Here is a 57671-nt window from a genome sequence, read left to right as displayed (position 1 = left end):
AAAAAACAAGGTGGTCTAAAAAAATCTCGTTCCAGAAATTTCTATGAAAAATTTGTAAAGTTTTTAACACCATTTAGCATGTATAGATGTCAATTATGCGGATGGAGAGGATTCAAATCCGGATATCTTATTAAAGCAGCTTCATTTAAATCATTATTCATTTACTTCTTCTTATTTGCTATTACAATCATGGTAGTCAGTTTCATTCTAAAAAGATTTATAATTAAGTAACTAGCTGACTAGCTATTTAGTATGATATACAGTTCCTCTTTTGACTTAAAGTTCTTTAAATAGAATACACGCGTATTTTCCATATGATTACTCATCCAGCTTAACAGTATTTTGATCCTATCTAAATCACGCTCCTCGGATTTGGAAATTAAATTAATTTTTCCGTCAAAATAATCATCCAATACTGTTTCAAATAATGATGGATTATCTAATCCGTAATCTTTTATATAAAGTCTTCCTTCAACTAAAAGAATATAATCTTTCCCTCCACTATCAGAAACTTCAATAAAAACTTTTGCTGAATTTATCGGTTCTGCCAGTATTGCCACTTTTTTAATTTGCGCGAGTAGTAAATTGATTGTGTCTCTGACTTCAGCGGCTTCCTCAAATTTTTCCTTTTCGGAAAAATTTTTCATTCGAATAATTAATCTTTCTAAGGCAGAGTCATTTTTGCCGGAGAGAAAACTATAAACTTTTTCCAATTCATTTTTGTATAGATCCTTAATACCGTTTTTCTCACATGGAGCTGTACATCTCTCAATATCCGCAAGATAACATCTTTTACTTTTTTTGAATTCCTTATCCGTGCATTCACGAAGCATAAATGATTTATCAATAATTTCAATAATTGCTTTTGAAGAATCACGTGAAGAAAAAGGACCGAAATAATCGTTACCATCAAAATCAAATGTCGATGTTGATAAAATTTTTGGAGCCGGTTTATTTTTATCTACTTTTAAAAAATAACTTTGTCCATATTTTTTGAGTTGAGTATTCAGTTTGGGATTATATTTTTTTATCAATTCCGATTCGGTAATTAATGCCACTAATTCGGTATTAGTCTTTTGGTGCGAAATTCGCGAAGCTCCATTAACAATTTTTTTAGCTTTTCGAATTGCGGTGGATGAAAAATAATTGCGAACTCTATCTTTAAGAGATTTTGCTTTCCCAACGTAAATGATTTCGTCTTTGGCATTTTTGAAGAAATAAACACCCGGAGTATCCGGAAGCGACGAAAAATCATCACTTAATTTTTTCTTAATAAGTTTATAAGATTTTTGTTGAGGTAGGTTTGCAAAGTTTTTTAAATGACTTACGTCCTCAACATGATACTCATCTTGCAGCACTCGAATCATCTTATCTAATATTTTTGCGGTAGCTAGTGCATCACCAAGTGCACGGTGGACATGAACGTGTTTTACTCGCAGATATTTAACTAGATTTCCTAAAGATTTACTTGGTAACGACGGATAAAGTTTACGAGCTATCTTTAATGTGCAAACTTTTGGAATTTCCTTTACATCTTTCCCGGCTCTTAAAAATTCTGATCGCAAAAATGATAAATCAAACTGTAGGTTGTGAGCTACTAATATTGAATCACCAATGAAATTCTCAATCTCATCAACAATATCTTCAAAGTAAGGAGCATTCAGTACATCTTCATTGGTAATTCCGGTTAGTAGTGTTATTTGATAAGGAATTTGCGAACCGGGATTTATTAATGATGAGTAGGTATCGATTACTTTCCCATTTTTAACTTTCGCAATTCCGACTTCAATTGCCCGGGCAAATTTTGAAGATGTACCGGTGGTCTCAAAATCTAAAACGGCAAATTGTGCTTCTTCTATAGTTAATTCAGAAATCTGAACTTCTTGTTTATTAACAGTTTTGTTCATCTTCAAATATCGTCTAAAATTGTCTATATTTACAATTCACTAAAGAAAGAATTATGACTATAAATATACTATTCATCGGTGACATTATTGGCAAACCCGGAATGGAAATGGTGCAGACTTGGCTTCCCGGATTAAAAAATAAATACCGCACAGATTTTATTATAGCAAATGGAGAGAATTCATCAGATGGAAAAGGATGTACAGAAAAAGAAGGTAAAGTTCTTTTTGATCTTGGTGTTGATGTTATAACAGGTGGAAATCATACCTGGGATAAACATCAATCGCAAGATTACCTTCGATCAGATGTTAGAGTATTAAGGCCATTAAATTATCCACGAGGTACATACGGTAATGGATTTATTATTTCCGAAACTAAGAAAGGCAAGATTGCTGTAGCGAATTTACAAGGCAGAACTTTTATGGCTTCAATCGATTGTCCCTTTCGTGGAATGGAGTGGGCACTTAATAAGATTAGCAGTGAAACTAAAGTGATTCTAGTTGATTTCCATGCGGAAGCAACAGCAGAAAAACAAGCGATGGCATTTTTCTTAGACGGTAAAATTTCTGCATTGATTGGAACCCATACACATGTCCAAACTGCTGATGAAAGAATTCTACCAAACGGAACAGCTTATATAACCGATAGCGGTATGACAGGTCCATATGAATCTGTCATCGGGATGAAACAGGAAGCAGCGTTGAACAGATTTTTATATTCCACACCGCAGAAATACCAGACTGCTGAAAATGAAAGACACTTATGTGGTATCTTCTTAAAAGTAGATCCTGATACAGGAAAAGCTCTGCATATTGAGAGAATTCTAATTCCCGAATTTGAAAGAACAAAAAATGAGATTTAAAAGCTTTTGGAGAAGCAATGATATTAATCGATGGCAAAAAAGTTTCAAATGATATTAAGTCTGAGTTAAAATCTAAGATAGACGAACTAGCAGCTCAGAACAAAATGGTTCCCGGACTTGTAACGATTCTAGTTGGTGACGATCCTGCTTCTAAAGTGTATGTTTCTTCCAAAAACAAAGCTTGTACTAAGATTGGAATGCATTCGAAAATTGAACAATACGATTCATCACTAAGTGAAGATGAATTGTTGGATTTAGTTAAAAAGTATAATGAAGATTCGAATTACCATGGGATATTAGTTCAACTACCGTTACCCAAACATATTGATGAAAACAAAATAATTGAAGCAATTTCACCTGCGAAAGATGTTGATGGATTTCATCCGGTAAGTGTCGGCAATATGGTTATCGGCAAAGATACATTCCTGCCATGCACACCTTACGGTATTTTAGAATTATTGAAAAGATATGGAATAGAGACTTCAGGTAAACATGTTGTAGTTGTCGGACGAAGTAACATAGTCGGTAAACCAATTGCAAACATAATGCTGCAGAAAAAAGAAGGTGCAAATTCAATTGTAACAATCTGCCATTCGGCAGCCATGGATTTAAGCTATTTTACTAAGCAAGCTGATATTTTAATAGCAGCAATTGGCAAAGCAAATTTTATTACAGCAGACATGGTTAAAGAGGACGTCGTAATAATTGATGTTGGAATAAACAGAGTTGACGACAATTCAACAGAAAAAGGTTATAAAATTGTAGGTGATGTAGATTTTGATGAAGTAAATGAAAAAGCTTCTTATATTACGCCAGTTCCCGGTGGGGTTGGTCCAATGACTATAGCTATGTTATTAAGTAATACATACAAAGCTTATCTCAAAAGTGAAAAATAAGAGACTAGTAAAATGAATAAGACAATTGACAAAATCGTATCACAAGTTTTTACTGAAAAAGCATTACACGAATTTTATTGCATTGGCAATACATGCACCGGGTGGGAGAGAAATGTTGTTGATCAGCCCGAAGCTGTTAAAAATATAATTAATCATGGCGCTGACAGAATTGCGGCTGGTATTGGTATTGGTAACGAATTGGACGATACTAGTATCGCAAGAAAAATCGATCACACCATGCTGAAACCTGATGTTACACCAAAAGAAATAATTCAGCTCTGTAAAGAAGCACGTGAATACACTTTTGCATCGGTTTGCATCAATCCGTCTTATGTGAGTTTATGTGCTGAACAATTGAAAGGAACTCCGGTTAAAGTTTGTACCGTAATAGGGTTCCCATTGGGTGCAAATACTACTAAGATAAAAAGAGAAGAAGCAGAGGAAGCTTTGAGAAATGGTGCACAAGAAATTGATATGGTCATTAATGTTGGTATGTTAAAACAGGGTGAATATGATTATGTTTTCAATGATATTAATCAGGTCGTACTAGCTGCTAAAAAATATGATGCAATTTGCAAAGTAATTATTGAAACGTCTCTATTAACCGATGAAGAAAAAATTAAAGCTTGTTTAATTAGTAAAAAAGCGAAAGCAGATTTTGTAAAAACATCCACCGGATTTAGTACAGGCGGCGCAACAGTCGGCGACATCGCATTGATGAAATATGTAGTAGGAAGTACCATAGGTGTAAAAGCATCCGGAGGAATTAGAACAAGAGAAGATGCCGAAGCAATGGTTGCTCATGGTGCCGATAGAATTGGCGCATCTGCGAGCGTTAAAATTGTAAAAGGTGAAAGTGACGGTAAAGGCGGTGGTTATTAATGGTTTTGGATCTAATAATTGATAATTCCGGCGACGGTTATACCGCTGAAATTCCGTCGATAAAAGGTTGCGAATGCTGGTCGAACGATGAAGACGAAGCCATCACAAAATCTATTGAACTTCTTTCTTACTATTTAAACCTTTCTCAAGACCATGAAATTGTTGTTGATAAAGCCCGCAAGTCATCAACAAAAACTGTTTACAAATTAGTGTTTGATAAATAGCATGCACAAGTTTCTTACCGAAAAAAGATTAAGTAAACTAAAAAATGCATTAAACCAACGTCAATTTTCACTTGGTGTTATACTTGAAAATATTCACGACCCTCATAATGTAAGTGCAATATTCAGAACTTGTGATGCGGTCGGTATCCATAAAGTATCCTTAATCTATAACTTGGAAAAATATCCTAAGATTAGTAAAGTGACTTCAGCTTCTGCATTTAAGTGGGTCAAAAAGGAAAAGTATTCTTCGGTTGAGGAATGTTTTAATACATATAAGCAAAATGGATTTAAAATTTATACTAGTCTTCTTGATGAGAAATCAATCAACATGTACGATATAGATTTTACGGAGAAGAGTGTTATCGTCCTAGGAAATGAAAGCAGAGGTGTTTCTAAAGAAGCAGTACAATTTGCTGACAGCACTTTTTATATCCCGATGCGTGGTATGGTTCAAAGTTTGAATGTTTCTGTAGCAGCTGCTGTTACTTTATACGAAGCACAAAGACAACGATATGTTAGCGGGATGTACGATCGAATGGATATAAGTGATCAAGAATTCGAAAAACTTCTCGACGAGTGGTCTCGAAAATGATGCAAACGATAAAAAAAATAAACAAAGTTAAAGGAGAATTAACTCTACCCGGAGACAAATCAATATCCCATCGGTCGGTATTCTTTTCGTCACTTGCAAATGGTACATCTAGAATTATTAATTTATTAGAAAGTGAAGATATATTATCGACAATAAATTGTTTCAGAAATTTAGGATGCTCAATTCATAAGATAAACGAAGAATATATTGTTGAGGGAAATGGTTTACATGGATTGACAAAGCCGGATAAAATTTTAGACGCCGGGAATTCCGGAACAACCGCTCGTTTGATAAGTGGAATCTTAGCCGCACAAAAATTTGAATCGAAACTGATGGGTGATTCTTCACTCTCAAAACGACCCATGAAACGGGTAGTTGAACCGTTAAGAGAAATGGGTGCTGTTATTGAATTAAATAATGATCAATATCTTCCAGCGAAGTATTTACCATCAAAAAGTTTACATCCCATTGTTTACGAAATGAAAGTTGCAAGTGCGCAAGTTAAAAGCGCAATTTTATTAGCAGGTTTACATTTGGATGATGAAACCACGGTTATCGAAAAGGATCATACACGTGATCATACAGAAAGAATGTTGAATTGCAGAATTGAAGAAGTTGAAAATAAAAAGTTAATACATGTTTCTCAAAAAAATTATCCGGTTGCTAGGGATTATGTAATTCCTTCCGATATTTCAACAGCAGCCTTTTTTATTGTATTGACGCTGTTGAGTGAGTCGAGTGAACTTCAGTTAAAAGATGTTTCATTAAATCCTTCTCGAACCGGAATTATTGAAGTTCTGCAATCGATGGGTGGATTAATAAAACTTGAAAACCAAAGAACAGTTGCCGGAGAAGAATTAGGTGATATAATTGTAAAATCATCTCAATTGAAAAATATAAAAATTGATCACACAATTATTCCCAATATTATTGATGAGATTCCAATTTTATCAATTGCCGGAATATTTGCTCAAGGTATTTTTGAAATTAGGGGAGTAGAAGAACTTAGATTTAAGGAATCCGATAGAATCAAATCCTTGTGCGATAATTTTATAAAACTCGGTCTTGAGGTTAGCGAATATGAAGATGGTTTTTCCATCAACAGTGATATAAAAACTAAACCAACATTTTTCGAAAGTTTTGGTGATCATAGAATTGCCATGGCGTTTGCAGTTTTATCATCATTAGTTTTTGATGAAACACAAATAAAAGATTTCGAATGTGTTTCAATTTCAAATCCTAATTTTTTACAGCAGTTGAATTATATTGCTGGATAATTCTAGAGTTCAATGACTTGATGTTCGAACTTATTAATTAGCACTTGATCGAAAATCCATTTAACAATATCCAAACCGTATTTATGAGCGAAATAAATGAAGCTCAATTCTCTTTCTTGCAGATTGCTGTTTGGATAAAGAATTGTGCGAACTTTTTCAATTTGCCGAAGAGCTGTTTCATGTTGTCTTTCTCGAGCTTTTTTTGCTTTCCCCAATAACTGATCAACATTATTTAACGATCTATCTCGTCCTTTGTCTACAGCATCTGCCAAGGTTGGATCTAATGATTCTATCTCATGCTTGAGCTTTTTAAATAATTCCGTCATCGATTTTCTTGAATCTTCAAACGCTGAATCAACATTAATATCAGAAAGTAAACCTAGAATTTTCTCGTTCAGTGTATCCTCTTCACTAAAGAAGTCGAGAAATTTCAGTTTATATTTTTCAATAATATCTTTGTGATTAGATTCAAGAATAGTGATTGAAGAGCGTGGATAAACGATCGGCTGCTGTAACCCAAACTCTTTATACATCGGGATTACTTGTGCAAAGTAACTTACTTCACCCGGACCGGCAATGTACATAGCTGTAGGGAAGAGGAAGTCTTGACAAATCGGGCGCAGCAAAACATTTGGACTGAATCTAGCGGGTTCTTCTTTTAAGATATTCAACAGTTCATCTTTGGTAAACTTTTTTCTTTTTCCTTTTAACCGGAATTCATCATCAACCGGTTCTAGTAAAAATCTTCCTTCATTTTCATTTAGAAAAATGTTGATCGGTTTTATTTTTATTTGTGCGTGGTAATATTCCTCTAAATCGGCACTTGTTCTAACAACATCTTCACTGTGTTCTCTAAAATCCTCAATCTCTTTTTTGAAAATAGGTTTCAGAAGTTTTTTTACTCTGGGGTCGGTTGGATTGAATATGATCAAACCTGATTCATCAAAGAATTCAAACAGTAAATCATAGAACGCTTCAAGAAAGGTTTTTCCTGGTTGATAATGATTTTTTAATAAATCAAGAACTTCCTTTTTGAAATCTGTTTCTCGAAGTGATTCGCTTAATTCATTAAAAAGATCGTAAATATTATTACTTAATTTTATTTCGGCAACTGGTCCGCGGTTTGTTTCTTCATCTAATCCATCATCATAACTGATACTTTTTAACAAATTTGTATTGTCGATTATTTTAGTTGTTCTTACTTCATCAAAATCGTGATCGTCACCTTCCAGCCAAAACACGGGAATAAATTTGTACTGGTCATGTTCTTCTTTGAGATGAGCACATAGTTTAATTGCTGTGATGATTTTATAGAAGGTATAAAGTGGACCGCCGAATATGCCGAGCTGCTGACCGGTTACAATGGCAATGGTTTTATCATCATCAAGGGAGTTTATGTTTATTTCTGTTTGCTTTGATAGCTGTTTACCATCATATTGAGCTTTAATAATATTCTTTAATTCCGATAAATGATAGCGCTCATGAGATGTCACGCTTTCGAATATTTCGGCATATTTATCCGTATCGCGAAAATTTATTTTGTAGAATCTTTCAGCATTTTCAAATTCATATAAATAATCTAAGAACAAATTTTGATGAGCTGGTAAATCGGCAAAATTTATGAACATTGTGTCCTCTTATTTCTTAAGTACAAAGATAAAAAAGATTATCACTTTTTGTAACGTTCATAAAATTCAATAATAATTGTTAAATAAATTGTGAATTTGCCTTATATTAAATAACTAAACAAAAATAAGTTAGGAGAGCAAGTGCAGAATAAATATTTGATCACAGTTGATCTTGGGGGCACAAAAATATTATCTGCTTTAATTAATAGTAAAAATGAAATTGTTGATAGATACAAAGAACCAACGAAAATTACAGGTGAAATTGATCCGATTATTGAAGGAATTGCAGACACGGTAAAATATCTATTAAAAAATAATTCACTTGAAGAGAAAGATATAAAAGCTATTTGTCTTGGGGTCCCGGGTACGGTAAGTCCCATAACCGGGATAATAGGAAATGCACCCAATCTTGGAATAACAAACTTTAACATAAGAGAAGCGCTATCCAAATATTTCAACATCCCAATTTTAGTTGAAAATGATGTTAACCTTGCCGGGTTGGGAATTAAATTTGCTGAGTTAAAAGATGAAGTAAAAAACATGCTTGTAGTTTTTGTTGGAACTGGAATTGGCGCGGCTTTATTTGTAGATGGCAGTTTATACCGAGGATCATCTTTTTATGCGGGCGAGATCGGTCATATAAAAGTTGATTCGAAAGGTAAGGTAAATACAACAAAAGGTTCAACTTTCGAAAACATTGCTAGTAGAACAGCGGTTGTTGATTCAATTGTGAAGGATATTAAAAAAGGTAAGAAGAGCGAACTTAGTGATTTGGTTAAATCCGGTAAAAGAATTAAGAGCAAATCCATAAAAGCTGCTGTTGCATCTGATGATAAAGTGGTGGTCAAACATTTAACAAGATCGGCTAAAGTGATTGGTAATGTTCTAGGAAGCATTACAACTTTATTGAATTTGGATACTATAATATTAGGCGGCGGTGTTATTGAAGCGATGAGTGATTTTATGATGCCGAAAATTGGCAAGGCTTTTCAAAAATCTGTCTTAGCGGAACCGGGGAAAATTGTTACGCTAGATTATACTAAGCTTGGTGACGATGCGCCTTTATATGGCGGAATAATGTTAGCTCAAGAGTTTATCGACAATTGAGAATCGAATTTACGCTCAATTGATTCTAACTCGGATGAGATTTCAGTCCATTGATTGTAAGTATCTTCTATAGATTTTTGTACTTCAATGTACCTTTGTTTATGCTTCTTTATTTTTTCGGCTTCATTGTAAATTGTTGGATCGGCTAAGGAGTTTTCTAACTCTAATTTTTCTGTTTCCAGCTTTTCAATCTCTTTTTCAACAGTATCCAATTTATCTTTTAGTGAAAGTGTAGCTTTATACTTCTCCTGGCGAATTTCGGCTATCCTTCTTTTCTCTTCTTTCTTAATGTTTTTTTGTTTTGATGAATTATCACTTTGGGTAATTTCATCATTTTTCTTCTGAAGATAATAGTCAATTGATCCGGGATAATGTTTTATTCGTGAATTTTTTATCTCGATGACTTTATTAACTATCGGTCGAAGAAAATCAACATCGTGGGAAACAATTATCAAAGTTCCGTTAAATTTTATAAGCGCATTTTGTAAAACTCGCTTAGATTCATAATCAAGATGGTTTGTCGGCTCATCGAGAATTATTAAGTTAGCTTTTTGAATTAAAATTTTTGCCAATGCTAATCGACTTTTTTCTCCGCCGGAAAGTACTTTAACTTTCTTGAAAACGTCATCATCCGAAAAAAGAAATGAACCGAGAATTGTTCTGATTCTTCCGGGAGTTAAATCATCCGAAACTTCACTTAATGTATCTATCAAATCATTCTCGGGATTTAATTGCTCCGTAACTTCTTGTGCATAGTAAGAGACAGAAGTATTATGACCAATTAATACTTCACCTTTTGTTTGAGATAAATTCCCGGATATAATTTTTGCTAACGTAGTTTTCCCAGCACCATTCGGACCGACAAAAGCGATTTTATCACCGCGATGAATTTGCAGATCAACATTTTCAAAAACCGGTTGAACATTGTATGTCTTTGAAACATTTTTGATATCAACAGGAACAGCTCCACTTCTTTCTGCTTCAGGAAAATGAATTTCAATTTTATTTTCAGATTCGGGTGCATCAATTTCTTCAAGTCGTTCGAGCATTTTTACTCTACTTTGAACTTGGCGAGCTTTTGAGGCTTTATATCTAAATCTTTCAATAAATCTATTAAGCTGCTTTACTTCTCTTTCTCTATTCTTAAGCTGATTAACTAATTGTTCGTCACGCTCTTTCTTAAATTTTAGATACTTTTCATAATTGCCGTTAAATGTGTTCACTTTTTTATTGAATATCTCAATAGTTTTTGTCGTAACGCTATTTACAAAATGTTGATCATGGGAGATTAAAATTAGAGTACCTTTAAAATTCTTTAGAAAGTCAATCACCCATTGGAGTGAATCAATATCTAGATGGTTAGTCGGTTCATCAAGCAAAAGAATATGATTATCTGCGAGTAGAATTTTCGCAAGTTCAATTCTCATTTGCCAACCGCCGGAAAATTCATCTGTGTATCGATAAAAATCCCTTTCGCTAAATCCGAGACCACTTAATACTTTGCCTATCTTAGAATCTATCTCATAATAACCGGATTCTTCTTTTTGATGATGAATGTCTCCAAGTTGATGAATTAATTTTTCTTTTTCAATTTCATCCGTAATTGATTTTAATTGAGCATTTATCCTTGCTTCTGCATCATCAAGTTCGTTTGCATTGCGGAAAGTCTTCTTAACTTCATCGAACAATTTACTCCCTTTGAAGTGAAGAAAATCTTGTGGTAAGTAACCGATCTTCAATCCTTTTTGTGTTTGGATTAAACCGGACTCAGGCTGTTCTGTTTTGTTTATAATTTTTAATAGTGTTGATTTGCCGGTTCCATTAGAACCAACAAGAGCAAATTTATCGCCGGAATTAATTCTGAGATTTAGTTTTTCAAATAAATACTCACCGGTAAATTGAACAGAAATATCAATAAGATCTATCATAACTTAATTATTCTCGAAGTATTGCAACCTTGCCTTTTGCCACATTTGATCCGTCTTCATCGCTGGCGATTATTAAATAGACACCACTGGGGACAAAATTTCCATCTTCATCTTTTGAATCCCAAAAAGCTACATTGCCGCCCGGTGATGAAAATTCTTTAATTAGTTTTCCACTGATTGACATAATTTTTATCGAAGAATTTCTCATCAATCCTTCGATCGTAACATTTTGATTGTTGTTGTTTTTAATAATAACCGGATTTGGGTAAACAAAAAGTTCTTCCATTCCTTCGCTTGGTGTAACAGACGTTGTTTTTAATGCTGTTAAACCAAAATCAGTTCCGATATAAACGATGCCGTTTTTGCCATCGACTGTTACACTTTTAATGTCGTTTGAAGGAAGCGGGCTGTTTTCGCTTGTATAACTATTTATAACAACTGTTCCATCTGAAGAAAGATGAAATAAACCCTGAACTGTTCCTACCCATTTTTGATTTAGTGGATCAACTTCTATAGCATTTATTGATTGCTGACGTAAAGCAGATACCGTAGTAATTCGAGTCGTAGGATTCGAAGGATCGGGAATAATACTTACTCCCAAATTTGTTCCAACCCACAGAGAACCAAGTCTATCCAATGCAAGTGAAGTTATTGAATTGCTTAAAAGTCCGTTATTAGTTCTAATCCAACCCATCTTATCATCGTTTGTGTTTGTGTAAGTTCCATTCTCATTAAAATAATACAAACCGATATCACCAACAGTAATTGCAAACCATTTTGTATCGAATTGATCTATCTCTAAATGAAACGCTAATTCGGATTCTGTTATTTGTGGATTTGGAAATTGAAAATTATGAATACTACCATCAGTTCTTATTACAGAGAGTGGGGCTCTATCAGCTGATTGTAAATTGAGTAGCCAAACATTTCCTTTTGAATCTTTTTTCACATCCGTAATTACAAGGAAGTTTGGATCAGCCGGGATACCGGGTATACCGGAATTACTTGCAGTATAATTCGTGATCGTAGAACCTTCTAACTTTGTTAATCCACGGCCCCAATTACAAAAATATTTTGTGTTGTCGTTATCAACATAAACATTATGATAAGCATTTGATATAACATTTGGGTTGCTACCGGTACTTAGTAAATCCCAAGAACTGCCATCAAAGCTCATAACGCCAATTCCAAAGACATCACGTCCGGTTCCTACCCAAAGAGTTCCATCATTATCAGCATCCAAACTTAGGAAAGCGTTATTAGCAGGACCTTGTGGAATAATGAGTTCAGTAATAGTTGATTCAATTTTTAATAACCCGGACTTTGTAGCCGCGTAAATAATTCCGGTTGAGGAAACAAAGAGATCATTGATGGAATATCCTTCCATGTTTTCAAAAACTAAATTAAAATCAGTCCCGTTGTATTCATAAATTTTACTAACACCGGATTCTAAGGTTGTTATAAATAGGTTTGAGCCATTAGTAGCAATGTTTTCAACTACCACTCCGGCTAATTGAAATAATTCCCAATTATTACTTACATAACGGAAAATTCCTTTATCAGTAGCGAGCAGAATATCTTGCCCAAATTTTGCAAATTCGAAACCATTGTTTGGAATTAAATCACCACTGAAAGAAAAAGTATCCCATGATTCAGGTGCAGATAAATTTGTTGAATTTCTTTTTTGAACCGCAATACCTCCGGCAGTTAACACAAAAAATCTTCCAAATTTATTTGCTGAAATAACTGGTGTTGCTGCTTCAAAACTTCCGAATTTTATAAATGTATCATAGAAAGAATAATTATTTGGATTTACCAATGATAAACCAAATGCTGTTGAAACGATAATCGTATCGCCGGAAATTTCCAAATCATTAATAGCTTTTTGCGTGAAGTCAGAATTAAAAATATCATTTACCTTTTTAACAATACCGCTTTCAAATTCATAGACATTGATCATACCTGGTTCAGCACCAACTTGAGTACCAAACCATATTTTGTTAGAATTATCAATTACCAGTGAAGTTAGAATTGGACTTGTTAAGCCATCGCTGGTGCCAAGTTCTAAAAAACTACTTGACGAATTTTCGTACATAAATGAACCACCGGTTGTCGCGCACCAAATTTGGTTACCATCGGTTGATGAAATCGCAACAATTTCCTTTTTACTCGAATAACTTTGCCATAAGCTTGATCCTTGACCTAGAGAAACTGATGAACAAATTGCAGCCACGAAAAATAATATCAATGATTTTTTAAACATATCTAACCCAATTAGATTGTAAAGTTGATAATTTATAAGATTGTAAGTTAGTAATATTTTGTAATTAGGAAAGTCAAATATAAAGAATATTGTGGAGGATTTAAGCGCTATTTCTATGTATCATTTTTTGCATTGCTTCTAATTTTGTATGGTTTATAAAAAAGTTCCCAAAGTTACCTTCGTCGTTTTTGTTTCCACCGTGAAAATCAGAACCGCCTGTTTCTAACAGACAATATTGATTCACAATTCCACGATAAAATTTTACCTGATAACTATTATGAGCGGGATGTATCACTTCTAGACCGTCAACACCGGCCTTAATCAATGTTGTAATCACATTATCGGAAGTATAACATGGGTGAGCAATAAATGATAATCCTCCGGCATCAGAAATAATTTTTAGTGCACTGCTAGGGGAAATATAGATTTTCTTTTCATAAGCCGGACCATTATCACCAATATATTTCTCGAAAGCTTGATAGAAATTTGCTACAATTCCTCTTTCTACCATAGCATAAGCAACATGCGGTCTTCCTATTGCTGAATTTTGAGCATGGGCTAAGACATCATCAATAGAAATTTGATGTCCAAGATTGTTCAACTTCTTAATAATTCGTTTAGCACGATAAAATCTTTCATCACGGAAGAAGGAAAGGTATTTTTGCAAATCCTCGTTTTGATGATTAAGAAAAAGTCCCAAAACATGAACCTCTTTATCGTCCACATCAGTGCTCAGTTCAACACCTGGGATTACATTTACACCAATATCATAACCGATTTCTAAAGCCTCTTGGATAGCATTAACGCTATCATGATCGGTAATAGCAATAGAACTTAAACCGCGTTCTTTTGCCAGTAAAACTAATTCGGAAGGGGATAATGCTCCGTCGGATTTATTTGTATGTGTATGTAAATCAATTTTCACAATTCTCTAAGCGAATGTTTCTCTAAATTTTTCGTAATCAATAATTTTTAATTTGGAACCGTCAATTTCAACCAAACCTTTTCTAGCAAATGAATGTAAGGTTCTGGAAATTGTTTCTCTTGAAGTCCCGGCCATATTAGCCAAATCTTGCTGCAAAGGCAGTTTCTCAATTTCAACTGTTCCATGTTTAATTTTGCCAATATCGTCAGCTAGTTGCAAGATAACAGTTGCCACTTTTCCTTCAGCATCTTTTAATGATAGAGCTTTAATTTTCATATCGGCATTACGCAAGCGTTGGGTTAATTCGCTCAATAGAGCTATTGTAATTTCCGGGTGCTTATTAAGAAGATCAAGAAATTCTTTTCGCTGAATAATAAATAGTTCAGAATCTTCGGTAGCAACAACAGTTGCCGAACGGTTCAAACCATCGAGAATTGACATTTCGCCGAAGAAATCCGAATCGGAAAGTATACTCAGAATAACTTCGCGTCCATCATTACTTGATCGAGAAACTTTAACTTTTCCTTTAATAATAACGAATAATGCGGTGCCTACTTCCTCTTCGACTAAAATAACACTGTCCTTTGCATATGTTTTTTTGTTACCAACCTGAACGACTTGTTCTAGCACCTCTTCATCGAGATCGGAAAATATCGGGACTAATTGTAAACATTCTGCGGTGGTATTCATTTTTTCTCCAAAGATTCATGTGAATTATACAGCAATTGATTATAAATTTACAAACTTTACTTGACTAAAGAAATAGTAATGAACTTTGAGAAAGGCATATTATTGTCCGTGAATCGAATTTTTTGAAACCAAACCAAATTGAATATTCATGTCTTTTTGGGTATCTTTAAAGATAAAATTAAATAATAATTTATAAGAAGTTAATTTCGAAGATGGAGGAAAGTTATGGCGGTAAAAGTTGGTATTAATGGTTTCGGTCGTATCGGACGATTGGTATTTCGCAGAGCACTAGACCTCGGAAATATTGAATTTGTAGGTATAAACGATCTTACAGATGCTAAGACATTAGCTCATTTGGTTAAGTATGATTCTGTTCATGGAAAATTTAAAGGTGAAGTTTATGCTGAAGGCGACTCGTTAGTTGTTAACGGCAAAAAAATTAAAATAACAGCTGAAAAAGATCCCGCAAACTTAAAATGGGGTGAACTTGGCGCTGATATTGTTGTTGAAGCAACCGGTGTTTTCAGAAGTCAAGAAGCTTGTGAAAAACATATTACCGGCGGTGCAAAGAAAGTTATTTTAACAGTACCTCCAAAAGGTGATGTTGATGCAATGGTAGTTCTAGGTGTTAATGATGAAGTATTGAAAGGTAAGGAAAAAGTAATTTCTAATGCCTCTTGTACAACAAATTGTCTTGCTCCTATGGTAAAAGTTCTTAATGATAAATTTGGTGTTGAGAAAGGTTTCATGACTACTGTGCACTCATACACTAACGATCAAAGAATTTTAGATTTACCTCACAGTGATTTAAGAAGAGCAAGATCAGCTGCAGTATCAATTATTCCAACAACAACCGGAGCTGCTAAAGCTGTTGGCAAAGTTATTCCTGAACTTAAAGGCCAATTAGACGGATTCTCATTAAGAGTTCCAACTCCTGACGGTTCTATTACCGACCTTGTAGCAACTCTTAAAAAAGAAGTTACAATTGAAGAAGTAAATGCTGCAATGAAAGAAGCAGCTGAAGGTTCCTTAAAAGGGTTAATGGAATACACAGACGAACCAATAGTATCTGCTGATATTATCGGTAATACACATTCAGTCATTTTTGATTCACTCTCAACTATGGCTAACGGTAAACTTGTTAAAGTTGTTGGTTGGTATGATAATGAATATGGTTATTCTTGCCGAGTAGTTGATTTAATTAATAAGATTGCATAAAAAATAGTTCTAAATAAGTATGAAAATTAAGACGCAGGAGGAATTGTTCTACTGCGTCTTTTTAATATCGGTAGTTTTACTACGGAGGAGTTATGAATAAGTTATCAATTGAAAATGTAGATCTTAAAGGCAAAAGAGTATTAGTTCGTGTTGATTTTAATGTGCCGTTGGATGAAAATCAGTCTATCACAGATGACAGAAGAATTACCGCTGCGCTTCCTACAATCAATAAAATAATTAAAGATGGCGGTAAAGCAATTTTGATGAGTCATCTAGGAAGACCCAAAGGTCAACCTAAAAGTGAATTTAGTCTAAAGCCAGTTGCAGTTAGATTAGGCGAGTTAGTTGATACAAAAGTTAAATTTGCTCCGGATTGTGTCGGAGAGCAAGTCAAATCAATTGTTGATACTATGGAAGACGGTGAAGTATTGCTTCTAGAAAACTTACGTTTCCATGCGGAAGAAGAAAAAAACAATCCCAAATTTGCCGAACAATTAGCTAAACTTGGAGATGTGTATATTAACGATGCCTTCGGCAGTGCTCATAGAGCTCATGCATCGACTGAAGGAATTACGAAGTACATTAAAACTTGTGCTTCCGGTTATTTAATGCAAAAAGAATTGGATTATTTAGGTAAAGCGTTAGCTGAACCAAAACGTCCATTTACCGCAATTTTAGGCGGGGCGAAAATATCCGGTAAGATTGATGTTATCGAAAATTTATTACCTAAAGTTGACAATCTTATTATTGGTGGGGGAATGGCATACACATTCTTCAAAGCGCAAGGATTGGAAATCGGAACTTCACTTTTAGAAGAAGATAAAATTGAACTTGCAGCCGAAATAATGAAAAAAGCTGAAAGTGCAAAAGCAAAATTATTATTACCGGTTGATGTTGTTGTTACCGAAGAATTTAAAGAAGATTCTCCGGGAATGACTGTTGACTATGATAAAATGCCATCAGATAAAATGGGATTAGACATTGGTGAAAAAACAATTGAATTATTCTCGAATATAATCAAAGAGAGTATGACAGTTGTATGGAACGGACCAATGGGTGTTTTTGAATTCCCTAATTTTGCAAAAGGAACTAATGCAGTAGCCAAAGCTTTAGCTGACGTAACTTCGAAAGGCGCTGTAACAGTCATTGGCGGAGGTGATTCAGCTTCAGCAATTAAGAAAGCCGGTTTGAAAGACAAAGTTTCTCACGTTTCAACCGGTGGTGGAGCATCTCTCGAATTTTTAGAAGGTAAAATTTTACCCGGTGTTGCCGCGTTAACTGATGCTTAAAAATTTGGTGAACTTTTCTTTGAGAGAAGCAGTCTAAGGATTTTAGATTGCTTCTTTTTATTTTAGGCAATTGTAATTATCTTAAGAACAATCATTAAAGGTACTGATTAATGTCTCAATACGATCGTGATTATTTTAGACCATCCGGATTTGGGGGATTTTCTTTCTTTCCGCCGATTATTAAAAATCTCTTGGTAATTAATATTGCAGTTTTCTTTCTGCAAATGATTTTTGATAACATAAGTTTTGGTGGAATTCCCGGTTGGTATTTCATAAATAAATATTTTGCCTTGAATCCTTTAACCGGGCTTGATCAAGCAGGACAACCATATAACTTCCAAATTTGGCAATTGTTTACATACCAATTTCTGCATGGCGGTTTTATGCATCTTTTTTTCAACATGTTCGCATTGTGGATATTCGGAGTTGAATTAGAAAACTTATTTGGTTCAAGGAAGTTTTTATTTTACTATTTAATGTGTGGAGTTGGGGCAGGGTTACTTCATATTTTTGCTTCGCCAATTTTTGATAGTATAAGTGCACCAACAATCGGAGCTTCCGGTGCTGTGTATGGAGTTTTAATCGCGTTTGGTATGTTGTTTCCGGATCGATATGTTTTTCTATTATTCCCGCCGATGCCGGTTAAGGCTAAATATTTGATTGCTTTTTATATCGTGATCGAGTTTATGTCGGTTGGTAGTGATAACTATGTGGCGCATCTTGCACATCTTGGCGGTGCATTTTTTGGATTTGTTTTTATTCTTCTCGATAGAAGAAAGAACTTTGATATTGACGGTATGTATAGAAAAGTGAAAGATATTTTCACTTCACCAAGTAAAGATTCATCGACTAGTTTTAGAAAACCAAAACGAGGTTTCAGAACTGGTACGATTGAGGACGCCGAGTTTTATGAAATCAATTCGAAAAAAGAGCAAGAAGTTTCACAAGAAGTTATTGATGAAATATTAGATAAAATTAGTAAAAGCGGTTATCAAAATTTAACTGAAAAAGAAAAAAGAATTCTCTTTGAAGCTAGCAAGAAAGAATAGTTTAATTGTAACTATCGGAATACTCTTCTCGATTATATTTCTGAGCTGCGGTGAAGAACAAACAGTTGAGAGGAGTACTTTGGTAAAGATATTTGTCGAAAACACAATTGCTCAGGAAAGATATTCTCATTCACCGGATTCTCTTAAACTTGCAAAATTAGCGATCTTTGAAAAGTACAATATATCATCTGATGAGTATGAAAAAGCAATTAATAATTCTGAAATGAGTGCAATTTACTGGGATGAATTTTTCAAAGAAGTAAGAGTTTATTTGGATTCTCTTAAAACCGTTTCGAATCAGCAAGTAATTCCTTCGCTAAAATAATTCTTATTTCCGCATAACTAATGCTGCTCCCTAAAGAAGATTTTAATTCTTTTAGATTAGTGATTCCACTTTGGATTGCATCTCTAATTTTAATACTTTTTTTATGATCAACTAGAGAGTTAATAATTAAATCGGGGAATAAACTTATTAGTGATTCAACTTGCATTGAAACAACCGCTTCGGGAAGTTTTGTTAGAGATGAAATATCTTTCAAAGAATATCGTTTTTTAACTAAATCAAAAATCTGTTTTATATTGTCCGGTACTTTATTTTCATTGAGTAAATTGCTTTCAGAATCTTCAGTATTTCTATGTTTTATGACAGCTAAAATTTCTTCACCCATTTTGTTATACATTCTCTGGTTGAAACCTTTTATTGATAAAAGTTCGGATGCCGACATTGGTCTTTTAACTGCTATTACTTTTAAAACTTCGTCCGGACAAACAATATTTATTGGTTGTCCAAATTTCTCAGAAACTTCTTTCCTAATAGCTCGGAGAGCGTTAAATAATTTTAAATATGGTTCGTAATCTGATTGCATTGAATTATGTTGCTCAAGTTCTATTCCTAATTCAACATCAAAAAGATGATATTTATTCTGGTCATCCTTTCTGATCTGACCAACTTGTTCTAGATCTTTAATTGCTGATTTAATTTGCAACGAAGAAAAATGCGAACAACTTGCAAATGCTTCGACAAGTAAAAACTCAGCATCTTGGGAATTACCCTTTAGAATATCTACTAAGCTCTTGATATTTATTCCGTCTTTAATTTCAGATAAAAGCTCAATAATTTTCTCTTCGATAAAATCATTGATAGATGAATTTTCTTCAGTATTTGTGCATACATCACATTTACCACATTTATAATTGTTGGCTTCTTCACCGAAATACTTTATGATTGTTCGGAACCTGCATTCCTTCGCGAAAGCATAATTGACCATATCCTCAAGACGTTTTTCCGCATGAGATTTTTGACGCAGCAAATTGATTAGGTTTAATTGTAGGTTCTCTTTCTTAACACGCGGGGAGTTAACTATTACAGCCGGATTTAAATTTGGCTTTTCAAAATCGATCAATCCTCTCGCATCAAGATTTTCAAGTTCTTTAATTACTTCACTTTTATAAACACCCAACGATTGCGATATTTTTTCTAAATCTATTCTTGATGATTTGTCAAAAGAAGAACTTCCAAACTCGCGTAACAAAACCAAGACTAAATCAAGTTGAATTTCATCGCTTAAATGTGAAGAGTGTTTTTTAAGCTGTTCGGGGGTAATAAGAAATCTAAAAAAGTATCCTTTATTATAACCGCTTTCAAATTTTAGATAATTTGCTTCTTCTAAAATTTTAATTGCTGAGTTCGTTAAGGAAATATTAATATCTTTTAGTTTTAGCGAAGTAACTAGTTTTTCGTCAATGCCAATTGGTTTATCAGAGACACTTCCAAGTGCAATTCGTCCATAATCACAGATGGTTTGATAAACAGTTTCTATTTGGTCACGATCAGGGTAGGAAGAATTTATCAAGAAGTGATGAATCTGTTTATCTTTTTCATCGTACAATAAGAATATTTTGGATGGTTTCCCGTCTCTTCCGGCTCTGCCTATTTCTTGATAATAATTTTCAATGCTGGATGGAATATTGTAATGAATTATTGTTCGAATATCTTTTTTATCAATTCCCATTCCGAATGCATTGGTCGCCACAATTACGGGAAGTCTATCGTTTATGAAATCATCTTGAATCATACGTCTAACTTCATTAGCTAAACCGGCATGATAATGATGTGAGTTAATTCCATTACTTCTTAAAAATTCGGACACTGATTCCGTTTGCTTTCTTGTTGCTGTATAGATGATTGCCGGAGTGGATTTCTTTGATAATATTTTTAACAACCACTCTCTTTTTTCTTTTCCTTTTATGACATTTAGTTCAAGATTACTGCGCTCAAAACCTTTTACGTATAATTTTGGTTTGACAAGTTCTAGTTGATCAATTATGTCTTGACGAACTTCGGGAGTTGCTGTTGCGGTAAATGCCGCGACATTTTCGAAATCAATAAATTTTTTGAAATCTTTTATTCGTCTATAACTTGGGCGGAAATTATGTCCCCATTCACTTATGCAATGTGCTTCATCAATAAATAGAAATTTTGGATTCAGCTTTTTTAATCGCTCGGTAAAAATTTGGTTTTCTAGTTTTTCTGGAGAGAGATAAAGGAGTTTTATTATACCTTGGGATAATTCATTGAATACATTTTCAATTTCTATATAGTCTAATGAACTATTTATAAACGCGGCGGTTTTCTCGATATTATTAAGAGAATCTACTTGATCTTTCATTAAGGCAATTAATGGAGAAATTACAATTGAAAAATTATCGGAAGTTAAAGCCGGAATTTGATAACATAGTGATTTACCCGCACCCGTTGGCAGAATTCCTAATACATTTTTACCGGCAAGAATGGAGTTTATTATTTCTTCTTGCCCCGGACGAAAAGTTTTGTAACCAAAATATTTTTCAAGCGTCTGATTAATTGTCATTACAAACTTATTTGGTAAAGTGTAAAAGAAAACATATAATTAATGAACTTAAAATAACAATAACACGATTAATGATTACTGTCGAAGTTTCAAATCTTACAAAAATATACGAATCAAGTTCAAAAAAGAGAAGTGTTACTGCACTTAAAGATTTCAATTTAAGTGTCACTGAAGGAACGGTATTCGGATTGCTTGGCCCAAATGGTGCCGGGAAAACTACACTGGTCAAAATCTTGCTTGGAATTGTTTACCCAACGCTAGGAAGTGCCAAGATACTTGGACAGAATATTGCAAATTATGAAATCAGAAATCGTGTTGGTTATTTACCCGAGAATCATAAATTCCCGCCTTATTTAAATGGAGAAGATGTTTTAAAATCTGTAGCGAGACTTACGGGTTGTAAAGATGACGAGATTAAGTCTCGAACAGATGATTTGCTCAATTTGGTAAAGATGGAAAAATGGCGTAAGACAAAAGTTAAAAAGTACTCCAAAGGTATGATGCAAAGACTCGGTTTAGCTCAAGCATTAATTAATGATCCTGATTTAATTTTTCTTGATGAACCAACTGATGGCGTTGATCCGATTGGAAGAAAAGAGATACGAGATATTTTGCTTGGTCTGAAAAATCAAGGCAAAACAATATTTATTAATAGTCACTTACTTTCTGAAGTTGAACTTATTAGTGATCGTGTTGCAATTCTTAACAAGGGGGAATTAATAAAAGAAGGAACCGTTGAGGATCTTACAACTAATAAGGAAACGTACTCAATCAAGCTTGCTGCTGAAGTTGAAAGTGATTGGCTAAATAATAATTTGACTGAGTTCTCCGTTACTCAAACCTCTCCTAATGGTTTTGAAGTAAAAGTATTAAATGAATCAGAATTAAATTCGGTCATCGATAAGTTAAGGGAGAAAAACCAAATAATTAAAGGAATCATTCCTGTAAAAATGAGTCTCGAAGATATGTTCATTTCACTAATTAATGAATCGGATAAGCAGAAAGAAAATGTATAATATACTTGAAATTACAAAACAGACTATTAGAGAAGCTTTTGCTCGCAAAATATTTATAATGTTTGCAGGCGTTTCAACACTCGTACTTGTTTTATTTATCATAACATTTGCTGCGGTTGGATTAGAAGATTTATCCGGCTCAATTCAAATGGATACAGGAAAGGACCTCGGAGTATTAGAGGAGGTAGTCGGTGGAATAAAACTATTTATAGTCATCCCTCTTTTTGGTGGTGGTTTATTTCTTTCAATTTTTTCGGCTTCGTCATTTATACCTAATATGTTAGAAAAGGGAAATATTGATGTAATACTTTCTAAACCTATCTCCAGATCACAAATTATTTTCGGCAAGTTCTTAGGAGGAACACTTGTCGTTTTACTTAACATTGCATATTTAGTGATTGGGATTTGGTTTTTGATCGGATTGAAATTCGGAATCTGGCATCTTTCATTTTTATTAACAATAGTCACCATAACATTTGCCTTTGCTGTTCTCTATTCACTTATAATTCTTATTGGGATTTTATCTCAAAGCTCAATTTTAGCTATGATGTTGTCTTATATTATCTTCTTCATACTTTCTCCAATTCTTAGTATTCGCGATCAAATCATGATGCTTGCGGACAGTAAAGTTCTAGAAATTATTCTTGAGGGACTTTATTACATCGTCCCTAAAACATCGGAGTTAGGTTCAATAACAAGTGACATAGCCGTCGGCGGAAGCATTTATGATTTCCAACCTATATTTACATCGGCAGTATTTCTCATTCTCAGTATTGCACTCAGCATTATTATTTTTAGTAAAAAAGATTATTAAAATTACTCTAAAGTAGTTTAATAGAATAATTTACGTGGCATAGATTTTGCCACTTCTTTTAGATTATTTTATTCAAACATTTTGTCTTTTATAGAAGAAAAGGAAAATTCAATGGCAGATGACAAACTAAAATTAGAGGATCTTCTTGGTGACGTTCAGAAAATTGAAGAGGAAGATAGAATTGAATATGTGGCTATTATTGGTGCAGGATTAATGGGACAAGGTATTGCCCAAACAGTTTCGGCAGCCGGACTTGATGTCTTAATTATTGAGAAAGATGCTGATCATTTAGAATCGGCTCAAGAGGATTTAAGGACATCAATGAAGAGAGAAATTGCTCGCTGGGCAATGACTGAAAGTGAAATGAAATCAATTCTCGGCAGAATTAAATGGAGTACTGACATTAACGAAATTGCTGACTGCGATATGGTAATTGAAGCAGTTGATGAAAATTTCCAATTAAAGAGATTGTTATTCAGCAAAATGGATGAACTTGCACAACCTGATACAATTCTTGTATCAAACACATCAACACTTAGTTTAACCAAAATTGCTGAAGTTACAAATCGTAAAGATAAGATTATTGGTATGCACTTTCTAAATCCGGTTCCAAAAGTTGCTTTAGTTGAAGTTGTTAAAGCATTAGAAACTTCAGAAAAAACTGTTGCAATAACAAAAAGCTTTGCGGCTAAAATCGGTAAAACTCCTGTTGAAGTTTATGAATATCCCGGCTTTGTAACAACAAGAGCAATTGTACCGTTGCTAAATGAAGCAATGTATATTTTATTGGAAGGTGTCGCATCCGCAAACGATATAGATACAGCTATGAAGTTGGGATACGATTTCAAAGTCGGTCCGCTTGAGATGGCAGACAGCATGGGATTGGACGAAGTATTAATGTGGATGGAACAATTATGGGGAACACTCGGTGAACCTCGCTACAGGCCTTGTCCAATAATTCGCAAGTTAGTTCGAGAAAGAAAACTTGGCCGTAAAACCGGTGAAGGTTTCTTTAAGTATGATGAAGACGGAAAAAAATTAAATTAATGCAAACATGGTGAAAAAATGAAAATCTTAGTTTTGAATTGCGGTAGTTCCTCGATTAAGTATCAGTTTATTGACACAATTGAAAAAGTTGCTTTAGCAAAAGGACAGGTAGAACGTATTGGTATGAGCAGTGCAGTGTTGACGCATCAGCCACATGGAAAAGAAAAGATTCGAATTGTCGGTGAAATCTTAGATCACACAATTGCGATTGAATATGTAATTGCAGTGTTGCTTAGCCCAAATCATGGTGTTATAAAAGACAAAAATGAAATTGACGCAGTTGGCCATAGAGTTGTTCATGGTGGTGAAACATTCTCCGGTTCAGTTTTGATAACAGATAGTGTAATGAATGCCTTGAAAGAAAATATTGAACTTGCTCCGCTTCATAATCCTCCGAACATAAAAGGTATTGAAGCTGCCAAGAAACATCTTCCTAATACTCCTCAGTGCGGAGTTTTTGATACGGCGTTCCATTCTAAAATGCCTCCAAAAGCTTATCTCTATGGGATTCCTTATGAATTATATAAAAAATATAAAATTCGTCGATATGGTTTCCATGGGACATCACATAGATATGTTGCATTACGAGCAGCGGATATTTTGAATAAACCTTATGACAGATTAAAAATAATTACAGCTCATCTTGGTAACGGCTGCAGTATGGCTGCAATTGATCAAGGTAAATCTATTGATACAACAATGGGATTTACACCGCTCGAAGGTTTATTGATGGGAACAAGAGTCGGTGATATGGATCCCTCGGTCATTCTATATATCATGGGCAAAGAAGGATTAACGCTTTCCGAAGCAAACACTCTAATGAATAAACACAGCGGTCTTATTGGCTTAAGCGGTGAAAGCAGTGATATGAGAGAAATTGAAAATGCAGTCGATCAAGATGTAAAGCGTGCAAAAAATGCCTTCGAAGTTTTTACATATAGAATTAAAAAGTATGTCGGTGCTTATACCGCTGCTATGGGTGGCTTAGATGCGTTAGTCTTTACCGGTGGGATTGGCGAAAATTCTATAAAAGTTAGAAAATATGTTTGTGAAAATATGGATTATCTCGGTATCAAATTAGACGATAAACTGAATGAAAATGTAAAAGGAGAGATGGTCATTTCAACCAGTGATTCAAAAGCTGCAGTTCTAAGAATCCCGACAAATGAAGAGTTAGTTATTGCACTGGATACCGAAGAGATTGTTACTGCACAGAAGAAATCAGCTCAAGAAGTTAAGTTTAATTAAAAAATAATAATTAATTTTGTGATGGAAGAAGGGGGTTGTCTTGATAATTAAGGCAACCCCTAATTTTATTTTGAACGGAGTTTTTATGGAAATCATTAGTATAGATAACTTTTTATTGGCGTTCATACCACTCTTTGTTGCAATGGATATTATCGGGACAGCACCTGTGTTCATGGGTTACACTCATGATGTGTCAAGTCATCAAAGAAAACAGTTGATCATTCAAGCACTATTAACTGCATTCATTGTAGCTGTCGTGTTCCTCGTAAGTGGAAAAGCAATACTTAGATTTCTTGGAATCACAATTAATGATTTTAGAATCGCTGGTGGATTGATACTTTTGGTGCTTAGTGTTCATGATATTTTATCATCTTCCGAAACAAGAAGATCACCCGGCGAACATATTGGAATTGTTCCATTAGGTATTCCGCTTATTATGGGACCCGCTGCTTTAACAACTATATTAATTTTAGCAGATAAATTTGGTTATACAATAACTGTTCTTTCTTTGACAGGAAACTTCTTAATCGTACTTTTAGTGTTGATCAATGCAAAATGGATTACAAAAGCTATAGGAGTTGGAGGATCAAAAGCATTCGCGAAAATTGCTTCTTTGCTTTTATCTGCGTATGCTATAATGATGATTCGCGAAGGCATTAGTGAAGTTATAACAGGATTTTAGTTAATATGGATTTAGGAATTAAAAATAAAACGGCTTTAGTAGTTGCTGCCAGTCAAGGAATCGGCAAAGCAGCCGCAATCGAATTAATTAAGGAAGGCTGTAATGTTGCTATTTGTTCAAGTAATGAACAAAATTTGATCGAAGCGGCAGGCGATATAAAAATTCAGACCGGAATAGAACCATTTTGGATCGTATGTGATATCAACAAATTATCGGATATTAATAATGTTGTCGAAAATGTGAAAAATAAATTCGGCACAATTGATATTCTAGTAAACAATTGCGGTGGTCCAAAACCAGGTTATTTTGATGAATTGAATTCTACAAATTGGGATGATGCATATAATCAAGTGTTGATGAGTACAGTGCAGTTTACAAAATTAGTGCTGCCGGAAATGAAAAAGAACAAATGGGGCAGAATAATAAACTTGACTTCACTTTCGGTTAAACAGCCGGTTGATAATTTAATATTATCAAATTCATTTAGAAGTGCGGTTACAGCCTTTGCAAAAACAATTAGTCAACAGTATGGTGAATTCGGTATAACTGTTAATAATATTGCACCGGGATTCATTTTAACATCTCGTCTCTATGAACTTGCAGTGAAAAGAGCAGAAAAGGAAAATGTATCTCAAAAAGAGATTCTAGCCCAAATGGCGAAAAGTAATCCAGTAAAGAGATTAGGAACGCCCGAAGAAATGGGAGCCGCAATCGCATTTCTTGCATCGGATAAAGCCGGTTACATCACCGGGGTTACTCTTCAAGTTGATGGCGGACAAATTAAATCTACGTACTAATTTTCATAAATAAATAATAATTTTTCACTATTCCTCATAAATAGGGGACAGAATGAAAAAAGAAATCGATCTCACCATTCATCCGGATTTTATTGAAGATTATTCATACAGAACTAATCTCGCCGCCAAAAAACTTCATCTAAATCCATCAGAAATTACAACAGTGCAGATTGTAAAAAAGTCAATTGACGCTAGAAGTAAAACTCCTTTATACAAATTAAGATCAATAGTTTATATAAACGAACAACCTAAAGATATTTTTCAACCTATAAATTTCATCCCCGTAAACTCAAAAAAAACAGTTGCTATTATTGGCAGCGGACCGGCCGGACTTTTTGCCGCTTTGAGATTAATTGAACTCGGAATTAAACCGGTAATTTTTGAGAGAGGTAAAAATGTTCGTGATAGAAGAAAAGATTTACGAGCAATCCAACAGTTCCATGAAGTTAATCCGGATTCAAATTATTGTTTTGGAGAAGGCGGTGCAGGCACTTACAGTGATGGCAAACTTTATACTAGATCAACTAAGCGGGGTGATGTAAAGCGAATTCTTAACTTACTGGTTCAACACGGTTCACAGAATGAAATATTAATTGATGCACATCCGCATATCGGATCTAACAGATTACCTAAGGTTGTTCAAGCAATAAGAGAAACAATCATCAATAATGGTGGTGAAATTCATTTTGATTCGAAAGTGACCGATATATTAATCGAAGCCGGTAAAACAAAAGGTGTTATAGTAAATAATGAAAAGGATATCTTAAGTGATGCGGTAATAATTGCAACCGGACATTCAGCGAGAGATATATATTATTTACTTCATAAAAAAAAAATTTTACTTGAAGCAAAATCATTTGCGATGGGTGTAAGAATTGAACACCCTCAACAATTGATTGATTCAATTCAATATAAAATGAAAATTCGGCACAAAAATTTACCCGCCTCAAATTATAGTTTAACTTGTCAAGTTGATGGAAAGGGAGTTTACTCGTTTTGTATGTGTCCAGGCGGAATTATTATACCGGCATCAACCGATAAAAATGAATTAGTTCTCAATGGGATGTCCGTCTCAAGAAGAGATTCACCATTTGCAAATTCCGGCTTGGTTGTTTCGATTGATGAAAATGATTGGAAAGATTTTTCTGAGCATGGAATATTTGCCGGATTAGAATATCAAAAATATGTCGAGAATTTAGCATACAATTCCGGTGGAAAAACCCAAAGTGCACCTGCACAAAGAATAACTGATTTTGTAAATGGAATATTCTCAAGTTCTCTTCCGGATACTTCATATATTCCCGGAACAGTTAGTTCTCCGTTGCATGATATTCTTCCCAGAAATATAGGCGATCGCATAAGACAAAGTTTGATTGAATTCGATAAAAAAATGAAAGGGTACTATACAAACGAAGCTCAAATACTTGCTGCTGAAACTCGAACAAGCTCACCGATTCGAATTCCTCGCGAAGTTAATACTTTAATGCATCCCGAAGTGAACGGATTATTTCCTTCCGGTGAAGGAGCCGGTTATGCCGGAGGAATAGTATCAGCCGCGATAGACGGTGAGCGCTGTGCTGAGGCAGTTGTAAAGTACGTTGCGATCTCTTGAGACTTTCTCATATCTTTTTTTTTAAGTACATTTATTATCATTCATTTGAGATGAAGAAAATGATAAGAAGAATATTACCGTTTTTAATTTTATTCTCGATAGTATATGCACAAACATCTCCCGCTAAAAAGTGGGTTATCATTCAAGATCTGCAGGATAGAATAGTCTATTTGGATACTTCCGCAATTAAAACTTATGATAATCAACTATCGGTTTGGGGACTCTCAATTTTTAGAACTCCACAACGAGTTACTCCTTTTACTGAAGAAGTTTTACAGATTAAAAGCAATTTGCTGTTTAACAATGTCACGAAAACTTATTCGGTTATAGGAACACTTTATTATGATAAAAGTAACAGAATAATTGGCGAATCTGCACCACCAAGAATAACAGGCGGCGAAGATAGCTTTGAATATCCTATTCAACCGGGGTCTTCTATTGAATCATTGTATCAAAAAGCATTCACTTATAAAACAACTGGAAAATTGGAAGTAGAGTCAAGTGAATACTTAGCGAACACAGATTTTTCAAAAGAGAATCAGAGAACTGCTCCACAAAGTCAACCCACATCTTCCGATACAACAATTCAACCATCCGGACCGATTATAATTTCTCCCGAACAAAATATAGCGTTAATTGATGAAGCAAATAAGAAGACAATAGAAAAACGTGATTCATTAGCTGCGGCAAATCGAGAATTAAGAGAAAAGAAACTTGAAGAAACAAAAATGAATGAATCGATGAAACCAGCAGTAAACCCACCTTCAAATAAATCCGATCTGAGTAATATTAATTTGGATGCTAAAAAGCCTTCAAAATCAAAAACAAAGTACGATGAAACTTCGGATGCAAATGTTAGAGGAAATATTTGGAGTGATGGAATTAAATATGTTATCCAATTATCATCATGGCGAGAAAAGAATATTGCAGAAAAACTTGTAGAAGATAAGCAAAAAGACGGGCATGAGGCATTCTTAATGCAAGTTGATCTTCCCGGAAGAGGTACATGGTACAGAGTTAGAGTCGGTTATTTTGATACACTTGAAGAAGCTCAAAATTATAAACGAAATAATAATTTGTAAACCCAATGAAAGAAAAACTAAATAAATCCGAAGCTGAATGGCAAAACGAATTAACACCCGAGCAATTTAGAATTCTTCGCCAAAAAGGTACTGAACGAGCATTTACCGGAGAGTATTACAAGAATGAAGAATCTGGTATTTATCTCTGCGCTGGATGCGGACAAGAATTATTCAGCTCTGAAACTAAATATGAATCCGGCAGCGGTTGGCCAAGTTATTGGAAACCGGTTAATCAAAATGTTGTTGAGCTTCATGAAGATAAAGCTTTTGGAATGACTAGAACGGAAGTGACTTGCTCAAAATGTGGTGGTCATCTTGGTCATGTTTTTCCGGATGGTCCTAAACCAACCGGATTAAGATATTGCATCAACTCAGCCTCTCTAAAATTTCATAAATCAAAGTAAACTATGACTAAAAATATTAAGTGGCTTGATTGGGCGCGAAGAATACAAGCAATCAGCCAAACCGGTTTGGAATTTGCACATAATGAATATGATGTGGAGAGAAACAGGAAGTTAGAAAAAATTGCAGCAGAAATTATTTCGGAACATTCAAAACTAAATGAAACAGAGCTTATAGAAATATTTTTAGATCAAAAAGGTTACGCAACGCCTAAGGTCGATGTTAGAACAGCAATTATTAAAGAAGAAAAATTACTATTAGTAAAAGAAGCAAGTGACGGCAAATGGGCAATGCCCGGCGGTTGGGCTGATGTCGGTGATATTCCATCACAAGCCGCAATTCGTGAAGCTAAAGAGGAAAGTGGATTTGATGTTGCAATAATAAAAGTACTAGGCGTTTATGATGCTAATAGAAAATCCGGTGGCTTGGAATTATTCCATGCGGTAAAAATTGTTTATCTCTGTAAAATAATTGACGGTGAAGCAACTCCAAGTTTTGAAACTCCGGAGGTAAAATTTTTCTCAATCAATGAACTTCCTCAACTTTCCGAAAATCGAACAAATATTAAACACATTGATCACATCATTGCGCATTTGAAGGACCCGAATAGACCCACCGATTTTGATTAACAAAAAAATAATTGCATAAAAAGACAATTTTGTTTGGATTATTTTATTTCCTTATTTATATTTGGTCTAAATAAAAATACCATTGTTTAAAATAATCAGAGGTCAATTTATGCGTTCCATTTTCAAATATATTTTAACTTTTCTTTTTATTGTTTCACTAAATGCACAAGATTTTGATTTCTTCACTCAAAAATCAACAATTGGAGGCTATGGCGAGTTACACTATAATGTTGAAACTCCTGAAGGTGGCAAGACTAGTAAGAAACTAGATTTTCATCGTTTTGTACTTTTTTATTCCCATTCTTGGTCTGAGAAATGGTCCTTTAAAGCCGAGGTCGAATTAGAACATAATTTTGTACAAGACGGACAAGGTGAACTTGAACTCGAACAAGCTTACGTAAATTATCATCACGCTGATTGGTTCGGATTTCAAGCCGGTGTTATTTTGCCTTCAGTGGGATTAATTAATGAATTCCACGAGCCGCCACTATTCTTTGGTGTCGAGCGTCCGGAATATCATAGTCGAATCATTCCTACTACTTGGTTCGGTAACGGTTTAGCTATTTATGGAAATTATGAAGGATTTGATTACAAAATTTCCGTTATGGAAGGATTAGATGCCGACGGTTTCAGTGCATCGTCTGGAATTCGCGGAGGCAGATTGAAAGGATTTAATGCGGATGCCGAGCAACTTTTATACAATGCAAGATTAGATTATCTCGGTTTACCAGGACTCAAAGTCGGTGCATCGTTCACATATAACAAAGCAAAAGGAGATTCAACTTATAATGCAATTACTTTAATTGAAGGACATGCACAATATATAGCAAATAACTTACACGCCACTTTTGAAATAGGACATATCAATTATGATTCGGGAATTATTGAATCTTCATTCGGATATTATTTTGATCTCGGTTATAATATTTCTGATTTCTTAGGTATAGAAACACAAATAATTCCATTTGCACGATATACAGATTATAATACCGCAAACTCTACAACAACAGGCGGTAACATTGAAGAACAATATCATTTCAAAAAATGGATGGTTGGTTTTTCTGTAAAACCGATTGAACAAGTAGTGTTTAAAGTTGACTACGGTCAAAGAACAAGACAATTAGATGATGCAAAAGTCGATTTGTTTAATCTGGGTGTAGGATACATGTTCTAATGAGATTTGGTATGATAAAAATATTATTACTATTAAACTTTATAGTTATTCTAACCTTTGCAAATGATATCCGTAATCATACCGAAGAATCAATTGAAAAATTATTTGGTGGGGATGTGGAATACGAGATGATAAAGTTCCACATCCCGGCTGATTTGAAATCTTCGATTGAAAACGAGGTAAAGCAAAAGTTCTTTGCCGACGAAATTTATATCTGGAAGATTAAGCAAGGTAATAATTTAAAAGGTTATGCCTTGCTTGATAATGTTTACGGAAAATCTATGCCGATAACATTTCTGGTCATCTTCGATAAAGAACTAAAAATAGCAAACAGTTCTATTGTTAAATACCGTGAACCTTATGGAGGTGCTGTCGGAAACGAATCTTGGAATGCTCAATTCAAAGGTAAAAATGGTAATTCAAATTATAATGTAGGAAGTGATATAAGTGCGATAAGTGGGGCAACTATTTCGGTTCATTCGGTAAGTAAAGGCGTTAGAAAATTGGCATTGCTTTTACCAAAGATCACGGATAGGATAAAATGATAACTTTAAGAAATTTTGAACCACTGTTAAAAAAATTCTTGATCTCATATTTAATTGTCGTTACAATCGGATTAACACTCGGATTGTATTTTGTAAGACATACCACCGACTTAACACCTTCTGGAACCGTTGAAAGATTTAGAGGTGATGAAGTTCAAGATGGCGATGAATTTACCATCCCGGAAAATTATCCTCGTCCAATTAGTGAATTGTTAGTTACAACTCATAATCACATACTTGGATTTTCATTTATATTCGGATCGGTTGGATTGATATTTTATTTTAACAGCCGAGTAAAAGGTTTTTGGAAAACTTTTTTGCTAATAGAACCATTTGTCTCAATAATAACTTCATTCGGATCTATTTGGTTGATCAGATTTGTTCATCCTGCGTTCGTCTATCTCACAATAATTTCCGCGTTACTTTTATATATATCGTTTTATGTAATGGTCTATTTTTCTTTAACAGAATTATTGAGCAAAAAATATGAAAGGTTATCTTGATCAAATATTTATTTCACTATTGTTCATCACTTTAGTCTCTAATGCGGGACATCCTCTCAGAACAGAAGACGGCTTTTCTTTAGGAATAAATTCATTCGAAATAGAAATTGTATCCGAATTTTTCAATTATTCAGATAACTCAGAAATATCTTTACCTATCAGTTTTGGCTATGGAATTACGAGCAGTACAGATATTCTTGTTGGCTTTTCATATCACAAATATTGGGATGATAGAAATAACTTTAGCAGTTTTAACGACATCCTGATAGAACTCAAACAAATGATTTTTACGGAAGATGTTCGTTTCGGAATAAAACCATTTATTAGTATACCCTCCGGAGACGAAGCAAAGGGATTCGGTAAAGGAAAACTAAACTTCGGAATGATGATTCTCCTTACAAAAGAATGGGAAAAATTTCACATCCATACCCAACTCGGTTATCATAGAAATAATAATGTTGTAAACGAAAATGAAAATTTGTGGGAGTATTCAATCGCTTTGGAGAAATTATTTTCTGAAAGATTTTCCGGATTATTTGAATTTGGAATAGCTAGAAGTTGTTGCCCGGATTATATAGAACCACCGAAGTTTATCAGTTTAGGGGCGTCTTATTTACTCGAAGAAAATCTTGTGGTAAGCATGGGCATACTAAAGGGAATACACAGCGTTGATCAGCATCTTGGTTTAACCGGAGGTATAACAATTACTTTTTAATTGAACTTCCTTTAATTCTTTCCTGACTCATTCTTGTTACCTTGAAAATACTATAAAGTAGAATCGCCACGCCAATCCATTGCACCGGATCAAGAATATTATCTCGCAATAAATATTCAAGTATAACCGCCGTCAACGGGAAGGCCATTTCACAAATTGTTGCAACCGAAGCAGTCACAATTTTCAAACCATAATAATAAAGAAATATCGCAGCACCGCCTGTTGTAAAAGCAATTAATAAGAAAATCAAAAATTGATCTGTTGTAACTTCAGCAATTTGAGGTAGTTGACCCAGTGGTAATACAATTATTAACATTATAATAGATGAAATCGCAAATCTGAGATAGGTACCTAGTTCAAATCCAACATTTCTTAAAGCACGTTTACTAAATACTGTAGAAGAAGCGAAGCTTAAAGCTGCAATTATAGAATACATCGCAGCCATTGCGGTATTACCTTCGTTGACTTGAATTGGCATCTTAAAACCAAAAGTCATCAAATATGTACCGCTTATAGCGATTGCAGCCCACAGAAAAAATATTCGAGGTAGCCTTTCTTTTAAAATTAGTCCGGCTAATATCAGAGCAAAAACCGGTTGAAGTTTTTGTATAAGTATAACTATAGATAGGTTCACAAAATCTACATAGAACAAAGCTTTGGTAATTGCCATCGTTCCTATTGCACCGCCGAAAAGTGCAACACCCACGAATGAACCCCAATCGGCCAAGGTTAGTGATTTTAATTTCCCGTACTGCTTTAGAAAAATGGGGGAAAGTAGAATTGCTACAATAGAACTCTCGATAAAAACAACAAGTCCGACCGGTAATGAATACAACGTCGGTCTTAATACAATACCATCAATACCCCAAAGACTTGCAGCAACAATAATAAATACCGGAGCAAACCTGCTCATCTTAATCCTTTCTTCACATTCGATTTTGAATCAGCAAATATAACTAAATAAAAATTGGTGTGAAAAATTACAATTATATTTTGATTGAGTTTAATCAGTAGCGAATTATTTAACTCCCTAAAATTGAATAAATTTTATAATTTTACATTATTGTCCTTTTAGATAAAAACACTGACTTAACAAGCGGAGTAGAAATGTTTAAAAAATTATTAGTAACCGTTCTGTTTGTATCATTTGTTCTAGTGATCAATGCTCAGGATAAAGGTGTTTATGTTGAATCAAGCGGCAAATATTGGAAACAAATTGAAGAATCTATCAAAAAGTATGAAGCAAAAGATAAGAGTAAAAAAGTTTTTCAAGTTGATCTTGAAGGAATGAATATCCCGACTTCGACAGATCAGTTTAATACTTACTGGCATCAAGCGCCGATATCACAAGGAAACACGGGTACATGCTGGTCATTTTCTACAACTTCATATTTTGAATCGGAAGTTTATAGAATCCACAAAAAAGAAGTAAAACTCTCGGAGCTTTACACTGTCTATTGGGAGTATGTTGAAAAAGCAAAAGAATTTGTCAGGACAAGAGGCGAATCTCTTTTTGCCGAAGGATCGGAAGCTAATGCTGTTAATAGAATTTGGAAACAGTACGGTATTGTTCCCGGCGATTTATTTACCGGATTAAAAGAAGGTCAGGAATTTCATAATCATTCTCACCTTTACAAAGAAATGAATTCATATTTAGAAACAGTAAAAGCAAATAATGCTTGGAATGAAAACGTAGTATTAGAAACCATTAAATCAATATTGGATTATCATCTCGGTACACCACCGGAAAAATTTCTTCTCGATGGGAAAGAGTATACACCACAAACTTTTTTAAGCGATTATCTAAAACTAAACTTGGATGACTACTACGATATACTTTCATATCTACAACAGCCTTTTTGGGAGCAAGTTGAATATGAAGTCCCGGATAACTGGTGGCACAGCAAAGAATATTGGAATATACCTCTCGATGATTATATGAAATTATTTAAGAGCGCAATCCGAAATGGATATTCAATTTGTATCGGCGGTGATGTATCCGAACCGGGGAAAGTTGCGTCGAAAGATGTTTTCCTAGTCCCCGATTTCGATATTCCATCTGAATACATTAATGATTATGCTCGTCAGTTTAGATTTGATAACGAAACTACAACAGACGATCACGGTGTGCATGTTGTCGGCTGGATGGAATTGAATGGCGAAGGTTGGTACTTGATCAAAGATTCAGGTTCTTCTGCGCGCGATGGTAATAACAAAGGATATTATTTCTTCAGTGAAGATTATATCAAACTAAAGATCATGGATTTTATGGTTCATAAAGATGCGCTTGGTGAACTTGCTGAAAAGCTTAAATAAAGAATTACGTTGATACATAAATTATACACAACTTTCGATTATTTGTTTACAACCTCCTTCATCCGTTAATTGATGGATGAAGGAGATGTTGATCATCTTATAGCATGTTTACCAAACAAAGGAAAACAAGTCATTTTAACTTTTCTTAAAATATTTTACTCCGTCTAAACCCTTAAAATCAATATCTTGAGTCCAGACTATTGCATCATTTACTTTTGCCGTAATGTAAATAATACTATCTGCCATAGGAATTTTTTGTTCAAAACTAAATTTTGCTGCTGCAATTGCAATTGATGAACTCACTTCAATAACTTTTGCTTGTTGCATTAAAGCAATCACTTGCAAAGCATAGTTTTCATCTTTTTCAAGTAATACTTTTTTGTATATCTCATAGATGTTAATTGTCGATACAATTAACTCATCTGTATTCTCAATAGCAGATGCAAAATTTTTAGCATTTTTGCTATCAGCTAAGTATTCAAGCCACCCGGATGAATCAACTAAATTCATAATCTATCTTCCTCCCTCACAATATTAGTGTCAATACCTTTAAGGAAGCCGCGGGCATCTTTGATATTCTTAAGAAGTATGAATTCAATCCGATCACCTAGCTGGATAATTTGAAGTTTTTGACCGGGACGAAGATTTAATTTTTCTCTAATTTCTTTTGGAATAACCACCTGATATTTGGGTGAAATTTTTACCGTTGTCATATTCTGCCTTTACGAAGTTTTACGATAAATATATCGATAATCATTTTGTAAGTCAATACACAATCGATAACATTTCTGTACTATAAAAAAATTTCAGAATGTATGATAAAAAACTCAATTAGAAGATAATTTATAAGTGAACAGTCTTAAATAAAATTCATATTTCGGTGCATAAATTCAAAAAATATTTGATGCTTGTCCCACTTATGAATAATTTTAGCGAGTTAATAATTAATAGGAAAGAAAATGAACGCATTAAATTTAAGCGGAATCGGACAATTGAAGAAATCCGTTGAAGACACCTTGAATGAATTAATCGAACAAAAAGTTATTCAAAGAATCTGGAATAAAGATCACACTGTTTGGAGCGAAGAACCGACTGAAATTTCAAACAGGCTCGGTTGGCTCGATTGTGTTGAAAACGCTAAAAAGAGTCTGCCCGAAATTTACAATTTTGTGGAAAGTGTAAAAGCTTCCAAATTCAAAAATGTATTGATATTGGGAATGGGTGGTTCAAGTTTAGCGCCCGAAGTTTTCAGTTTGATATTTGGTAAAGATGAAAGACTTTTCAATGTATATGTTTTGGATAGCACTCATCCCGAAGCAATTAAAAATTACGCAGAAAAATTAGATTATAAAGAAACATTATACATTGTCTCAACAAAATCCGGTGGAACAGTTGAAACGTTATCGTTTCTAAAATTCTTTTACAATTTTGTGCTGAATCATGTTGGTAAAGAAAAAGTCGGAAATCACTTCGCAGCTATCACCGATCCGGGAAGTGGACTTCAAAAAATGGCTGAGGAACTTAACTTTAGAAAAATATTTTTGAATGATCCCAACATCGGTGGAAGATATTCGGCTCTTTCATTGTTCGGATTAGTTCCGGCAGCACTTATTGGAGTTGACATCGAATTGTTATTACTAAGAGCTGAGATGGCGGTTGCTAAATCAAAAATAGTTGATGTAAATAGAATTCATGAAAATCAATCTGCCGTGCTTGGCGCAATTCTTGTTGCATCTGAAGAACTCGGGAAAAATAAATTAACATTACTTTATTCGGAGAGCATAAAATATTTCGGTGCTTGGCTTGAACAATTAATCGCTGAAAGTACGGGTAAAATCGGTAAAGGAATTTTACCGGTTGATTTAGAGGAAGTTGTCAATCCCGATTTGTATAAAAACGATCGAGTATTTGTTTACACTCGTTTAAAAAACGAACATCCGTTTGATAAATCTATTTATGAATTGAAACAAAAAGGCATTCCGGTAATCGAAATTATTTTGGAAGATCTTTATTCACTTGGCGGTGAATTTTTTAATTGGGAGCTTGCAACCGCAATTGCAGGATGGAAAATGAAGTTGCAGCCATTCGATCAACCGAATGTGGAATCCGCAAAAATTCAAGCAAGAAGTTTAATAACAGAATATCAAAAAACCGGCGAATTACCTCAACCGAAAGTTTCATATAAAGACGAAGATTTGTCAATTTATTATAACGAAGAAATTCACAGTTCCGAAGAGGCATTAACAATATTATTTTCCTCAATAAATGATAATAGTTACGTTTCAATTCAAGCGTTTGTAAATCCTTCGGTTGAAATTATTGAATTAATGCAAAACTTCAGAAGTAAAATACTTAAAAAATATGGCGTTGCTACAACATTCGGATTCGGACCGAGATTTTTACATTCTACCGGACAACTTCACAAAGGTGATGATGGTTCAGGAATATTTATCCAATTTATAGAAAGCGGAAATCTTAATCTCGGCATTCCCGATGACCCAAATAAAAATGATGCATCAATTACATTCGATGTTTTAATCCGTGCGCAAGCATTAGGAGATAGAGAAGCATTGGTCCAGAATAAAAGGAATGTAATCACTTTTGATATTCACTCGGATGTAATTAAAAATCTTTCAAAAATTGTGAATCTTGTATGATAAATAGAGCAGACAAATTAATTCTTATACTATTATTCTTTTTTATAGGATGCAGTTCTCAAAAGGAATATGTACCTCAATCAATTTTTGGTCTATCACTTGTTCAAAAGTTGGAAGGCGAAAGTGCTGCCTCTTTTGTTGATCGACTACACTATAATGAAGTAGTTGCGGAGAAAAATGAAATTGGATTTTACAAAGCTGATCATGGTGAAGCAATAATCTATGTTAGTTATTATAAAAATGTAAAAGATGCGGAACTAAATCTAAAGTTAATGGTAGAAAAAATTTCGCCTGAAAATTCGGTTTTTACCGGTGGCGAGAGTTTCGAAATGAATGATACAAAAATTTATAGATATCTCGGAATGGGGCAAACTCATTTTGTGTTTGCAAATAAAAAGGCATTACTTTGGCTTTCCGCAGAAATTAATTGGGGCGAAAAATTTCTAAATGAGTATCTATCATTTCTTAATTGAACGATTATAGCAGCAAATTTTGTAAAACGTTTTCTTAATGGAACTATATGTCTTTAATATAAGTTCTTTATTTGTATATTTGTTGAATTCAAAAAAAAGTTAATATGAAAAAGAAATATTTGTATTGGGGTTTGATTGTTGTTTTTTTATTGCTTTTAGCACTGCCAAAAATATCATGGCAAAGCGAAGATGCTCAAGCATCGACAAGTAGTCAGTCTCAAGCGATAAATGCGGAAGCGTTAATCATATCAAAAAGTGAACTTTCCGAAAATCTAATCTTAAACGCTACACTAATGGGTGATGAGGAAATTGAACTTCGTGCGGAAGTCCCCGGCAAAGTTATTCAAATAAATTTTAGTGAAGGTACAAGAGTTAAGAAAGATGATTTACTTGTGAAGATAAATGACGCTGATCTTCAAGCACAATTAGTCCGTGCAAAATCACAATTGAAATTAGCTGAAGAAAAGGAATACAGATCCAAACAGTTGATCGAACAGAATTTAATAAGCCAAGAAGAATATGATATTTTACTGAATGATTTGAATTCACGCAAAGCAGAAATCGAATTACTGAAAGCGCAAATTGATAAAACAGAAATCAAAGCTCCGTTTGATGGTGTTGTCGGGTTGCGTTCAATTAGCGAAGGCAGCTACATCACCTCGGCTGTTAACATTGCGATTTTAACAAAAACAAATCCAATAAAAGTTGATTTCGCTTTACCGATAAAACATGCTGATAAAGTTAGAGTCGGTACAAAAATTAACTTGATCGTACCAAACTCAAGTAAGAAATTTAATGCACAAGTTTATGCTATTGACCCCAAAGTTGATGTATCAACCAGAACAATTAAAATCAGAGCTAAAGCTGATAACGAAAATGGAACATTAATCCCCGGCTCTTATGCAGAAGTTGAGATACAAGTCGATAAAGATAAAGAAGGAGTTCTTGTTCCAACACAATCAATTGTCCCTGATATTTCCGGTGAATTGGTTTACTTATATAAAAGAGGAAAAGCTGTCCCAACAAATGTTAAAATTGGCCTTCGAACAAACACTGACGTCCAAATAATTGATGGACTAAATGAAGGGGACACTGTGATCACTTCTGCAATCATTCAAATGCGTCCCGGTGCCGACGTATCAATAAAAAATTTCAGATAAGAGATTATGAGTCTTTCTTCAGTCAGCATACGTCGACCTGTTTTAGCCTCTGTGATGTCAATCGCCATTGTGCTATTTGGTATTATTGGCTATTCCTATTTAGGAATCAGAGAATATCCTAGTGTCGATCCTCCAATTATAACGGTTTCGACTTCATACACCGGTGCAAATGCCGATGTAATAGAATCGCAAATTACAGAACCACTTGAAGAATCCATTAACGGTATTGCCGGTATTAGAACTTTAACTTCTGTAAGTAGAGATGGAAGAAGTACGATCAGAGTCGAGTTTTTAATTGATGTTGATCTTGAAGATGCTGCTAATGACGTACGTGACAGAGTCTCACGAGCGCAAAGAAATTTACCACCCGATGCTGATCCTCCTATTGTTACTAAGGCTGATGCCGATGCTATACCGATTGTTTTCTTGAACATTAAAAGTGATCAAAGGGATTTGCTGGAACTTTCGGATATAGCCCAGAGAACATTTAAAGAACGGGTACAAACGATAGACGGTGTAAGTGAAGTTTGGATTTGGGGTGAAAAGCGTTACTCAATGCGATTATGGATGGACCCATTAAAATTAGCCTCTTTCCAAATTACTGCGGTTGATGTTAGAAATGCATTGAGTCGTGAGAACATCGAACTTCCAAGTGGAAGAATTGAAGGTCAATCTACAGAGTTAACTATCAGAACTCTCGGAAGATTGAGTACTGTCGAAGAGTTCAACAATCTTATAATAAAAGAAAGTAATGGGAAATTAGTAAGGTTCAGTGATATTGGCAGAGCAGAACTTTATCCTGAAAATGATAGATCAATCTTAAAACGCGATGGCGTTCCGATGGTTGGTATTGTGCTTGTTCCGCAACCGGGAGCAAATCAAATCAAAATTGTTGATGAGTTTTATGAAAGAGTTGAACAAATTAAGAAAGACCTGCCGGAAGATATTGGTATTGGTGTTGGATTTGATGTCACAGATTATATTCGTGCATCAATTAGCGAAGTTCAACAAACAGTATTTCTTGCATTCGCACTTGTTATTTTAATAATCTTTTTATTCTTACGTGACTGGCGAACTACATTAATCCCGATTATTGTCATACCTATTTCTCTAATCGGTTCATTTTTCATAATGTATTTAGCTGATTATTCAATAAACGTATTAACATTACTTGGACTCGTACTTGCAATCGGTATTGTTGTTGACGATGCGATTGTTGTGCTTGAAAATATTTACAAAAAAATTGAAACCGGTATGGAACCGGTTCATGCTGCAACGCTCGGTATAAAAGAAATATTTTTTGCGGTAGTTTCAACTACTCTTGCATTAGCTTCGGTCTTTCTTCCGATCATGTTTCTTGAAGGACTTACGGGAAGACTCTTCCGAGAGTTTGGAGTTGTAATCGCCGGTTCTGTAATAATATCTTCTTTTGTTGCCTTAACTTTCACACCCATGTTGAGTTCAAAACTTCTTAAGAAAAGAGAAAGTCACAATAAATTTTATAATGCAACTGAACCGTTTTTTAGATCACTCGAAAATAATTATAGGTTATTACTCAATTCTTTCATGGCGAAAAGATGGTTGGCATTTTTAATAGTATTTATTTCGGCAATCCTGATTTTCTTATTTGGTAGTACTCTCCAATCAGAGTTGGCACCTATGGAAGATCGGGGAGCAATGAGAGTATCAATGACCGCTCCTGAAGGGACAACTTACGAATTCATGGAAGGTTATATGAATGAATTTGTTGACTCTGTCATGAAGAATATTCCGGAACGTGATGTAGTAATCTCTATAACTTCACCGGGATTCGGAGCTTCGTCTTCAGTTAATAGTGGATTTATAAGACTAAGATTAGTTGATGCGGATAAACGCGAGAGAACACAAGGTGAAGTTGCTTCTGCAATTGCTAAAATTGCGGAAGAATTAAATGATGCTAGAACCTTCGTAATTCAAGATCAATCAATAGGAACTGCTCGTGGTGGTTTGCCGGTCCAATATGTTTTACAAGCTCCAAATCTAGATCGACTGAAGGAAGTTATCCCGGTATTTTTAGATCAGGCCAGACAAAATCCAACTTTTACTGCGGTTGATGTAAATCTAAAATTTAATAAGCCGGAGCTTGTTGTCAGCATTAACCGTTCCAAAGCGCGTGAAATGGGAGTTACTGTTGCAGATATTGCTCAAACTCTTCAATTAGCTTTTAGTGAGCAGCGTTATGGATTTTTTATTAGAGATGGAAAACAATATTACGTAATCGGACAAGTTGAAAGAGAAGATCAAAATCAACCGATTGATTTGAGAAAATTATATTTACGAAATAACACGAATCAACTTATACAACTTGACCAAGTTGTAGAACTTGAAGAGGGAAGTGCACCACCGCAGTTATTTAGATTTAATAGATATGTTTCTGCAACTATTTCTGCAAGTTTAGCCGATGGAAGAACAATTGGCGACGGAATTAACGCAATGGATGAAATTGCTGCTAACGTTTTAGATGAAACATTCTCGACTTCGTTGGAAGGTCCATCCAAAGATTTTATGGAAAGTGCATCAAGCCTGATGTTTGTTTTTATTCTTGCATTAGTTTTTATATACCTCGTTTTATCTGCACAATTCGAGAGCTTCCGTGATCCGTTCATAATAATGTTTACGGTTCCGCTTGCAATTGCCGGTGCATTGTTATCACTTTGGTATTTTGATCAGACAATCAACATATTTAGTCAGATAGGACAGATTATGTTAATCGGTCTCGTAACAAAGAACGGTATCCTTATTGTCGAGTTTGCGAATCAAAAAAGAGCAGAAGGATTAGGAATTGTTGAAGCGGTTAAAGAAGCCGCTGTGTTGAGATTTCGTCCGATATTAATGACAAGTTTATCAACTATCTTAGGAACACTTCCAATCGCATTAGCTTTAGGTTCCGGTGCGGAAAGTAGAATGCCGATGGGAATCGCGGTGATCGGCGGACTCATTTTTGCAACTGTGTTAACTTTATTTGTTATACCCGCAGTTTATTCACTTTTTTCAAGTAGAGGTGAACGTCAAGTTAACCTTGATTAGAAATTCAAAATAAACTAACCTGTATTCCTAATCCCCGCCGCTATGCCGTTAACGCTTGCTCGCAGTACGGTTAATATTTTTTCTTTTTGTTTCCGACTTACTTTTTTTGAACGATACTTCTCAATTAAATTAATCTGTATAAAATTGATTGGATCCAAATACGGATTTCTTAATTCAAGGGTTCTCTTTAGTTGAGGGTTATTGGATAATAATTCCTTCTCACCGGTAATTTTTAATAAATATTTTTTTGATCTATCATATTCATTTTTAATTTCTACAAATATTGCTTTAGCTTGCTTCGAGGTATTCAATCTGATATACTCTTCTGCTATTAGCATATCAGTCTTTGTTAAAACCATCTCCAAATTTTGAATTAACGTGTTAAAAAATTCCCAATTATTATACATATGTTTGAGTTTCTTTAATGTTATTTCTTTTTTCTTTATTGACGTTTCTATTGCAGTTCCAAATCCAAACCAACCTGAAATAGTTTGACGATTTTGAGTCCAACTAAAAACCCAAGGTATTGCCCGCAAAGCCGAAATATCATTACCTTTTTTTCTTGATGGGGGACGCGAACCGATTTCAATTTTTTCAATAATATCAATTGGTGTAACAGTTCTAAAATATTCAATGAAATTTTTGTGCTCTATCAACTTTCTATAATGCTGAAATGCATATTCAGAAATATTACCGAATGTTGATATAAATTTGTGGATCTCCGGTTGCTCAATATTCATAAGGCTTTTTGATGTTTGTAGAATTACTGCAGATGTAATTGTTTCTAAACTTTTTCTGGCAGTTTGAGGGACAAGATATTTTGCGGAAATCATTTCACCTTGTTCGGTTAGTTTTAACTTACCTTCGATAGTCTGAGGAGGTTGAGCTAAAATTGAATTATAAACCGGTCCACCACCTCGCGAGATCGATCCGCCGCGACCGTGAAACAAAATCATTTCTATTCCAAATTCACCACATATTTTGTTTAACTCTATTTGTGATTTATATAATTCGTAATTCGAAGTAAGAATTCCGCCGTCTTTATTACTATCGGAATAGCCGAGCATTATTTTTTGAGTTTTATTCCGGGCTTTAATTTGCTGTTTGTAACTCTCAACTGAAAATAATTTTGACATAACATTTTTTGCGTTACGAAGATCACTTATAGTTTCAAAAAGTGGTAGAATATCTAAAAGCGATTGTGTGATTTTTCTATTTCTAACTTTTATTAAACCACTTTCTTTAGCCAATAACTGGATTGACAAAATATCGGAAACTTTTTCACAATTACTTATTATATAATCTGAAATGGCTTCTTGAGATATATTTATTGTGCCCCACGCGATAAGTTTAATTTCTTCTAAAACTTTATGAGTACTTTCTGAATATTTTTGAAATTGATTTGTGAGCGGACGTGAGTTAAGAATCTCTTCATTAAGCAAATGAATTTTTTGTTCCTCTTTAAGTTTTGCAAAATTATGTGTAACTCCGGTTGATGTAAGTATTTCATCAACTGCATCTCTAATTAGTTTTGCGTTTTGGCGGACATCTAATTTTACAAAGTGAAATCCGAACGTTTCTACTTTTTTAAAAAATGGCTCTATCATTTTTTTTGAAATAATTTCGCCTTCATTTTCAACCAAACTATCCTTTACTAAAGCAAGATCGTGTAAGAGTTCATTTGATTGTTTATATGAAAATGTTTTGTCGGAAAGTGTACTAGTTAGTTTATTGTAAATCTGCGATAAAAATTTTCTATAAATCTCCGTAGGTTCACGTAATTTATTTATAGCCGATTCTGATTTAATCTTCTTATCATATTCCGCAGTTTTTCGAAGTAATTTACGTGAGACACTTTTGAGATATGTCGATGTACTTAGATATTCATAAATGTGGTTCAGTTCATTCAAGTAGAGATTAATTATTTCTTTTCGATGAATCTGGAATGTCTCTTTTGTCACATCAATTGAAACAAAAGGATGACCATCTCTATCGCCGCCAATCCATGAACCGAATTTTATCAGCGGTGGAACTCTTTCTCCGTAATTAAATTGCGATTGTAATTCGAGTTCAAGATCATTGTAAATTTTCGGAAGTATTTTATAAATCACATTTTTGAAGAAGAATAATCCCCGCATTACTTCGTCTTCAACATTTATTTTGCTGAATCTAATTTCGTTCGATTGCCAAAGTAAAGTGACTTCCGTTTTAATTTTTAATTTAGCTTCTTCTTCGTCCGTCTTCGATAGAATCGATAATTCTTTATCGAGCAGTAATTCACTTATTCTTAAAACTTTCTTTAAAATTGTCTGTCGTGTTGCTTCAGTCGGATGTGCGGTAAAAACCGGGATGATTTCTATTTTGTTAAAAATTACGGATAAATCTTTCTTTGAAAGTTTTAGTTTCGATAAGTTATGTAAGGTATTTCTAAATGATCCTTCACGGTTACTGATACTTTCATCTTCGTTAATTTTATCGATTACAATCTTATGAACTTCATCTGCGGCGTTGACTAATATGAAATAAATTGCAAATGCTTTTATTACATTATAAGATTCATCAAGACTTAGTTTCGAAACAATATTTCTAATTTTCTTTTTTGACTCATTATCTTCACGTAAAACTTTGGTAAGCGCACGTAGTCGCTCAACTGCATTAAATAGTTTTATACCTTCTTGCTCTTTGAGAACTTCACCTAACAGAAAACCAAGTTCTTTAATATTTTTGCTTAAGTTTCTTTCGGAATAATTAATATTAAATCTCATTGTTTTCCTTTCGTTGCAATTTTATAACTTCACGTAAATTATTAAAGAAAGATGACTATCTATATTATAATGTAAGCAAAAATAATTTTACAAGTGTTTTATCGCTGTTTTATTTTCATTAAGTTTGATAAAAATAATATGGTGCGGTATGAAAGGAAAGACTGCAGTTGTGACAGGAGGCGCCGGATTTCTTGGCTCTCATCTTTGCGATAGATTAATTGCCGAAGGATTGAAAGTTGTTTGTATTGATAACTTATTGACCGGAAACATAGCAAATATTGAGCATCTATTTGGCAATGAAGATTTTGAATTCATTAAACACGATGTGACTAATTTTATCCATGTACCCGGACAAGTTGATTACATATTACATTTTGCATCGCCCGCAAGTCCGATTGATTATCTTAAATTACCGATACAAACATTGAAGGTTGGTTCACTCGGTACGCATAAAGCACTTGGTTTAGCTAAAGAAAAGAATGCCACATTTCTACTTGCATCAACTTCGGAAGTTTACGGAGATCCGGAGATTCATCCGCAAAGTGAAGAGTATTGGGGAAATGTAAATCCAATCGGTCCGCGCGGAGTTTATGACGAAGCAAAACGTTTTGCCGAAGCGCTTACAATGGCTTATCATCGTTTTCATAATGTCGATACTAGAATTGTGAGAATCTTTAACACATACGGACCGCGAATGAGATTAAACGATGGAAGAGCTTTACCCGCATTCGTTTCTCAAGCAATTAATGGTGAAGATATTACCGTGTTTGGTGACGGTAAACAGACAAGAAGTTTTTGTTATGTTGATGATGAAATTGACGGAATTGTCAAACTGCTTTTCTCAAATATTCATGAGCCGATTAATATTGGCAATCCGGTTGAAATAACAATTGAAGATTTCGCAAAGGAAATTATCCAACTCACCGGTTCAAAGAGCAAAATTGTTTATAAAGATTTACCAGTAGATGATCCAAAAGTACGACAGCCGAATATTGATAAAGCTAGAACATTATTGGGCTGGGAACCGAAAGTCGATAGAAGAGAAGGGGTTTTAAAAACTATTGAATATTTTAAGAAGATTTTAAAATAAACTGTTCTTTGTGAAACTCTGTGGTTCCTTTGTGTGACTTTGTGTCCAGATTTTAAACTATACCATTCCGAACTTTATCCGGAATCTAAATTACTTTAAAACGAATTCTCAAAACTCCCTCTTCAAACGAAGTTGAAATAATTTTGAAAGTCCCAATCTCAGAAGTTCTACTAACATGTTCGCCGATACAAGGACAAGCATCATAATCACCGACTCTAATTATCCGAATATTCTCTCCGGCATCGTCAGGTAACTTTTCAAGATTAAATTTTTCTTCAACTTCACTTTTGTGATAGAACTCTTCTACGATTGGAAGGTCTTCCGAAATAACTTCATTAACTTTTAGTTCAATCTCGGTTACTTCTGTTTCGGTTAAATTACGATCAAAGTGGTAATCGCATTTTGATTTTTTCTTTTCAATATGCGCGCTGAATGATCTGCCACGATTAAATTTTCGCACCATCGTTTGATTTAATATGTGTTCGGCTGTATGCATTCTTGGATCGTATGATTTTCTTTCACTCATGTGTTTCTACTTGCTCATTTTTATTTTGATACGAAGATATAAAATTCATACTGATTTTTAAACTTTGCGCCTTAGCGGTTGTGATTAATTGATTTACTGCAAAGGCGCAGAGACGCAAAGAGTAAAACTATTTTAGTATTTTAGAAAATGAAAATTATTCAATCAGAAATATTCAGTAGATATCCTAAAGTTAAATTCGCTTTCTCAACAAAAATTGGATTGAATAGGGAAGCACCATATTATTTCAATATGTCCAAAACGGTTGGTGATGATCCGAAACTTGTGGATGAAAATAGAGAATTATTTTTCTCTTCAATCGGTTTAAAACCAAATCAAATTGCATTTCAGAAACAAATTCATACAGATAAAATCAGCATTGTAACCAAACCCGGTTATCAAGGTGAAAGTGATGCGATGTTAACTGATAAGCCAAATATAGGTTTAGCAATTTCAACCGCGGACTGTACACCGATTTTTATTTATGACACAAAACAAAAAATTATCGCAGCCATTCATTCCGGATGGCGAAGTACCAAAGCAAAAATTGTCTCAAAAACTTTGGATGAACTTAACAGAAAATTCAACTGTAAACCGGAAAATTTAATTGCATACATCGGGCCGTGCATTTCTCAAAAAAATTATGAAGTCAGTTCTGATTTCATAGACTATTTTGATGAAAAATACTTACAACCAATAGGCGACAAGTTTTTGTTGGACTTGAAACTTGCAAATAAAGACATGCTGTTTCAATTCGGCATTTCTGAAGCCCAAATTGAAGTTAGTCCATTTTGTAGTTTTGGTGAAGATTATCTTCATTCTTACAGAAGAGATGGAAAAGTTTCCGGTAGAGCACTTGGAATAATTTCATTTGGAGAAGGATAGGTAGAATTAATTAAATATCCATTTACAATTCTATTTTACGAATTCGTCAATCCGCAATTTCAATCGATATTTACATGCTAGTTCTGAATTAGAGACTGTTAATCTTTACATGTGAATATCATAAAAATCTCATTTTCCGTTTTGTTAATTAAAAACCCTCTATATCCTATTCGTACGTATTTCTACGGATTTACTTTAACTGAAACCCAGTTTATATTATAAACAGATAACACCTTTTTTCGCAGCTCTGTAAAGCCGCTCTTCGGCAATAGACAAAGGAGGTAATAAATGTAATGCAATAAAAAACATAATTACTTAATTTGAATTATTGAAAGCAGCCTCAAGCAAAGCATCAGCTTGAGCGGAACAAAAGAAATTAAAAATTAGGCGGAAAAATGAAAACAACATCTAATTTAAAAACACATTCGGCATTAATCTACTTTTTCCTTTTACCTTTGTCCTTTATACTTGTCTCCTGTAACACAACCGAACCACCACCACCGGTTAACGGTAACGACAAACCCAAACCAAAGATTACACTTACTGTTGATGATACATCTCCAACCGAAGTATGGCTTAACTTAATAACTGAAAACATATCTCTGTCGGATACTCTTAAATTAATTAGAAATAACGATACTGTAAAAACTATTGCGTTGTTTGACAGCAATTATGTTATTTACGAAGACTCGCTGCTGCCTTCTCAAACATATGTTTACCAAGTATCAAGTATCGAGTATCAAGTATCAAGCGAACAAGTTGCGGCAGTAACAATGGACACAACAAGCCACAACTTCACTTGGGAGGTATTTGAGTTTGGCGAACATGGCAACAGCATACTGAGAGATGTAGCGATTATAGACGAGAACAACATTTGGGCTGTTGGAGCAATTTACCTAAAAGATTCTACCGGCACGAATGATTCGAAGGCATACAATGCAGTTCATTGGGATGGGACAGTTTGGACTCCCAAAAGAATCCTTTATTACGGAGAATGTAGTGCAGTGCAGTATCCGCCATTTTATTCAGTTTATGCTTTTTCAGAAAATGAAATAGCACTCACAAACGGCGGAAGTATAGGTTGGTTTGATGGGAAAACGGTTTCTCTTGATTGTGGAGTAAATCCATTATTAAACGGTGCGATAAACAAAATCTGGGGTACAAGAAAGAATGATATATATATCGTAGGTGGAAACGGTTCGATCGCTCACTACAACGGCACGTCTTGGCTAAAGATAGAGAGTGGTACGGATGTAGATTTGTTGGATGTTTGGGGGGATGAAAGCGAATCGCAAATATTCATAACCGGTATGGATGACTCGAATGGAAATACTGTTTTGTTGTCAGTAAACAACTCAAGTGTACAAACACTCTATGATTATAATGTACTAAATCCCAACCAGAGTGATCTTGAAGGATTTGTAAGAGGAGTATGGTTCAACGAATTCCCATATTTCTATTTACTAACCTCAAGCCATGTAACAAGAATAAGAAAGGACAAGATAGAAGAGAAGAAAAGGATATATGAAGTAAGTCCGGATTTTACGGGAGGATATCATCAAATAAGAGGAAGCGCAATAAATGACATGATGATTGTAGGAAATAGAAACCACATATCTCACTATAATGGAAGAAGCTGGAAGGAATTCACTGAGTTGTTTGATAACACAATTCTACTAACATCTGTTTCGATTAATGAGGATCTTGTCTTAATAAGTGGAAGAAAGAATACAGGTATACTCACAAGTCAAGCAGTAATAATTATTGGAAAAAGATAATGATTGTAAAATTTAAAAAAAGAAAATATTGTCTCCCAAAAAATCAATAAAACAACTATGGGAGACAAATCAATCTATGAGGTAAAAGATGAACATGAAATATATAGTACTAATTTATTTGGTGAGCATAATGAACTTAATTTCCCAAAGCGAAAACACATGCCTTAATTTTGAAAATACTACGGAAACCAGGGAACCATTAAGTGGACTTGAAGAAATAGTAGAATCAGAACATTTTATTATTCACTATACTCAAAGTGGTGTTGACGCTTGTTCAACTGATTTTGCCAATCGAGCCAGCCAATATGCAGAAGAAAGTTACAACTTACAATGTAATGTATTTGGCTGGCAAATACCTCCTGGAGACGGTGAGGCTGGAGGAAGTTTCGATAAGTATGACATTTATATCAAGGCAATTGAAGGGTGGGGAGTAACGATACGAGAAGTTCCGGACGGCTGGACAAATAATTGGGCATCGAGTTATGTACAAATACGGAATAATTTGGATGATGACATGCTAAAAATCACAGTAGCTCACGAATTTAATCACGTTATTCAATATGGATATTCATTAAAACATGAGGAATATTGGTTTCATGAAAATACGGCAACCTGGGTTGAAGATTTAGTTTATGATGAGCCCGACTTATATCTAAACTGGTTTGACGAAAGACCAAATGCAATAGATGACCCGGATTCACGAATAGATAACAGGAGTGAACGTGGTGTAAAGTATAGCGGGGCGTTGTGGCCGCGATTATTGGCTGAATGGATTAGCCCGCAAGTTGTAATAGACAGTTGGGCAAGAATGGGTCAATCAGAAAGTACGACTATAATGGAGGATATAGATTTCACACTACAAAATTATAGTAAAACATTGAGTGAAGCCCTAATCGAATATGCAGTTTGGCGTTATTTCACGGGAAGTCGAAATGATAACCAGCATTTCAGCAATGCTTCTGATTTACCCATGGTTCCAATTAGCAAAGAATTTAATACTATTGATCTTCCAGTAATAGACTCGCTTTATCTTAGTAAAGGAATTGGTAACCTTAACTATATATCATTGATAAATGAATATGACAATTTGCTCATAGAATTTTCCGAGGTAGCTACAAGTAAATGGGCAGTTGCTGCAATTGAAGACAAATTTCCGTCTCAGTCTGAAGTAATATATTTCAATCAATCCAACCAAGTTATAGCAAGTTCATCTTCTTCAAATAGGGTTATTCTATTACCGGTTAAACTTGTTAGCGTTGGTACAATCTGGGGTTATTATAGTGCCGAGAGTTACCCAACTGTATCTATTAATTTTTTCAATAAAATAAATAATAACAATGCCGGGGGGGTTTTGCTATTAGACGGTTCTGACGAAATTCAATCTGGTGATGCAAGGGAGCTTGGTGAACTAACAACACACGAGGTTGAAACACTTAATGAGCGCTTCAATAATGCCAAGTTTAACAATTGGAACAATTCAAATTCGAGATACTTTTTAAGTAATGATTTTACTGCTGAAGCAGGAAATGATCAGACTGCTAATTTTGTTGATCTTGAACTTGCGACAATATCAATAAAGGTAGACGGTTTTAACTTGATCACTCAAAAAGATTCAATCATGTTCAACGACCCATGGTATGTAAACGAATACGGAGATCAGTTAGGAATGGGCAATTTTCTGACTTTTTCAGCACCATACGTTCCTACAGGAAAACATGGTGAATCTAACGGCGGTGTTTTCTTGGATCAAGATTACAATATACCAGGTAATCCTTATTACTCCGTCTCCATCTCGCCAACACAAACAATAAACTACAACAACCGCAGTCATAAAATATACTTTACCGGTTGGGCTCATAACGGCAAAGCGGATTTTGAAGATGCAGAATTAACAACGACACCGGTTGTATTCACAGACGGCGGTGCGGTGGTTTATGCTAACAATAAAGGCTCGTTAATGAGCAGCTCAACATCAGCTCTTCGTGGTCCAAGCCAAAGAAAAATAGCAAGAACTAGTGATAATAATTATCACCTACTTTATGAGAGCAACGGTAAAATCTGGTACGAGATCAATAATGGTACAAGCAATGAATGGAGCCTTCATAATTTGTCGTTCCCGAATCTGTATTGGGAAGGAGAATTTCCATCGGTTGACGCAAATGGTGATGATCTACTAGTTGCTTATCAAAAGTATAACGGAAGCAGTACTGAAATTAGGGCAGCTCTCTTTGATTCACCTACAAGCACAATCGTCGCTGATGTGGTTGTATCTACTATTCCCGGTGATGTCGAAGCCAAACCGGTTGTTGCATATAACAATGATGGAAAATTTGTTGTAACATTTATTACTAATACCGGAATATTAAAGTATGTAAACTGCCAAATATCAGGCAGCTCAATCTCTGTCTCAAATGTTGGTACAATTGATGAGGTCGGTAATGTTCAGAATATTAGCATAGCCGGAGTAAAAATTAATGGTAATGATAAATACTATCTAGCTTTTGAAACAGGTGATGATAGGATAAGATTCACAACGCTAACAGGATTCAGCTACGGTACAATACATACGCCATCTAATAATTCTGGATATGATACTCATTGGAACCCCGAAGTAGTTATTTCCGGATCAACTGTTTATGTTGGTTTTATAGGTCAACGGTATGAAGCCGGTGAAGAAGAACCGGGACCAATCCAATGGAAAACAAATGCATTTGGCGGAGGCGGAGGTTCTTTTGGTGAATGGAAAGAAAGAGGACTTTTAAGATCATTTAACGGATCAAGCTGGAGCGGTATTATAAAAGCTCTCGGGAGTGATGTTGATGATGTCGCTCTTAATACAGCAGGGAGTTCTGTTGTATTTGCTTATTATACACAGACCGATGGAGCTCTTGGTGAAACTTATTATACCCGCGGAGTTCAAAGCGGAGATGGATTTAATACAATATTTAATATCTCCGACGGCGGGAAATCTTTTATGCTATCAAACGCCAATTCTATAGGCGATATGAAATGGGTTGATGTAGCCGTTTTCGCCGATCACCTTAGCATGGCAGAACCGCCTTTTTCACTCAAGAGTGGAAACATTAATTTTTCTGCTAGTAAAGATGGCTCTAGTACTGATTTAGCTATGATAGGACGAGAAGGTGTAACAACAAGAGACAGCGTGCAGTTCTACTTTACTTTTGGAGAAATTATTGTTGATGGTGTACAGGTAAATTTCGTTGAACTTCCGGACACGATGAAGGAAATAAAAAATTCCAATCAATTAAATAAGTTTTTAGTTAGTGAACCTTTTACTCTCGATGATAACTCCCAATTTACATATGGCGTGATGTGTGGAGTGGCTGACTCGGCAGATATTGAAGTTGCGCTTGAGAAAAATAAATACATTAATTTCAAAGTTGAGTTGATAGAAGATCAAATTCAAAAAGTACTCGGTGTTTATGATAATGTAACCTTTACTTCCGATAGTATTAATTATTATTCCAATAAAAACTATCAAGTAGATACAAAAGGTATCGGGAATAAAACCGTTAGACTTCGCTTACAAGTTAAGGATAACTTTAAGCAGAATTACAGCATCGGTAATTTGTTGGTGGAGGATTCCTTAATGTATAAGAAGGGATACAATGAATTAAATTATAAAGGTGAACTGTTAGTAAAGGATTACGATCTTGTTCAAAACTATCCTAACCCCTTCAATCCTACAACTACCATAAAATACCAAATACCGAAATCCGGTCATGTGAAGCTAAGAGTATATGACATACTCGGCAGAGAAGTTACGACACTCGTAAATGAGTACTTAGAAGACGGCAGATATGAAGCTGTATTCAATGCAAATGAACTATCAAGCGGCGTATATATTTATCGTCTGGAGGTAAATGATTTTATTACTTCTAAAAAGATGATGTTGGTAAAATAATGTATATGTAGCGGCTTCTTTAGTGAAGTCGCTACGTATCCAACAAAACCCATGATAATCAAACTCTCCTCGCAAAGTTAAAGATGGAAGAAAAATAAATGATTTAAACAATTTTTAATCCGCAAATTTGTCAATCCGCAAATTCAAAATTATTAATAGAATAATTGCTAATTTTGTGAACAAATTTTAGAGACACACTATGTCCAACATAATTAGATTAAAAGGTGCATCATTTTATGCTTATCATGGAGCACTTCAGGAAGAACAGAACATCGGCGGAAAGTATGAAGTGGATTTGGAAATGCACACGGATTTTTCAATCGCCGCGAAAGAAGATAATCTGAAGAAAACTATTGACTACACCGAAGTTTACAAATATGTAAATGAAATTATTCATCAAAAGAAATACTATTTGATCGAATCTATTGCATCGGATATAGCGGATAAAGTTTTACATCATTTCCCGAATGTATTTAGAGTGACTGCAACGGTAAGAAAGAAAAGTGTCCCGGTCGGGGGTTTAATTGATCACGTTGAAGCAGAGGTAACAAGAGAAAATGGAAAATCGTAGTTTTATAGGATTCGGTTCCAACATTGACGACAGATTGGCGTATATCAATAAAGGCATTGAATTATTGGAATCAGAAAACAAATGCAGTATAAAAAATGTTTCGTCAATTTATGAGACAAAACCTTACGGCTACACGGAACAAAATAATTTCTTAAATTGTGTTGTTGAGATTTTAACTTCGTTAAGCTTGCAAGAATTGTTAAATCTCACAAAAAATATTGAATCTCAAATCGGAAGAATAAAAAGAGAAAAATGGGGACCGCGTGAAGTTGATCTGGATATATTGTTTTACAATGATCTGATATATTCCGATGAAAAAATTACAGTACCGCATAAAGATGTTTTAAATAGAGATTTCGTGTTAATTCCGCTGTGTGAAATTGCACCGGATTTTATTCACCCGGTTGAAAAGAAAAAAATTTGTGAACTTAGCAAAGCCGAATTAGAGACTAACATTATTCACAAAATAGAATTTAACTTTACTTAAGCGAGAAAAATTTTGAAGGAAATAAGGTACATTGCAATTGAGGGAGTTATCGGTGCAGGTAAAACATCTCTCGCAAAAAAGCTTTCCGAAAAACTAGATGCAAATCTCATCCTTGAAGAATTCGAAACAAACCCTTTCTTAGAAAAATTTTATGATGACAGAAGACGTTATGCATTTCAAACACAGATGTTCTTTTTGATTAACCGCTATAAACAACAGGAACAACTCGCTCAAGAAGATCTGTTCGCAAAGTACATTGTTTCGGATTACATTTTTGATAAAGACCAGATTTTTGCTTATCTAAATATTGAAGGAGAAGAGCTGAAGTTGTATGAAAATTTGTTTCCGCTTCTTCAAAGAAGTTTGCGTAAACCGGACTTAGTGATTTTCTTACAATCTTCAACAGATAGATTAATGCATAACATTAAACGTCGCGGAAGAAAAGTCGAAAGAAATTTAACACGCGGTTACATTGAAGAACTTAGCGAAGCATACAATAACTTTTTCTTTAAGTATAATAATACGCCGTTGCTAATTGTTAACTCAACTGAAATAGATTTTATTAACCGTCAGAAAGATTTTGATGAATTATATAATCAAATTTTTAGAGAAGACAGAGGATTTATTGAGTACTTTAATCCGGAAAGAAGAGGATAATAGATGGGCTTGATACGAATTATTATTTGGGCATTGTTTTTTTATATAATTTATAAATTGATTAGAACATTAGTTTTGTTTTTTATGTCTCCAAAGAGAAATCAGACTGAAGATAATGTAAATCAACCTAAGAAAAAGAAATCAAAAGTTGATAAGAAAGATATTATTGAAGCAGAATTTGAAGAAATAAAAGACAAAGAAAAGGAAAACTCGCAAAGTTAATGTCATCTCAAAAAAACTCTTCGAACCTTATAATAAAACTCATTTTAAAATTCTTCGCGGTTGAAGAAAAAGAAAACTTTGCAGTAACAAATCCCAATAAAATTTTAATAGTAAGACAACATAATCAATTCGGTGATCTACTTGCAAGTGTTTCATTATTCCGCGCAGTAAAAGAAACTTATCCAAATTGTGAATTAACTGTAATTGCAAGTCCGCAAAACCATTTCGCGGTTGAGAAAAACCAATTCATCGATAATCTTTTTATATATAATCAAAAGCAGTTTATCAATCCCGTCTATGTTTATAGATTAGTTCAGTTACTTAAGCAGAAATATGACATAGTATTTGTCCCGGCTACCGTTTCTATTTCAGCAACAAGTTGTTTGCTCGGTAGATTAGCTAAGAGTGATTTCAGAGTTGGTCCCGCTTCACTTGATGGTAAACGAAATAAACTTGCTCCAATATTTCATAAAAGAGTTCACCTTAATTGGAGACGTTACCCCGATACTCACATTTCTGACTTCGGATTAGAAATTCTCAGATCAGTTGGAATAAATACAAAGAATTATAGATCTTCGGTTACATTTGAAGAAAGTGAGTTAGAATCAGCTAAACAATTTGTGTTTGATCTGGGGACAAATAATTCCAAAAATTTAATTGGTTTACATATAGGTGCCGGTAAACCTCCGAACCGATGGTCGCTTGATAAATTTATAAAGATCATAGAAAAGATGAACGAAGATTATAGATCAACATTTTATATAACCGGTAGCAGCAGTGATTCAGAAGAAATTGATTATGTTAGAAGCAAACTACAAGTAAAAGTGGGCTATTTTATAAATAGATCTATCCCCGAGCTAGCAGCATTAATTTCAATATCGGATTTATTTATCACAAACGATACAGGTGTTATGCATGTAGCCGGTGCAACAGATACCCCGCAAATTTCAATATTTGGTCCAACTAATCCTTTCAATTGGGCACCAATAGGCACAAATAAATATTTTGTGCGTAAATCTGATTTGATTGATGACGTTACCGTGAACGATGTGTACGAGATTTGCACTATGATACTTGCCGATAAGAATACAAAGGAATTACAAGATGTTGACGAATAAAAATTTTGCAGCAATAGATATTGGAACAAATTCAATTCATCTTATCGTAGTAAAGATTTTAGAGTATGGTAATTTTGAAATTATTGACCGTGAAAAAGAAGTTATTC

At 34.4% G+C, this 57671-nt stretch carries 52 protein-coding genes (1 of these 52 cut by a window edge); 40 read left to right on the top strand and 12 right to left on the bottom strand.

The window, feature by feature from the left end; genetic code table 11:
* Positions 1-239 precede the first annotated feature (239 nt).
* On the bottom strand, positions 240-1907 hold the full coding sequence (locus QY331_10485; protein ID WKZ68380.1) for an exonuclease domain-containing protein: 1668 nt from the start codon (positions 1905-1907) through the stop codon (positions 240-242).
* A 53-nt stretch (positions 1908-1960) separates the two neighbouring features.
* Between QY331_10485 and QY331_10480 the strand changes: the two genes are divergently transcribed.
* The 6 genes from QY331_10480 to aroA are packed head-to-tail and all read left to right on the top strand — an operon-like array spanning position 1961 to position 6638.
* Positions 1961-2767: a TIGR00282 family metallophosphoesterase gene (locus QY331_10480; GenBank protein ID WKZ68379.1), complete on the top strand. Its 807-nt coding sequence runs from the start codon at positions 1961-1963 to the stop codon at positions 2765-2767.
* A 17-nt stretch (positions 2768-2784) separates the two neighbouring features.
* On the top strand, positions 2785-3663 hold the full coding sequence (folD, locus tag QY331_10475) for a bifunctional methylenetetrahydrofolate dehydrogenase/methenyltetrahydrofolate cyclohydrolase FolD (protein WKZ68378.1): 879 nt from the start codon (positions 2785-2787) through the stop codon (positions 3661-3663).
* Positions 3664-3675: 12 nt separating this feature from the next.
* Positions 3676-4545, top strand: a complete 870-nt coding sequence (gene deoC, locus QY331_10470; protein ID WKZ68377.1) for a deoxyribose-phosphate aldolase — start codon at positions 3676-3678, stop codon at positions 4543-4545.
* The gene (locus QY331_10465; protein WKZ68376.1) at positions 4545-4769 is read left to right on the top strand and encodes a hypothetical protein; all 225 of its coding nucleotides are present in this window, start codon (positions 4545-4547) and stop codon (positions 4767-4769) included. Before deoC ends, QY331_10465 begins: the two co-directional genes overlap by 1 nt.
* A gap of 1 nt (position 4770) precedes the next feature.
* Positions 4771-5361: a TrmH family RNA methyltransferase gene (locus tag QY331_10460; protein ID WKZ68375.1), complete on the top strand. Its 591-nt coding sequence runs from the start codon at positions 4771-4773 to the stop codon at positions 5359-5361.
* Complete coding sequence (gene aroA, locus QY331_10455; protein ID WKZ68374.1) at positions 5358-6638, top strand: 3-phosphoshikimate 1-carboxyvinyltransferase; 1281 nt, start codon at positions 5358-5360, stop codon at positions 6636-6638. Before QY331_10460 ends, aroA begins: the two co-directional genes overlap by 4 nt.
* A gap of 2 nt (positions 6639-6640) precedes the next feature.
* Here aroA and bshC read toward each other — a convergent pair whose 3' ends face one another.
* Positions 6641-8266: a bacillithiol biosynthesis cysteine-adding enzyme BshC gene (bshC, locus tag QY331_10450; GenBank protein WKZ68373.1), complete on the bottom strand. Its 1626-nt coding sequence runs from the start codon at positions 8264-8266 to the stop codon at positions 6641-6643.
* Positions 8267-8407: 141 nt separating this feature from the next.
* On the opposite strand from bshC, the gene QY331_10445 reads away from it, so the two are divergent.
* Positions 8408-9373: an ROK family protein gene (locus QY331_10445; protein ID WKZ68372.1), complete on the top strand. Its 966-nt coding sequence runs from the start codon at positions 8408-8410 to the stop codon at positions 9371-9373.
* Here the strand turns inward: QY331_10445 and QY331_10440 are convergent.
* The 4 genes from QY331_10440 to QY331_10425 all read right to left on the bottom strand — a co-directional run bounded on the left by QY331_10440 (position 9352) and on the right by QY331_10425 (position 15179).
* Positions 9352-11301 (bottom strand): ABC-F family ATP-binding cassette domain-containing protein, encoded by a 1950-nt coding sequence (locus tag QY331_10440; protein ID WKZ68371.1) that lies wholly within the window; start codon positions 11299-11301, stop codon positions 9352-9354. The genes QY331_10445 and QY331_10440 overlap by 22 nt on opposite strands.
* 7 nt (positions 11302-11308) lie before the next feature.
* Positions 11309-13564, bottom strand: a complete 2256-nt coding sequence (locus QY331_10435; GenBank protein ID WKZ68370.1) for a two-component regulator propeller domain-containing protein — start codon at positions 13562-13564, stop codon at positions 11309-11311.
* Positions 13565-13664: 100 nt separating this feature from the next.
* On the bottom strand, positions 13665-14489 hold the full coding sequence (locus QY331_10430) for a PHP domain-containing protein (GenBank protein WKZ68369.1): 825 nt from the start codon (positions 14487-14489) through the stop codon (positions 13665-13667).
* Between the two features lie 6 nt (positions 14490-14495).
* Positions 14496-15179 (bottom strand): Crp/Fnr family transcriptional regulator, encoded by a 684-nt coding sequence (locus QY331_10425; protein ID WKZ68368.1) that lies wholly within the window; start codon positions 15177-15179, stop codon positions 14496-14498.
* 225 nt (positions 15180-15404) lie between these two features.
* Here QY331_10425 and gap point away from each other — a divergent pair, with 225 nt between their 5' ends.
* The 4 genes from gap (at position 15405) to QY331_10405 (ending at position 19060) form a co-directional block, all read left to right on the top strand.
* On the top strand, positions 15405-16397 hold the full coding sequence (gene gap, locus QY331_10420) for a type I glyceraldehyde-3-phosphate dehydrogenase (GenBank protein WKZ68367.1): 993 nt from the start codon (positions 15405-15407) through the stop codon (positions 16395-16397).
* Positions 16398-16489: 92 nt separating this feature from the next.
* Positions 16490-17686: a phosphoglycerate kinase gene (locus QY331_10415; protein ID WKZ68366.1), complete on the top strand. Its 1197-nt coding sequence runs from the start codon at positions 16490-16492 to the stop codon at positions 17684-17686.
* Positions 17687-17796: 110 nt separating this feature from the next.
* Positions 17797-18735, top strand: coding sequence for a rhomboid family intramembrane serine protease (locus tag QY331_10410; protein ID WKZ68365.1), 939 nt, complete (start codon positions 17797-17799; stop codon positions 18733-18735).
* Positions 18713-19060, top strand: coding sequence for a hypothetical protein (locus tag QY331_10405; GenBank protein ID WKZ68364.1), 348 nt, complete (start codon positions 18713-18715; stop codon positions 19058-19060). The genes QY331_10410 and QY331_10405 overlap by 23 nt, the downstream gene beginning before the upstream one ends.
* On the opposite strand, the gene QY331_10400 is transcribed toward QY331_10405, so the two are convergent.
* On the bottom strand, positions 19017-21605 hold the full coding sequence (locus QY331_10400) for a RecQ family ATP-dependent DNA helicase (protein WKZ68363.1): 2589 nt from the start codon (positions 21603-21605) through the stop codon (positions 19017-19019). The genes QY331_10405 and QY331_10400 overlap by 44 nt on opposite strands.
* 71 nt (positions 21606-21676) lie before the next feature.
* Between QY331_10400 and QY331_10395 the strand changes: the two genes are divergently transcribed.
* The 14 genes from QY331_10395 (at position 21677) to QY331_10330 (ending at position 33871) form a co-directional block, all read left to right on the top strand.
* Positions 21677-22621 (top strand): ABC transporter ATP-binding protein, encoded by a 945-nt coding sequence (locus QY331_10395; protein WKZ68362.1) that lies wholly within the window; start codon positions 21677-21679, stop codon positions 22619-22621.
* Positions 22614-23435 (top strand): ABC transporter permease subunit, encoded by an 822-nt coding sequence (locus tag QY331_10390; GenBank protein ID WKZ68361.1) that lies wholly within the window; start codon positions 22614-22616, stop codon positions 23433-23435. The genes QY331_10395 and QY331_10390 overlap by 8 nt, the downstream gene beginning before the upstream one ends.
* A 111-nt stretch (positions 23436-23546) precedes the next feature.
* On the top strand, positions 23547-24482 hold the full coding sequence (locus tag QY331_10385; protein ID WKZ68360.1) for a 3-hydroxyacyl-CoA dehydrogenase NAD-binding domain-containing protein: 936 nt from the start codon (positions 23547-23549) through the stop codon (positions 24480-24482).
* 18 nt (positions 24483-24500) lie between these two features.
* Positions 24501-25730: an acetate kinase gene (locus QY331_10380; protein ID WKZ68359.1), complete on the top strand. Its 1230-nt coding sequence runs from the start codon at positions 24501-24503 to the stop codon at positions 25728-25730.
* An 85-nt stretch (positions 25731-25815) separates the two neighbouring features.
* Complete coding sequence (locus QY331_10375; protein WKZ68358.1) at positions 25816-26412, top strand: MarC family protein; 597 nt, start codon at positions 25816-25818, stop codon at positions 26410-26412.
* A 5-nt stretch (positions 26413-26417) separates the two neighbouring features.
* Positions 26418-27209 (top strand): SDR family oxidoreductase, encoded by a 792-nt coding sequence (locus tag QY331_10370; protein ID WKZ68357.1) that lies wholly within the window; start codon positions 26418-26420, stop codon positions 27207-27209.
* Positions 27210-27261: 52 nt separating this feature from the next.
* A complete protein-coding gene (locus QY331_10365) occupies positions 27262-28821 on the top strand; it encodes an FAD-dependent oxidoreductase (protein WKZ68356.1) in 1560 nt (519 codons plus the stop codon).
* A gap of 59 nt (positions 28822-28880) precedes the next feature.
* Positions 28881-29903 carry an SPOR domain-containing protein gene (locus QY331_10360; protein ID WKZ68355.1) on the top strand — a complete coding sequence of 341 codons (1023 nt, stop codon included), beginning with the start codon at positions 28881-28883 and terminating at the stop codon, positions 29901-29903.
* A gap of 5 nt (positions 29904-29908) precedes the next feature.
* A complete protein-coding gene (msrB, locus tag QY331_10355) occupies positions 29909-30307 on the top strand; it encodes a peptide-methionine (R)-S-oxide reductase MsrB (protein ID WKZ68354.1) in 399 nt (132 codons plus the stop codon).
* A gap of 3 nt (positions 30308-30310) precedes the next feature.
* On the top strand, positions 30311-30934 hold the full coding sequence (locus tag QY331_10350) for an NUDIX hydrolase (protein ID WKZ68353.1): 624 nt from the start codon (positions 30311-30313) through the stop codon (positions 30932-30934).
* Between the two features lie 109 nt (positions 30935-31043).
* Positions 31044-32108 carry a hypothetical protein gene (locus tag QY331_10345; protein ID WKZ68352.1) on the top strand — a complete coding sequence of 355 codons (1065 nt, stop codon included), beginning with the start codon at positions 31044-31046 and terminating at the stop codon, positions 32106-32108.
* Between the two features lie 11 nt (positions 32109-32119).
* Positions 32120-32653 (top strand): FMN-binding protein, encoded by a 534-nt coding sequence (locus tag QY331_10340; GenBank protein WKZ68351.1) that lies wholly within the window; start codon positions 32120-32122, stop codon positions 32651-32653.
* The gene (locus QY331_10335) at positions 32650-33156 is read left to right on the top strand and encodes a hypothetical protein (GenBank protein ID WKZ68350.1); all 507 of its coding nucleotides are present in this window, start codon (positions 32650-32652) and stop codon (positions 33154-33156) included. The genes QY331_10340 and QY331_10335 overlap by 4 nt, the downstream gene beginning before the upstream one ends.
* Positions 33140-33871, top strand: coding sequence for a transporter (locus tag QY331_10330; GenBank protein ID WKZ68349.1), 732 nt, complete (start codon positions 33140-33142; stop codon positions 33869-33871). The genes QY331_10335 and QY331_10330 overlap by 17 nt, the downstream gene beginning before the upstream one ends.
* Here the strand turns inward: QY331_10330 and QY331_10325 are convergent.
* The gene (locus tag QY331_10325) at positions 33861-34784 is read right to left on the bottom strand and encodes an EamA family transporter (protein ID WKZ68348.1); all 924 of its coding nucleotides are present in this window, start codon (positions 34782-34784) and stop codon (positions 33861-33863) included. The genes QY331_10330 and QY331_10325 overlap by 11 nt on opposite strands.
* A gap of 194 nt (positions 34785-34978) precedes the next feature.
* Between QY331_10325 and QY331_10320 the strand changes: the two genes are divergently transcribed.
* Positions 34979-36187 carry a C1 family peptidase gene (locus QY331_10320; protein WKZ68347.1) on the top strand — a complete coding sequence of 403 codons (1209 nt, stop codon included), beginning with the start codon at positions 34979-34981 and terminating at the stop codon, positions 36185-36187.
* A 135-nt stretch (positions 36188-36322) separates the two neighbouring features.
* Here QY331_10320 and QY331_10315 read toward each other — a convergent pair whose 3' ends face one another.
* Both QY331_10315 and QY331_10310 read right to left on the bottom strand, forming a co-directional pair.
* Positions 36323-36697 carry a type II toxin-antitoxin system VapC family toxin gene (locus QY331_10315; protein ID WKZ68346.1) on the bottom strand — a complete coding sequence of 125 codons (375 nt, stop codon included), beginning with the start codon at positions 36695-36697 and terminating at the stop codon, positions 36323-36325.
* Positions 36694-36900, bottom strand: coding sequence for an AbrB/MazE/SpoVT family DNA-binding domain-containing protein (locus QY331_10310; GenBank protein ID WKZ68345.1), 207 nt, complete (start codon positions 36898-36900; stop codon positions 36694-36696). Before QY331_10310 ends, QY331_10315 begins: the two co-directional genes overlap by 4 nt.
* 246 nt (positions 36901-37146) lie before the next feature.
* On the opposite strand from QY331_10310, the gene QY331_10305 reads away from it, so the two are divergent.
* From QY331_10305 to QY331_10290, 4 genes are all read left to right on the top strand, one after another.
* A complete protein-coding gene (locus QY331_10305; GenBank protein WKZ68344.1) occupies positions 37147-38844 on the top strand; it encodes a hypothetical protein in 1698 nt (565 codons plus the stop codon).
* Entirely contained in the window at positions 38841-39317 is a 477-nt protein-coding gene (locus QY331_10300; GenBank protein ID WKZ68343.1) for a hypothetical protein, read from the top strand. Before QY331_10305 ends, QY331_10300 begins: the two co-directional genes overlap by 4 nt.
* A gap of 104 nt (positions 39318-39421) precedes the next feature.
* A complete protein-coding gene (locus QY331_10295; GenBank protein ID WKZ68342.1) occupies positions 39422-40477 on the top strand; it encodes an efflux RND transporter periplasmic adaptor subunit in 1056 nt (351 codons plus the stop codon).
* A 6-nt stretch (positions 40478-40483) separates the two neighbouring features.
* Positions 40484-43543, top strand: coding sequence for an efflux RND transporter permease subunit (locus QY331_10290; GenBank protein WKZ68341.1), 3060 nt, complete (start codon positions 40484-40486; stop codon positions 43541-43543).
* 14 nt (positions 43544-43557) lie between these two features.
* On the opposite strand, the gene ppc is transcribed toward QY331_10290, so the two are convergent.
* Positions 43558-46308, bottom strand: coding sequence for a phosphoenolpyruvate carboxylase (gene ppc / locus QY331_10285; GenBank protein WKZ68340.1), 2751 nt, complete (start codon positions 46306-46308; stop codon positions 43558-43560).
* A 148-nt stretch (positions 46309-46456) separates the two neighbouring features.
* Between ppc and QY331_10280 the strand changes: the two genes are divergently transcribed.
* The gene (locus QY331_10280) at positions 46457-47398 is read left to right on the top strand and encodes an SDR family oxidoreductase (protein WKZ68339.1); all 942 of its coding nucleotides are present in this window, start codon (positions 46457-46459) and stop codon (positions 47396-47398) included.
* 85 nt (positions 47399-47483) lie between these two features.
* Here the strand turns inward: QY331_10280 and QY331_10275 are convergent, their stop codons facing one another.
* A complete protein-coding gene (locus QY331_10275) occupies positions 47484-47924 on the bottom strand; it encodes a hypothetical protein (GenBank protein WKZ68338.1) in 441 nt (146 codons plus the stop codon).
* Positions 47925-48071: 147 nt separating this feature from the next.
* On the opposite strand from QY331_10275, the gene pgeF reads away from it, so the two are divergent.
* The 9 genes from pgeF to QY331_10230 form a co-directional block, all read left to right on the top strand.
* Positions 48072-48806, top strand: coding sequence for a peptidoglycan editing factor PgeF (gene pgeF, locus QY331_10270; protein ID WKZ68337.1), 735 nt, complete (start codon positions 48072-48074; stop codon positions 48804-48806).
* 395 nt (positions 48807-49201) lie between these two features.
* Positions 49202-50584 carry a hypothetical protein gene (locus QY331_10265; GenBank protein WKZ68336.1) on the top strand — a complete coding sequence of 461 codons (1383 nt, stop codon included), beginning with the start codon at positions 49202-49204 and terminating at the stop codon, positions 50582-50584.
* 130 nt (positions 50585-50714) lie between these two features.
* Positions 50715-54509, top strand: a complete 3795-nt coding sequence (locus tag QY331_10260) for a T9SS type A sorting domain-containing protein (protein ID WKZ68335.1) — start codon at positions 50715-50717, stop codon at positions 54507-54509.
* Between the two features lie 199 nt (positions 54510-54708).
* On the top strand, positions 54709-55080 hold the full coding sequence (folB, locus tag QY331_10255; protein WKZ68334.1) for a dihydroneopterin aldolase: 372 nt from the start codon (positions 54709-54711) through the stop codon (positions 55078-55080).
* Positions 55067-55567, top strand: coding sequence for a 2-amino-4-hydroxy-6-hydroxymethyldihydropteridine diphosphokinase (gene folK / locus QY331_10250; protein WKZ68333.1), 501 nt, complete (start codon positions 55067-55069; stop codon positions 55565-55567). The genes folB and folK overlap by 14 nt, the downstream gene beginning before the upstream one ends.
* A gap of 12 nt (positions 55568-55579) precedes the next feature.
* Positions 55580-56224 carry a deoxynucleoside kinase gene (locus QY331_10245; protein WKZ68332.1) on the top strand — a complete coding sequence of 215 codons (645 nt, stop codon included), beginning with the start codon at positions 55580-55582 and terminating at the stop codon, positions 56222-56224.
* 3 nt (positions 56225-56227) lie between these two features.
* A complete protein-coding gene (locus QY331_10240; GenBank protein WKZ68331.1) occupies positions 56228-56446 on the top strand; it encodes a hypothetical protein in 219 nt (72 codons plus the stop codon).
* A complete protein-coding gene (locus tag QY331_10235) occupies positions 56446-57564 on the top strand; it encodes a glycosyltransferase family 9 protein (GenBank protein ID WKZ68330.1) in 1119 nt (372 codons plus the stop codon). Before QY331_10240 ends, QY331_10235 begins: the two co-directional genes overlap by 1 nt.
* A protein-coding gene (locus tag QY331_10230) for a Ppx/GppA phosphatase family protein (protein ID WKZ68329.1) crosses the window boundary here: on the top strand, positions 57551-57671 show its start. Its footprint extends 1433 nt past the window's final position; 121 of the gene's 1554 nt are visible here — the first part of the coding sequence; its start codon is at positions 57551-57553; its stop codon lies beyond the right edge, outside the window. The genes QY331_10235 and QY331_10230 overlap by 14 nt, the downstream gene beginning before the upstream one ends.

Source organism: Melioribacteraceae bacterium (assembly GCA_030584085.1).
GTDB lineage: Bacteria > Bacteroidota > Ignavibacteria > Ignavibacteriales > Melioribacteraceae > SURF-28.
This window is presented reverse-complemented; position numbering and strand designations above follow the sequence as displayed.

Coding starts and splice junctions, on each gene's coding strand:
- QY331_10485 (WKZ68380.1), bottom strand. CDS start 1,907: ATGAACAAAACTGTTAATAAACAAGAAGTTCAGATTTCTGAATTAACT.
- QY331_10480 (WKZ68379.1), top strand. CDS start 1,961: ATGACTATAAATATACTATTCATCGGTGACATTATTGGCAAACCCGGA.
- folD (WKZ68378.1), top strand. CDS start 2,785: ATGATATTAATCGATGGCAAAAAAGTTTCAAATGATATTAAGTCTGAG.
- deoC (WKZ68377.1), top strand. CDS start 3,676: ATGAATAAGACAATTGACAAAATCGTATCACAAGTTTTTACTGAAAAA.
- QY331_10465 (WKZ68376.1), top strand. CDS start 4,545: ATGGTTTTGGATCTAATAATTGATAATTCCGGCGACGGTTATACCGCT.
- QY331_10460 (WKZ68375.1), top strand. CDS start 4,771: ATGCACAAGTTTCTTACCGAAAAAAGATTAAGTAAACTAAAAAATGCA.
- aroA (WKZ68374.1), top strand. CDS start 5,358: ATGATGCAAACGATAAAAAAAATAAACAAAGTTAAAGGAGAATTAACT.
- bshC (WKZ68373.1), bottom strand. CDS start 8,266: ATGTTCATAAATTTTGCCGATTTACCAGCTCATCAAAATTTGTTCTTA.
- QY331_10440 (WKZ68371.1), bottom strand. CDS start 11,301: ATGATAGATCTTATTGATATTTCTGTTCAATTTACCGGTGAGTATTTA.
- QY331_10435 (WKZ68370.1), bottom strand. CDS start 13,564: ATGTTTAAAAAATCATTGATATTATTTTTCGTGGCTGCAATTTGTTCA.
- QY331_10425 (WKZ68368.1), bottom strand. CDS start 15,179: ATGAATACCACCGCAGAATGTTTACAATTAGTCCCGATATTTTCCGAT.
- gap (WKZ68367.1), top strand. CDS start 15,405: ATGGCGGTAAAAGTTGGTATTAATGGTTTCGGTCGTATCGGACGATTG.
- QY331_10415 (WKZ68366.1), top strand. CDS start 16,490: ATGAATAAGTTATCAATTGAAAATGTAGATCTTAAAGGCAAAAGAGTA.
- QY331_10410 (WKZ68365.1), top strand. CDS start 17,797: ATGTCTCAATACGATCGTGATTATTTTAGACCATCCGGATTTGGGGGA.
- QY331_10400 (WKZ68363.1), bottom strand. CDS start 21,605: ATGACAATTAATCAGACGCTTGAAAAATATTTTGGTTACAAAACTTTT.
- QY331_10395 (WKZ68362.1), top strand. CDS start 21,677: ATGATTACTGTCGAAGTTTCAAATCTTACAAAAATATACGAATCAAGT.
- QY331_10390 (WKZ68361.1), top strand. CDS start 22,614: ATGTATAATATACTTGAAATTACAAAACAGACTATTAGAGAAGCTTTT.
- QY331_10385 (WKZ68360.1), top strand. CDS start 23,547: ATGGCAGATGACAAACTAAAATTAGAGGATCTTCTTGGTGACGTTCAG.
- QY331_10380 (WKZ68359.1), top strand. CDS start 24,501: ATGAAAATCTTAGTTTTGAATTGCGGTAGTTCCTCGATTAAGTATCAG.
- QY331_10375 (WKZ68358.1), top strand. CDS start 25,816: ATGGAAATCATTAGTATAGATAACTTTTTATTGGCGTTCATACCACTC.
- QY331_10370 (WKZ68357.1), top strand. CDS start 26,418: ATGGATTTAGGAATTAAAAATAAAACGGCTTTAGTAGTTGCTGCCAGT.
- QY331_10365 (WKZ68356.1), top strand. CDS start 27,262: ATGAAAAAAGAAATCGATCTCACCATTCATCCGGATTTTATTGAAGAT.
- QY331_10360 (WKZ68355.1), top strand. CDS start 28,881: ATGATAAGAAGAATATTACCGTTTTTAATTTTATTCTCGATAGTATAT.
- msrB (WKZ68354.1), top strand. CDS start 29,909: ATGAAAGAAAAACTAAATAAATCCGAAGCTGAATGGCAAAACGAATTA.
- QY331_10350 (WKZ68353.1), top strand. CDS start 30,311: ATGACTAAAAATATTAAGTGGCTTGATTGGGCGCGAAGAATACAAGCA.
- QY331_10345 (WKZ68352.1), top strand. CDS start 31,044: ATGCGTTCCATTTTCAAATATATTTTAACTTTTCTTTTTATTGTTTCA.
- QY331_10340 (WKZ68351.1), top strand. CDS start 32,120: ATGATAAAAATATTATTACTATTAAACTTTATAGTTATTCTAACCTTT.
- QY331_10335 (WKZ68350.1), top strand. CDS start 32,650: ATGATAACTTTAAGAAATTTTGAACCACTGTTAAAAAAATTCTTGATC.
- QY331_10330 (WKZ68349.1), top strand. CDS start 33,140: ATGAAAGGTTATCTTGATCAAATATTTATTTCACTATTGTTCATCACT.
- QY331_10325 (WKZ68348.1), bottom strand. CDS start 34,784: ATGAGCAGGTTTGCTCCGGTATTTATTATTGTTGCTGCAAGTCTTTGG.
- QY331_10320 (WKZ68347.1), top strand. CDS start 34,979: ATGTTTAAAAAATTATTAGTAACCGTTCTGTTTGTATCATTTGTTCTA.
- QY331_10315 (WKZ68346.1), bottom strand. CDS start 36,697: ATGAATTTAGTTGATTCATCCGGGTGGCTTGAATACTTAGCTGATAGC.
- QY331_10310 (WKZ68345.1), bottom strand. CDS start 36,900: ATGACAACGGTAAAAATTTCACCCAAATATCAGGTGGTTATTCCAAAA.
- QY331_10305 (WKZ68344.1), top strand. CDS start 37,147: ATGAACGCATTAAATTTAAGCGGAATCGGACAATTGAAGAAATCCGTT.
- QY331_10300 (WKZ68343.1), top strand. CDS start 38,841: ATGATAAATAGAGCAGACAAATTAATTCTTATACTATTATTCTTTTTT.
- QY331_10295 (WKZ68342.1), top strand. CDS start 39,422: ATGAAAAAGAAATATTTGTATTGGGGTTTGATTGTTGTTTTTTTATTG.
- QY331_10290 (WKZ68341.1), top strand. CDS start 40,484: ATGAGTCTTTCTTCAGTCAGCATACGTCGACCTGTTTTAGCCTCTGTG.
- ppc (WKZ68340.1), bottom strand. CDS start 46,308: ATGAGATTTAATATTAATTATTCCGAAAGAAACTTAAGCAAAAATATT.
- QY331_10280 (WKZ68339.1), top strand. CDS start 46,457: ATGAAAGGAAAGACTGCAGTTGTGACAGGAGGCGCCGGATTTCTTGGC.
- QY331_10275 (WKZ68338.1), bottom strand. CDS start 47,924: ATGAGTGAAAGAAAATCATACGATCCAAGAATGCATACAGCCGAACAC.
- pgeF (WKZ68337.1), top strand. CDS start 48,072: ATGAAAATTATTCAATCAGAAATATTCAGTAGATATCCTAAAGTTAAA.
- QY331_10265 (WKZ68336.1), top strand. CDS start 49,202: ATGAAAACAACATCTAATTTAAAAACACATTCGGCATTAATCTACTTT.
- QY331_10260 (WKZ68335.1), top strand. CDS start 50,715: ATGAACTTAATTTCCCAAAGCGAAAACACATGCCTTAATTTTGAAAAT.
- folB (WKZ68334.1), top strand. CDS start 54,709: ATGTCCAACATAATTAGATTAAAAGGTGCATCATTTTATGCTTATCAT.
- folK (WKZ68333.1), top strand. CDS start 55,067: ATGGAAAATCGTAGTTTTATAGGATTCGGTTCCAACATTGACGACAGA.
- QY331_10240 (WKZ68331.1), top strand. CDS start 56,228: ATGGGCTTGATACGAATTATTATTTGGGCATTGTTTTTTTATATAATT.
- QY331_10235 (WKZ68330.1), top strand. CDS start 56,446: ATGTCATCTCAAAAAAACTCTTCGAACCTTATAATAAAACTCATTTTA.